The sequence below is a fragment of the Rhizobium grahamii CCGE 502 genome (genome assembly GCF_000298315.2).
Lineage (GTDB): Bacteria > Pseudomonadota > Alphaproteobacteria > Rhizobiales > Rhizobiaceae > Rhizobium > Rhizobium grahamii.
In genome coordinates this window covers 166994-222913 of record NZ_AEYE02000008.1, presented here as the reverse complement: position 1 = coordinate 222913, position 55920 = coordinate 166994, and the positions used below count along the sequence as shown (strand labels likewise).

At 60.3% G+C, this 55920-nt stretch carries 58 protein-coding genes and 1 pseudogene (2 of these 59 only partly in view); 38 read left to right on the top strand and 21 right to left on the bottom strand.

Translation table 11 applies throughout. The features are described 5' to 3' along the window. The 6 genes from RGCCGE502_RS06870 to rsmA form a co-directional block, all read left to right on the top strand. Window positions 1-673, top strand: the 3' portion of a protein-coding gene (locus RGCCGE502_RS06870; RefSeq protein ID WP_016553447.1) for an LptF/LptG family permease. 497 nt of this gene lie to the left of the window's left edge; 673 of the gene's 1170 nt are visible here — the last part of the coding sequence; its start codon lies off the left edge, out of view; its stop codon occupies window positions 671-673. Further along, the gene (gene lptG / locus RGCCGE502_RS06865) at window positions 670-1758 is read left to right on the top strand and encodes an LPS export ABC transporter permease LptG (protein ID WP_016553446.1); all 1089 of its coding nucleotides are present in this window, start codon (window positions 670-672) and stop codon (window positions 1756-1758) included. The genes RGCCGE502_RS06870 and lptG overlap by 4 nt, the downstream gene beginning before the upstream one ends. Next, a complete protein-coding gene (locus RGCCGE502_RS06860; protein WP_016553445.1) occupies window positions 1758-4118 on the top strand; it encodes an LPS-assembly protein LptD in 2361 nt (786 codons plus the stop codon). The genes lptG and RGCCGE502_RS06860 overlap by 1 nt, the downstream gene beginning before the upstream one ends. A 187-nt stretch (window positions 4119-4305) precedes the next feature. Beyond that, entirely contained in the window at window positions 4306-5256 is a 951-nt protein-coding gene (locus RGCCGE502_RS06855; RefSeq protein WP_019279749.1) for a SurA N-terminal domain-containing protein, read from the top strand. 5 nt (window positions 5257-5261) lie between these two features. Further along, window positions 5262-6287 (top strand): 4-hydroxythreonine-4-phosphate dehydrogenase PdxA, encoded by a 1026-nt coding sequence (gene pdxA, locus RGCCGE502_RS06850; RefSeq protein ID WP_016553443.1) that lies wholly within the window; start codon window positions 5262-5264, stop codon window positions 6285-6287. Beyond that, window positions 6287-7114, top strand: coding sequence for a 16S rRNA (adenine(1518)-N(6)/adenine(1519)-N(6))-dimethyltransferase RsmA (gene rsmA / locus RGCCGE502_RS06845; protein WP_016553442.1), 828 nt, complete (start codon window positions 6287-6289; stop codon window positions 7112-7114). The genes pdxA and rsmA overlap by 1 nt, the downstream gene beginning before the upstream one ends. 108 nt (window positions 7115-7222) lie before the next feature. On the opposite strand, the gene gmk is transcribed toward rsmA, so the two are convergent. The 7 genes from gmk to fabD all read right to left on the bottom strand — a co-directional run bounded on the left by gmk (window position 7223) and on the right by fabD (window position 13741). Next, complete coding sequence (gmk, locus tag RGCCGE502_RS06840) at window positions 7223-7888, bottom strand: guanylate kinase (protein WP_016553441.1); 666 nt, start codon at window positions 7886-7888, stop codon at window positions 7223-7225. A 3-nt stretch (window positions 7889-7891) separates the two neighbouring features. Continuing rightward, on the bottom strand, window positions 7892-8779 hold the full coding sequence (locus RGCCGE502_RS06835; protein ID WP_016553440.1) for a YicC/YloC family endoribonuclease: 888 nt from the start codon (window positions 8777-8779) through the stop codon (window positions 7892-7894). A 14-nt stretch (window positions 8780-8793) separates the two neighbouring features. Further along, window positions 8794-10035: an endolytic transglycosylase MltG gene (mltG, locus tag RGCCGE502_RS06830; RefSeq protein ID WP_210296582.1), complete on the bottom strand. Its 1242-nt coding sequence runs from the start codon at window positions 10033-10035 to the stop codon at window positions 8794-8796. A gap of 112 nt (window positions 10036-10147) precedes the next feature. Further along, window positions 10148-11410, bottom strand: coding sequence for a beta-ketoacyl-ACP synthase II (gene fabF / locus RGCCGE502_RS06825; RefSeq protein WP_016553438.1), 1263 nt, complete (start codon window positions 11408-11410; stop codon window positions 10148-10150). A gap of 92 nt (window positions 11411-11502) precedes the next feature. Beyond that, window positions 11503-11739, bottom strand: coding sequence for an acyl carrier protein (locus tag RGCCGE502_RS06820; protein ID WP_003502080.1), 237 nt, complete (start codon window positions 11737-11739; stop codon window positions 11503-11505). Between the two features lie 290 nt (window positions 11740-12029). Then, window positions 12030-12767 carry a 3-oxoacyl-[acyl-carrier-protein] reductase gene (gene fabG, locus RGCCGE502_RS06815; protein ID WP_016553437.1) on the bottom strand — a complete coding sequence of 246 codons (738 nt, stop codon included), beginning with the start codon at window positions 12765-12767 and terminating at the stop codon, window positions 12030-12032. Window positions 12768-12796: 29 nt separating this feature from the next. Continuing rightward, on the bottom strand, window positions 12797-13741 hold the full coding sequence (gene fabD / locus RGCCGE502_RS06810; RefSeq protein WP_016553436.1) for an ACP S-malonyltransferase: 945 nt from the start codon (window positions 13739-13741) through the stop codon (window positions 12797-12799). 206 nt (window positions 13742-13947) lie between these two features. On the opposite strand from fabD, the gene RGCCGE502_RS06805 reads away from it, so the two are divergent. The 6 genes from RGCCGE502_RS06805 (at window position 13948) to rplI (ending at window position 19644) form a co-directional block, all read left to right on the top strand. Then, on the top strand, window positions 13948-14991 hold the full coding sequence (locus RGCCGE502_RS06805) for an aldo/keto reductase (protein ID WP_016553435.1): 1044 nt from the start codon (window positions 13948-13950) through the stop codon (window positions 14989-14991). 167 nt (window positions 14992-15158) lie between these two features. Continuing rightward, window positions 15159-16934: an adenylate/guanylate cyclase domain-containing protein gene (locus tag RGCCGE502_RS06800; RefSeq protein WP_016553434.1), complete on the top strand. Its 1776-nt coding sequence runs from the start codon at window positions 15159-15161 to the stop codon at window positions 16932-16934. 253 nt (window positions 16935-17187) lie between these two features. Next, window positions 17188-17646 (top strand): 30S ribosomal protein S6, encoded by a 459-nt coding sequence (gene rpsF, locus RGCCGE502_RS06795; protein ID WP_016553433.1) that lies wholly within the window; start codon window positions 17188-17190, stop codon window positions 17644-17646. A 12-nt stretch (window positions 17647-17658) separates the two neighbouring features. Then, on the top strand, window positions 17659-17907 hold the full coding sequence (gene rpsR / locus RGCCGE502_RS06790; protein WP_007531286.1) for a 30S ribosomal protein S18: 249 nt from the start codon (window positions 17659-17661) through the stop codon (window positions 17905-17907). Between the two features lie 156 nt (window positions 17908-18063). Next, the gene (locus RGCCGE502_RS06785; protein ID WP_016553432.1) at window positions 18064-19047 is read left to right on the top strand and encodes a YybS family protein; all 984 of its coding nucleotides are present in this window, start codon (window positions 18064-18066) and stop codon (window positions 19045-19047) included. A 21-nt stretch (window positions 19048-19068) separates the two neighbouring features. Beyond that, complete coding sequence (rplI, locus tag RGCCGE502_RS06780) at window positions 19069-19644, top strand: 50S ribosomal protein L9 (RefSeq protein WP_016553431.1); 576 nt, start codon at window positions 19069-19071, stop codon at window positions 19642-19644. 57 nt (window positions 19645-19701) lie between these two features. Here the strand turns inward: rplI and RGCCGE502_RS06775 are convergent, their stop codons facing one another. Genes RGCCGE502_RS06775 through RGCCGE502_RS06765 form a run of 3 tightly spaced genes read right to left on the bottom strand, consistent with a single transcriptional unit; the run spans window position 19702 to window position 22909 of the window. Further along, window positions 19702-20766, bottom strand: a complete 1065-nt coding sequence (locus RGCCGE502_RS06775) for an HlyD family secretion protein (RefSeq protein ID WP_016553430.1) — start codon at window positions 20764-20766, stop codon at window positions 19702-19704. A gap of 15 nt (window positions 20767-20781) precedes the next feature. Continuing rightward, window positions 20782-22455, bottom strand: a complete 1674-nt coding sequence (locus RGCCGE502_RS06770; protein ID WP_016553429.1) for an MFS transporter — start codon at window positions 22453-22455, stop codon at window positions 20782-20784. A 10-nt stretch (window positions 22456-22465) separates the two neighbouring features. Then, window positions 22466-22909 carry a MarR family winged helix-turn-helix transcriptional regulator gene (locus tag RGCCGE502_RS06765; RefSeq protein ID WP_016553428.1) on the bottom strand — a complete coding sequence of 148 codons (444 nt, stop codon included), beginning with the start codon at window positions 22907-22909 and terminating at the stop codon, window positions 22466-22468. Between the two features lie 342 nt (window positions 22910-23251). On the opposite strand from RGCCGE502_RS06765, the gene RGCCGE502_RS06760 reads away from it, so the two are divergent. Beyond that, the gene (locus RGCCGE502_RS06760; RefSeq protein WP_016553427.1) at window positions 23252-24748 is read left to right on the top strand and encodes a replicative DNA helicase; all 1497 of its coding nucleotides are present in this window, start codon (window positions 23252-23254) and stop codon (window positions 24746-24748) included. A gap of 31 nt (window positions 24749-24779) precedes the next feature. Here the strand turns inward: RGCCGE502_RS06760 and RGCCGE502_RS06755 are convergent, their stop codons facing one another. The 3 genes from RGCCGE502_RS06755 to RGCCGE502_RS06745 form a co-directional block, all read right to left on the bottom strand. After that, window positions 24780-25082 (bottom strand): AzlD family protein, encoded by a 303-nt coding sequence (locus RGCCGE502_RS06755; protein WP_016553426.1) that lies wholly within the window; start codon window positions 25080-25082, stop codon window positions 24780-24782. Then, complete coding sequence (locus tag RGCCGE502_RS06750) at window positions 25079-25783, bottom strand: AzlC family ABC transporter permease (RefSeq protein WP_016553425.1); 705 nt, start codon at window positions 25781-25783, stop codon at window positions 25079-25081. The genes RGCCGE502_RS06755 and RGCCGE502_RS06750 overlap by 4 nt, the downstream gene beginning before the upstream one ends. Before the next feature lie 71 nt (window positions 25784-25854). Next, window positions 25855-26676, bottom strand: a complete 822-nt coding sequence (locus RGCCGE502_RS06745) for an AraC family transcriptional regulator (protein WP_016553424.1) — start codon at window positions 26674-26676, stop codon at window positions 25855-25857. Window positions 26677-26855: 179 nt separating this feature from the next. On the opposite strand from RGCCGE502_RS06745, the gene alr reads away from it, so the two are divergent. After that, window positions 26856-28022 carry an alanine racemase gene (gene alr, locus RGCCGE502_RS06740; RefSeq protein ID WP_016553423.1) on the top strand — a complete coding sequence of 389 codons (1167 nt, stop codon included), beginning with the start codon at window positions 26856-26858 and terminating at the stop codon, window positions 28020-28022. A gap of 5 nt (window positions 28023-28027) precedes the next feature. On the opposite strand, the gene RGCCGE502_RS06735 is transcribed toward alr, so the two are convergent. Continuing rightward, window positions 28028-28663 carry a LysE family translocator gene (locus RGCCGE502_RS06735; protein ID WP_016553422.1) on the bottom strand — a complete coding sequence of 212 codons (636 nt, stop codon included), beginning with the start codon at window positions 28661-28663 and terminating at the stop codon, window positions 28028-28030. Between the two features lie 151 nt (window positions 28664-28814). On the opposite strand from RGCCGE502_RS06735, the gene radA reads away from it, so the two are divergent. The 4 genes from radA (at window position 28815) to RGCCGE502_RS06715 (ending at window position 33418) form a co-directional block, all read left to right on the top strand. Next, a complete protein-coding gene (gene radA / locus RGCCGE502_RS06730; protein WP_016553421.1) occupies window positions 28815-30218 on the top strand; it encodes a DNA repair protein RadA in 1404 nt (467 codons plus the stop codon). Between the two features lie 93 nt (window positions 30219-30311). Next, on the top strand, window positions 30312-30935 hold the full coding sequence (locus RGCCGE502_RS06725; protein ID WP_016553420.1) for a CvpA family protein: 624 nt from the start codon (window positions 30312-30314) through the stop codon (window positions 30933-30935). A 172-nt stretch (window positions 30936-31107) separates the two neighbouring features. After that, window positions 31108-32598 (top strand): amidophosphoribosyltransferase, encoded by a 1491-nt coding sequence (purF, locus tag RGCCGE502_RS06720; protein ID WP_016553419.1) that lies wholly within the window; start codon window positions 31108-31110, stop codon window positions 32596-32598. A gap of 79 nt (window positions 32599-32677) precedes the next feature. After that, the gene (locus RGCCGE502_RS06715; protein WP_016553418.1) at window positions 32678-33418 is read left to right on the top strand and encodes an SDR family NAD(P)-dependent oxidoreductase; all 741 of its coding nucleotides are present in this window, start codon (window positions 32678-32680) and stop codon (window positions 33416-33418) included. A 7-nt stretch (window positions 33419-33425) separates the two neighbouring features. Here RGCCGE502_RS06715 and RGCCGE502_RS06710 read toward each other — a convergent pair whose 3' ends face one another. Then, window positions 33426-34154 (bottom strand): glycoside hydrolase family 25 protein, encoded by a 729-nt coding sequence (locus tag RGCCGE502_RS06710; protein WP_016553417.1) that lies wholly within the window; start codon window positions 34152-34154, stop codon window positions 33426-33428. A gap of 371 nt (window positions 34155-34525) precedes the next feature. Between RGCCGE502_RS06710 and cysS the strand changes: the two genes are divergently transcribed. From cysS to cimA, 6 genes and pseudogenes are all read left to right on the top strand, one after another. Continuing rightward, window positions 34526-35917 (top strand): cysteine--tRNA ligase, encoded by a 1392-nt coding sequence (cysS, locus tag RGCCGE502_RS06705; protein WP_016553416.1) that lies wholly within the window; start codon window positions 34526-34528, stop codon window positions 35915-35917. Next, window positions 35914-36390: a GFA family protein gene (locus tag RGCCGE502_RS06700; RefSeq protein WP_016553415.1), complete on the top strand. Its 477-nt coding sequence runs from the start codon at window positions 35914-35916 to the stop codon at window positions 36388-36390. The genes cysS and RGCCGE502_RS06700 overlap by 4 nt, the downstream gene beginning before the upstream one ends. Beyond that, window positions 36387-36875 (top strand): GFA family protein, encoded by a 489-nt coding sequence (locus tag RGCCGE502_RS06695; RefSeq protein ID WP_016553414.1) that lies wholly within the window; start codon window positions 36387-36389, stop codon window positions 36873-36875. The genes RGCCGE502_RS06700 and RGCCGE502_RS06695 overlap by 4 nt, the downstream gene beginning before the upstream one ends. After that, window positions 36872-37347 (top strand): annotated as a pseudogene (locus tag RGCCGE502_RS35200) (GFA family protein). Before RGCCGE502_RS06695 ends, RGCCGE502_RS35200 begins: the two are co-directional and overlap by 4 nt. After that, window positions 37344-38303 carry a prolyl aminopeptidase gene (gene pip / locus RGCCGE502_RS06690; RefSeq protein ID WP_016553412.1) on the top strand — a complete coding sequence of 320 codons (960 nt, stop codon included), beginning with the start codon at window positions 37344-37346 and terminating at the stop codon, window positions 38301-38303. Before RGCCGE502_RS35200 ends, pip begins: the two are co-directional and overlap by 4 nt. Window positions 38304-38332: 29 nt before the next feature. After that, on the top strand, window positions 38333-39949 hold the full coding sequence (cimA, locus tag RGCCGE502_RS06685; RefSeq protein ID WP_016553411.1) for a citramalate synthase: 1617 nt from the start codon (window positions 38333-38335) through the stop codon (window positions 39947-39949). 3 nt (window positions 39950-39952) lie between these two features. Here cimA and RGCCGE502_RS06680 read toward each other — a convergent pair whose 3' ends face one another. Beyond that, window positions 39953-40819, bottom strand: a complete 867-nt coding sequence (locus RGCCGE502_RS06680) for a protein-L-isoaspartate O-methyltransferase family protein (RefSeq protein ID WP_051158667.1) — start codon at window positions 40817-40819, stop codon at window positions 39953-39955. A gap of 105 nt (window positions 40820-40924) precedes the next feature. On the opposite strand from RGCCGE502_RS06680, the gene rarD reads away from it, so the two are divergent. Next, entirely contained in the window at window positions 40925-41839 is a 915-nt protein-coding gene (gene rarD, locus RGCCGE502_RS06675) for an EamA family transporter RarD (protein ID WP_016553409.1), read from the top strand. 78 nt (window positions 41840-41917) lie between these two features. Here rarD and RGCCGE502_RS06670 read toward each other — a convergent pair whose 3' ends face one another. Beyond that, window positions 41918-42544 carry an LOG family protein gene (locus RGCCGE502_RS06670; RefSeq protein WP_016553408.1) on the bottom strand — a complete coding sequence of 209 codons (627 nt, stop codon included), beginning with the start codon at window positions 42542-42544 and terminating at the stop codon, window positions 41918-41920. A gap of 155 nt (window positions 42545-42699) precedes the next feature. On the opposite strand from RGCCGE502_RS06670, the gene RGCCGE502_RS06665 reads away from it, so the two are divergent. The 5 genes from RGCCGE502_RS06665 (at window position 42700) to RGCCGE502_RS37150 (ending at window position 48772) form a co-directional block, all read left to right on the top strand. Beyond that, window positions 42700-44697 (top strand): Ig-like domain-containing protein, encoded by a 1998-nt coding sequence (locus RGCCGE502_RS06665; protein ID WP_019279739.1) that lies wholly within the window; start codon window positions 42700-42702, stop codon window positions 44695-44697. 204 nt (window positions 44698-44901) lie between these two features. After that, window positions 44902-46779, top strand: a complete 1878-nt coding sequence (locus RGCCGE502_RS06660) for an ABCB family ABC transporter ATP-binding protein/permease (protein WP_016553406.1) — start codon at window positions 44902-44904, stop codon at window positions 46777-46779. A 128-nt stretch (window positions 46780-46907) separates the two neighbouring features. Then, entirely contained in the window at window positions 46908-47606 is a 699-nt protein-coding gene (locus RGCCGE502_RS06655; protein WP_016553405.1) for a phosphatidylserine decarboxylase, read from the top strand. A 17-nt stretch (window positions 47607-47623) separates the two neighbouring features. Then, the gene (gene pssA / locus RGCCGE502_RS06650) at window positions 47624-48472 is read left to right on the top strand and encodes a CDP-diacylglycerol--serine O-phosphatidyltransferase (protein ID WP_016553404.1); all 849 of its coding nucleotides are present in this window, start codon (window positions 47624-47626) and stop codon (window positions 48470-48472) included. A 159-nt stretch (window positions 48473-48631) separates the two neighbouring features. Then, a complete protein-coding gene (locus tag RGCCGE502_RS37150) occupies window positions 48632-48772 on the top strand; it encodes a hypothetical protein (protein WP_007531226.1) in 141 nt (46 codons plus the stop codon). Window positions 48773-48907: 135 nt separating this feature from the next. Here RGCCGE502_RS37150 and RGCCGE502_RS06645 read toward each other — a convergent pair whose 3' ends face one another. Genes RGCCGE502_RS06645 through RGCCGE502_RS06635 form a run of 3 tightly spaced genes read right to left on the bottom strand, consistent with a single transcriptional unit; the run spans window position 48908 to window position 50697 of the window. Continuing rightward, entirely contained in the window at window positions 48908-49531 is a 624-nt protein-coding gene (locus RGCCGE502_RS06645; protein WP_016553403.1) for a LysE/ArgO family amino acid transporter, read from the bottom strand. Between the two features lie 38 nt (window positions 49532-49569). Continuing rightward, window positions 49570-50334, bottom strand: a complete 765-nt coding sequence (locus RGCCGE502_RS06640) for an SOS response-associated peptidase (RefSeq protein WP_016553402.1) — start codon at window positions 50332-50334, stop codon at window positions 49570-49572. A gap of 42 nt (window positions 50335-50376) precedes the next feature. Then, window positions 50377-50697, bottom strand: a complete 321-nt coding sequence (locus RGCCGE502_RS06635; protein WP_016553401.1) for a YnfA family protein — start codon at window positions 50695-50697, stop codon at window positions 50377-50379. An 88-nt stretch (window positions 50698-50785) separates the two neighbouring features. Between RGCCGE502_RS06635 and RGCCGE502_RS06630 the strand changes: the two genes are divergently transcribed. The 8 genes from RGCCGE502_RS06630 (at window position 50786) to RGCCGE502_RS06595 (ending at window position 55462) form a co-directional block, all read left to right on the top strand. Next, complete coding sequence (locus tag RGCCGE502_RS06630) at window positions 50786-51205, top strand: NUDIX domain-containing protein (RefSeq protein ID WP_040674065.1); 420 nt, start codon at window positions 50786-50788, stop codon at window positions 51203-51205. 60 nt (window positions 51206-51265) lie between these two features. Beyond that, window positions 51266-51697: a TIGR02301 family protein gene (locus RGCCGE502_RS06625; RefSeq protein ID WP_040674101.1), complete on the top strand. Its 432-nt coding sequence runs from the start codon at window positions 51266-51268 to the stop codon at window positions 51695-51697. Window positions 51698-51797: 100 nt separating this feature from the next. After that, window positions 51798-52055: a hypothetical protein gene (locus RGCCGE502_RS06620; RefSeq protein WP_016553398.1), complete on the top strand. Its 258-nt coding sequence runs from the start codon at window positions 51798-51800 to the stop codon at window positions 52053-52055. A 17-nt stretch (window positions 52056-52072) separates the two neighbouring features. Beyond that, window positions 52073-52819: a hypothetical protein gene (locus tag RGCCGE502_RS06615; RefSeq protein WP_016553397.1), complete on the top strand. Its 747-nt coding sequence runs from the start codon at window positions 52073-52075 to the stop codon at window positions 52817-52819. A gap of 62 nt (window positions 52820-52881) precedes the next feature. Next, entirely contained in the window at window positions 52882-53715 is an 834-nt protein-coding gene (ygfZ, locus tag RGCCGE502_RS06610) for a CAF17-like 4Fe-4S cluster assembly/insertion protein YgfZ (protein ID WP_016553396.1), read from the top strand. Then, on the top strand, window positions 53712-54317 hold the full coding sequence (locus RGCCGE502_RS06605) for a YfbR-like 5'-deoxynucleotidase (RefSeq protein ID WP_016553395.1): 606 nt from the start codon (window positions 53712-53714) through the stop codon (window positions 54315-54317). The genes ygfZ and RGCCGE502_RS06605 overlap by 4 nt, the downstream gene beginning before the upstream one ends. Beyond that, the gene (locus RGCCGE502_RS06600) at window positions 54314-54850 is read left to right on the top strand and encodes a tyrosine phosphatase family protein (protein WP_016553394.1); all 537 of its coding nucleotides are present in this window, start codon (window positions 54314-54316) and stop codon (window positions 54848-54850) included. Before RGCCGE502_RS06605 ends, RGCCGE502_RS06600 begins: the two co-directional genes overlap by 4 nt. 36 nt (window positions 54851-54886) lie before the next feature. Next, window positions 54887-55462, top strand: coding sequence for a hypothetical protein (locus RGCCGE502_RS06595; RefSeq protein ID WP_016553393.1), 576 nt, complete (start codon window positions 54887-54889; stop codon window positions 55460-55462). An 11-nt stretch (window positions 55463-55473) separates the two neighbouring features. Here the strand turns inward: RGCCGE502_RS06595 and RGCCGE502_RS06590 are convergent, their stop codons facing one another. Continuing rightward, window positions 55474-55920: the 3' portion of a superoxide dismutase family protein gene (locus RGCCGE502_RS06590; RefSeq protein WP_016553392.1), read on the bottom strand. Its footprint extends 69 nt past the window's final position; 447 of the gene's 516 nt are visible here — the last part of the coding sequence; its start codon lies off the right edge, out of view; the stop codon is at window positions 55474-55476.

Here is a 55920-nt window from a genome sequence, read left to right as displayed (position 1 = left end):
CGGACGTGTGCTCAAGGGGCTGTTCGTCGTCGATGAGCGCGATCCTGCTTTCGAGCTCATCTACTATGCACGCGAGGGCGCCGTTGACGAGAAGGGTACGTCGCTCATCATGCATGACGGCGAGGTTCACCGCAAAACGCAGACTGGTGAAGTCTCCGTCATTCGTTTCGATTCCTACTCCTTCGACCTTTCCGACCTCACACAGAACCGCGGCCAGGCGACGCTGCGCGCCTCCGATCGCGAGCTGCCGTTCCTGTTCAGTCCAGATCCGAACGATAAGGACTACATCGCCAAACCAGGCGGTTACCGAGCCGAATTGCATCGGCGCCTGACGGATTGGGTTCTGCCGATGGTCTTTGCACTGATTTCGCTCGCGATTGCCGGCGATGCGCGTTCCCACCGTGAAGCCCGGCTGCATCCGATGGTGTCTGCACTCGTGTTCGCATTCGCAATTCGCTGGGCCTCGTTTTATGCCGCCAATCAGATCGACACGGATCCCGAGTATATCGGTGTGCTCTATTCGATTCCCGTGATTGCCAGCGTGCTCGCGATCGCGTCTCTGTCGCTTCACAAACGTCTATCGATTGTATCGATGGTCAGCGACCGGATCGCTGCGCTCTGGCAGAAACTGTTCAAGCGCTCAGCCGATCCGTCAGCGGGAGGCAGCGCATGATCTTCGGGACGCTCGGTCGCTACTTCTTCCGCCGCTACCTGCTGACGACAATGTGGTTCTTCCTTGGCGTGATCGGCATAGTCTATCTCGTCGATTTCAGCGAGACGGCGGGTCGCCTCTCGGGTCTTCCCGGCTATACCGTGACCGGCGGCCTGGTGATGACCGCCGTGCGCCTGCCGCTCATTTTGCAGCAGACTGTTCCCTTCATTGCGCTCTTCGTCGGCATGACGGTTCTGATTGCCCTCAATAGAAAATACGAACTAGTCGTGACGCGCGCCGCTGGCGTCTCGGTTTGGCAGTTCATGTCGCCGTTCCTTGCCGGCGCCTTTTTGCTCGGCGTTCTGGTTATGACCGTTCTCAATCCGCTGGCTGCGTGGGGGCAACGCCAGGCCGCCATCGTCGAAAGCAACTGGCGCGGAGAAGGCTCGGCTTCGAACACCGCCCCGCAGGTTCCGTGGATTCGCCAGATCAGCGGTGGCGACGATGCCGTCATAGGTGCGCACACGATTCTCGAGAACGGCACGCTGCTGATGGATGCAGTATTCGTGCATTTCGATTCGTCCGATCACATCATCCTGAGACAGGACGCCGCTTCGGCAAAATTGGAAGATGGTTACTGGCTTCTAAAGAATGTTGTGGAGCGTCGCCCAGGCGAAGTCGCTGTGCGCAAGGATGAGGTGCGAGTCCGCACCAATCTGAAACAAGATTTTGTCCAGCAGAGGCTCACAGCCCCTGAAACTGTTGGATTTTTTGACCTTTCGAGGCGAATTGACGCCGCGAAATCCTTCGGGATTCCGAGCAAGGCACTCGAGACCCAATTTCATTCGTTGTTGTCCCAACCACTGTTGCTCGTGGCCATGACTCTCATTGCTGCAACAGTGTCCCTAAAATTTAGCCGGTTCAACCAATCGAGGTCAGTGATTCTGGGTGGAATCCTTTCAGGCTTCGTGCTTTATGTGGTCACCGTGCTTGTAAAAGCATTCGGAAGCAGTGGGGTTGTCCCGCCTTTCGTGGCGACGTGGATTCCGGTCACCGTTGCCCTGGCTTTGGGTGCAACAATTCTGCTTCATCAGGAGGATGGCTAGTGGCGGCAGGCGACCGCAAGACTTTTAGTAAACAGTTGGTTGCCCTGCTCGTAGGCGCAGCTCTGTCTACCTATTCCAACGGCTTTCCTGCTGCCTTTGCACAGGATGCCCTGCAAGGTTTGAAGCCGACCGTTTCGGACGACCAGAAGCTGATTCTGTCTGCAAACGAGCTGATCTATAACAAGGACTCACAGATCGTTTCGGCCATTGGCGGCGTGCAGATAAATTACGCCGGCTACAAGATGGTGTCGCAGCGCGTCGAGTACAATCAGCAGACCAGACGCCTGATGGCGCTTGGAAACGTTGAACTGGTTGGCCCTGACGGCAATCGGATGTATGCCGACAAACTTGACGTCACCGACGACTTCGGAAACGGCTTCGTAAACGCGCTCAGAATTGAGACCGCCGACAATACGCGCCTGGTAGCCGAAACCGGTGAGCGCGTTGGCGGCACGCAAATGATCCTGAACAAGGGCGTTTATACCGCCTGTTTGCCGTGCGCGGAGAAGCCGGAGAAGCCACCCTTCTGGCAGGTCAAGGCCGAACGCGTCATTCAGGATGGCGTCAAGCATACGATTCGCCTCGAGAAGGCGCGCTTTGAGCTTCTTGGGCACCCGCTGGCCTACGTGCCGTGGATTGAAGTCCCGGACAACACCGTGAAGCGGAAGTCCGGTTTCCTATTCCCGAGTTTCGTTACCGCTCAGAATCTCGGTTTCGGGCTGTCGGTCCCCTACTACTACGTCATTTCGCCAAGCAGCGATGTCACGGTGACGGGTACTGGTTACACGACGCAAGGCTTCCTACTCGACGCTGAGTATCGTCAGAGGTACGAAAACGGCACGCACATTTTGCGGATGGCCGGCATTGATCAGGCTAGCCCTGGGACCTTCACGCCTGGCACCAGTGATGCTGAGAAGGACTTCCGCGGCGTCATTGCATCGAAAGGCGATTTCCAGATCAACCCACGCTGGGCGTTCGGCTGGGACGTCATGGTGCAGAGCGACAATAACTTTGCTCGTACCTATAGCCTTAAAGGTCTGGATTACTCGACAAAGACAAACCAGGTCTACCTGACGGGCCTCGGCAAACGGAATTACTTCGATCTGCGGTCGTTCTATTTTGACGTGCAGAACGCCGATCCGAACGATGTCGCCGAGAAGCAGCAGGCGATCGTCTATCCGGTGATGGACTATCACTTCGTTGCGCCGCAACCGCTCGCCGGGGGTGAACTTTCTGCCGATGTCAACCTCACGAACCTGTCACGCAACCACGACGATTTTTATAGTGTCGCGGGCTTTGATCGGTTCCGCGGTCTCGAAGGCCAGACGTCTCGCCTGACGGGCGAACTCGAATGGAAGCGGACGTTTGTCACGCCTGAGGGCTTCCTGATTACCCCGTTGCTCGCGGCTCGAGGCGACGCGTTGGCGTTGAACATGACGCCGCCGCCGACCTCTGGCACGGGGTTTGTCTATGACGGCAATTACGACGACGGCAACTCGGCGACGCGTTCGATGTTTACCGCCGGACTGGAAATGCGCTATCCGATCCTTGGGACCACCGCGAACAGCACGCACCTCTTCGAACCCATCGTTCAGATCTATGCTCGCCCTGACGAACGCCTTGCCGGCGCTCTTCCGAACGAAGACGCACAGAGCTTCGTTTTCGACGCGACCAATCTTTTCGAGCGTGACAAGTTCTCCGGTTACGACCGCATTGAAGGCGGCACGCGCGCCAATGTCGGCTTCCAGTACACCGGCACGTTTGATAATGGGTACAAGCTGCACGGGATTTTCGGTCAGTCGTACCAGCTGGGTGGTCAGAACTCATTCGACACAGCCGATCTGGTAAATGTCGGTGCAGATTCCGGTCTGGAAAGCGACGTGTCAGACTTCGTCGGTCTTGGCGGCATAGAAACGCCGCAGGGCATCGCGCTCGCCGCTTCCTATCGGCTTGACGAGAAGAGCTTGGCTTTCCGCCGAGGCGACCTGACTGCCGGTTTCCAGAACGACGATTTCCAAAGCCAGTTGATCTATACACACGTCTCGGCGCAGCCAGAGTATGGTTTTGCCGAAGACAACGATGAAATCCAGGCCAAGGGTTCCGTTAATTTCAAGGATTATTGGTCGGTGTTTGGCGGCATCGCGTGGGATCTTCAGGACAACAGTGTCGTTAGGAAGACGTTCGGCCTAACCTACGAGGACGAATGCACGATCTTTACGATCGCCTATAGCGAGAAGCGGGACACCACCGCAGAAACCGCTAGCGACTGGAGCATTGGTGCCAGGTTGACCTTCAGGACACTCGGCGACATCAACCTCGGTGGACCAGTAGATACCAGCACAACCATCTACCAGAATTGATGGGCAATACTGCAGACGGCGAAAGAAAGAGCCTTTCTTTCGCCGTAAGACTATGCAGGACATTGTCGCCAGTTGAGATCTACGGAATATGCTGAATTTTCAATTTAGAGCGGCAATGCCTGTTTGGTCTCGAGAAGGTATGCGCGCCGCGACGTGAATGCGCGGCGTCAATGGGAAGGGTCGATAGATGATTGGCGCAAGAAGAACCGTAACGACGATGATTGCCGGCGCGGCTTTCGTGATGCTGGCGGCTTTTGCCTCGCCTCAGACCGGCGCAGCTTTCGCCGCGAGCGAAGTCAAGGTGGTCGTCAACGGCACGGCAATTACCAGCGGTGATGTCGCCAAGCGTCAGGCGTTCCTTCGGTTGCAGCATCAGAAGGCCGACGCCAAGGCCGCCGAAGAGCAACTGATCGAGCAGACGCTGAAGCAGCAGGAAATCTCGCGCGTGCGCATGTCGGTTTCCACAGACGACGTCAATGCATCATTCGCGCGGTTTGCCACCGGCAACAAGCTGACGACAGACCAGATGACGCAGATTCTCGAGCGCGCCGGCGTCGGTGTCGCTCACTTCAAGGCCTTCATTGCCGTACAGATGAGCTGGCCGCGTCTCGTCAATGCCCGTTACGGCTCAAGCAATCGTATGTCGAACGCCGACCTTGTTGCGCGCATGATGGAGAACAAGCAGAAGCCAGAAACGACTGAGTATATTCTGCAGCAGATGATCTTCGTCGTTCCCGCCAGCAAGAAAGGCATCGTCGGCAAGCGCAAGAGCGAAGCCGAAGCATCCCGGTCGAAATATCCGGGTTGCGATCAGGCGAAGGTCTTCGCAGCAACGATGCGAGACGTATCGGTCCGCGACCTCGGTCGCGTTCTTGCGCCTGAACTTCCGGCTGAATGGAAGCCTCTTGTGGAACAGGCCAAGGGCAACACCACGGCGACGCGCGTGACTGATAGAGGTGTCGAATACATCGCAATCTGCAGCCAGCGCCAGGTGTCGGACGACCAGGCCGCAGAAATGGTGTTCCGCCAGGAGGACCTCGACAAGGCCAAGGCAGGCAAGAACGCGCCGCCGGAAAACCCGAACGCCCAGAAATACCTCGACGAGCTGCGCAAGAAGGCGCAGATCATGCGCCCCTGAGCATGATGTCGATCTCGTTCTCGCGCCCCCTTGCGCTCAGTCAGGGGGATCCGGCCGGCGTTGGCCCCGACATTACATTGTTGGCCTGGTTGCGGCGCAGGGAGCTTGGGCTCCCTCCGTTCGTGTTTATTGGCGACCCTGAGGTGTTGGCCTTACGTGCCAAGTTGCTCGGCCTGACAGTTGCCATTCGCGAGACCGATTGTGCCAATGCCGATGCCATTTTTGCCGATGCCCTCCCCGTGCTGCCCGTAGCTGCAGGCGTCGAGGTCGCGGCAGGCAAGCCCCACGTCGCAACAGCGAAGGCTACGGTTTCTGCGATCGAGACTGCCGTCGCGCTGACGATATCGGGCGAGGCGCTTGGCGTCGTCACCAATCCGATTGCGAAGTCGGTGCTCTACGAGTCCGGCTTCCCGTTCCCGGGACACACCGAATTTCTGGCAGATCTCTCCGCACGAGCAACGGGACAGACGGTGATGCCGGTGATGATGCTCGCCGGTCCGAAGCTCCGCGCCATTCCTGTGACAATCCACGTCCCCCTCAAGGACGTGCCTCAGTCTCTGACGGCAGAACTCATCATCGAGACCTGCCGGATCGCTGACGCCGATCTCCGACACCGTTTCGGCATTGAGCAGCCCCGGCTCGCGATTGCCGGACTCAATCCGCATGCTGGTGAAGACGGCACGATCGGAAAGGAAGATCAGGCTGTTATCAAGCCCGCCATCCAATTTCTGCGGTCCGAAGGCATCAATGCGATCGGGCCCCTGCCCGCTGATACGATGTTCCATGACGAAGCTCGGGCGCGCTACGACGTCGCAATCTGCATGTATCACGACCAGGCGCTGATACCCGCAAAGGCGCTTGGTTTCGACGATTCCGTTAACGTGACGCTTGGATTGCCCTTTGTGCGCACCTCGCCCGATCACGGGACTGCCTTCGGCATTGCCGGTAAGGGGCTTGCCCGCGAAGGCAGCCTTGTCGCGGCCCTGAAGCTGGCCGGCCACCTTGGACGTACCACCGAAGGGCGCATTTGATGGCTGCCTTGGACGGGCTTCCGCCCCTTCGCGACGTCATTCAACGCCATGGCCTCGATGCACGTAAGGCGCTCGGCCAGAACTTCCTGCTCGACCTAAATCTGACCCAGAAGGTCGCGCGAACGGCTGGCTCGCTCGAAGGCGTTACCGTCTTTGAAGTTGGCCCCGGTCCGGGTGGCCTGACGCGCGCCATACTGGCGCTTGGCGCGAAGAAGGTGATCGCCGTCGAACGCGATTCCCGTTGTCTGCCTGCACTTGCCGAGATTGCGGACCACTATCCGGGACGGCTCGAGGTCATCGAAGGCGACGCGTTGAAGACGGATTTCGAGGCCGTTGCTCCGGGAACCCCGGTGAAAATCATTGCGAACCTGCCCTACAACGTCGGCACACAGTTGCTGGTCAATTGGATCTTGCCGAAGCAGTGGCCACCCTTCTGGGAGTCGCTGACGCTGATGTTCCAGAAGGAGGTCGGCGAGCGCATCGTGGCGACCGAAGACGACGACCACTATGGACGGCTCGGCGTGCTCTGCGGATGGCGTACGAATGCGCGTATGGCGTTTGACGTCCCACCCCAGGCTTTCACGCCTCCCCCGAAGGTCACATCTACAGTCGTCCACCTGACACCGAACGAGAGCCCGATCCCCTGCTCTGTCGCCAACTTGGAGAGGATCACGCACGCCGCCTTCGGGCAGCGCCGCAAAATGCTGCGGCAAAGCCTCAAGCCCCTCGGAGGCGAGGCCTTGTTGAACAAGGCTGACATCGATCCGCAGCGACGCGCTGAAACGCTTTCGGTCGCCGAGTTTGTTCGCCTAGCGAATTGCCTCTAGTCTGCCGCCGCTTGGAGCTATAGGCCGGGTCACGCGAGATGTTGACATGGCCGGCACCGAGCTAGCGTTGGGGCCGCTCGCAAATATCACTGGATCGAACTTGATGGCTTAAAGCTTCGGCTCTTCGGTCAGCAGCCCATTGACGAAATCGAACAAGCCGTGGCGCCGGTCGCGACGGACGCGTTCGGCATTGACGATGCAGCTGACGTTGCGAAACGCCTCGTCAAGATCGTCGTTGACGATGACATAGTCATATTCGCGCCAACGCTCGATCTCGGCGCGAGAATTAAGGAGACGCGTGCGAATGACCTCTTCCGAGTCTTCTGCCCGACGATGCAGGCGCGACTGCAGTTCGGTCATGGTGGGCGGCAGCACGAATATCGAGACAATATCGGCCTTCATCTTGTCCTGAAGCTGCAAAGCGCCCTGCCAGTCGATATCGAACAGCATGTCGCGACCTTCGGCCATTGCAGCTTCCACGGGCTCGCGCGGCGTGCCGTAGAAATTGCCGTGCACCTCCGCCCACTCGAGCAGATCGCCCGCGTCGCGCATCCTCTCGAACTGGGGCACAGTGATGAAGTGGTAGTGCTTGCCGGCGATTTCACTCGGTCGCTTGGCTCTCGTCGTAACGCTGATAGAGATTTCGAGACTATGGTCGTCCCGGAGGAGGTTGCCGGCAATCGTCGACTTGCCTGCCCCGGACGGCGAAGACAGAACAAGCATCAGCCCGCGCCGGGCGATCTTCGTTGGTGTGCTCGACTGGGCCGGGTTCATAATTCACTCCAGATTCTGGACCTGCTCGCGGAACTGGTCGATAACGACTTTCAGCTCGATCCCGGCGGCCGTGACAGCCGCGGCATTCGACTTGGAGCAGATGGTATTCGATTCTCGGTTAAATTCCTGTGCAAGGAAATCGAGCTTGCGCCCGACCGGCCCGCCTTTGCCGAGCAGGTCTCGGGCAGCAACCACATGTGCCTTCAGGCGATCGATCTCCTCACGAAGATCGGCTCTCGTGGCGAGCAGCGCCGCTTCGACGTGCAGCCTCTCGCGATCGAGCTTTGCCGACGCCTCCAGAAGCAAGGACACTTGGGCCGCCAACCGCTCGGCAATCTCCTTGGGGGAACGGGAGGGGTCACGCTCGATCGTCAGCGTCAGTGCTTCCATCGTCGAAACGTGATCCAGAAGCACGCGCGACAACGCGGCGCCTTCCAGTTCGCGCATGTGCCGCAACTCGGCAAGAGCGGCAAGCAGCCCTTCGACGACGTCTTTGTCGCGGGCTGCGATGGCCTCGTCGCCATCTTCGGTCTCGCGAAACTCGACAATACCTCTGATGCCCAGCAGTGTATCCAACTGCAGTGGCGTGGGATCGATTATGCCACCAAGCTGGTCGCGCAAGGATAACACAGCCGAAAGCGCTTCCTGATTCAGCACCGTCTCGACGCGGCTCTCGCCGGCAGACAACGACAGCGACGCCTGCATGTTGCCCCGGCTGAAGTGCTCAGCGGCAAGACGACGGACGTCATTCTCCATGCGCTCCAGCCCGGGTGGAAGGCGCAAACGCAGATCCAAACCCTTGCCGTTAACCGAACGCAGTTCCCAGGCCCAACGCCAGCGGCCGCTGGTGCCCTCACGCCGCGCAAAACCGGTCATGGACTGCAAAGCCATGTGAGCCTCCAAAATCAGTTGGTCTTCTTTTTCTTTTGGGCAGCAGGCGCAGCGGGCGTTTCCGGCTGCGTCTGGCTCTCCGGCTGTCCGTCGACCGCAATATTGGGGTCGGCTCCCTTCGCAGCTTCCAGTTGGCGCCAACGCTTGACGTTGGCGTTATGGTCTTCAAGGGTGGCCGCGAAAACATGACCGCCGGAACCATCAGCAACGAAGTAGAGATCCTGCGTCTTCCACGGATTGGCGACAGCCTCTAGCGCATCTCGGCCTGGATTGGCGATTGGCGTCGGCGGAAGGCCCTTGATCACATAGGTGTTGTAGGGCGTTTCCTTCTTGAGGTCCGATTGATAGATCGGACGATCCGCCGGCTTTCCGTCGCCGCCAAACAGCCCGTAGATGATCGTCGGATCGGACTGCAGCCGCATCCCCTTGCCCAGCCTGTTGAGGAAGACGGAGGCAACATGGGCGCGCTCGTCGGGAACACCGGTTTCCTTTTCGACGATCGAAGCAAGGACGACCAGTTCGTCCTTTGACTTGAGCTGCAGCGACGGATCGCGCTTGTCCCAAACCTGATCGACAAGCTTCTGCTGGGCCGCCGCCATCTGCTCAATGATCTCCGCCCGCTTCGTTCCACGGGAGAACTTGTAGGTATCGGGACGCAGGCTTCCCTCTGCAGGGACCACGGCCGGCAGGTCGCCTTCCAACACGGCGTCCTCGTTCAGACGATTGAACATCTGGCGGACGGTAAGGCCCTCAGGGAACGCGACAGAGTACAGAATCGACTTACCGGATTTCAGCAATTCCATGATGTCGTTCATGGAAGCATGTGCCTTGATCTCGTATTCACCCGCCTTGAGGCTCTCGCCATCATCGAGATGCGTTGCAGTGAGGTAACGGAAGATACGGGCGTCCGACACGATGTTGTTGCGCTCAAGACTTGCGGCAATCTCGGCCACGCCAGCGCCGTTTCGCACGATGAAATTCGTGTTCGTCTCCAGCGGACCAGGGTTCTGGTATGTCGAGATCGCGTAGTAGAAGAGGAAGACGGCGGCTGCGCAACCGAGGACGACAAGCGTCATCAGGAAATTCAGGAAGATAATAACCTGGCTGCGCGCTTTCTTCGAGCGCTTCGGCGGTTCGGGCACGCGCTCGGGCCGAAGCGCCTCGCTTGGCGACTTGGGAATGATCGGCCCACTCTGCGTCTGCTGGCTCTCCTCGCCGATCGTCCCGTTGTTCTGGTTCGTATCGTTCACCGGCAATCCTCTAAACTTGGCCTCAAGTCCCGCTTCTTGCTAAGCAATGCGGCAAAATGCAGGTGGGGCCGCGCCGCGCAAGGTGCAGCCCCACCGCCAGAACGTCAACGCCTGAAACTCAGGCGACGTAGCGGCGCAGCACCAGCGAGGCATTCGTGCCGCCGAATCCGAAGGAATTCGACAGGGCGACGTTGATTTCCCGCTGCCGCGCCTGGTGCGGGACGAGGTCGATCGCGGTCTCGCGCTCCGGATTGTCGAGGTTGAGCGTTGGAGGCGCAACATTGTCCCGGATCGCAAGCGTTGCGAAGATCGCCTCGATTGCGCCGGCGGCACCGAGAAGATGGCCGGTCGCAGACTTCGTCGACGACATCGAGATCTTGGAGGCCGCATTGCCAACCAGACGCTCGACCGCGCCGAGTTCGATCGTGTCGGCCATCGTCGACGTGCCGTGCGCGTTGATGTAGTCGATATCGGCAGGCGTCAAGCCGGCTCGCTTCAATGCCATCGTCATACAGCGCTGCGCGCCTTCGCCGTCCTCGGACGGGGCCGTGATGTGATAGGCATCGCCCGAGAGACCGTAGCCGACCACTTCGGCATAGATCTTGGCGCCGCGTGCCTTGGCGTGTTCCAATTCTTCGAGAACGACAATGCCGGCACCTTCGCCCATGACGAAACCGTCACGATCCTTGTCGTAGGGGCGCGACGCCTTGGTCGGATCGTCGTTATGCTGGGTGGAGAGCGCCTTGCAAGCGGCAAAGCCGGCCAGCGAGATGCGGCTGACCGGGGATTCGGTGCCGCCGGCAACCATGACGTCGGCATCGCCGAATGCGATGAGACGGGCAGCGTCGCCGATCGCGTGAGCGCCGGTCGAGCATGCGGTGACCACCGAGTGGTTCGGACCGCGCAGCTTGTGGCGGATCGATACCTGACCGGATACGAGGTTGATCAGGCGGCCGGGAATGAAGAACGGCGAAATGCGGCGTGGGCCCTTGTCGCGGAGCGTATAGCCCGCTTCGACAATGCCTTCGATGCCGCCGATGCCGGAGCCGATCAGGACGCCGGTCGCAATCTGGTCCTCGTCGCTCTCCGGATGCCAGTTCGCATCATCAAGCGCCATGTGGGCGGCTGCCATGCCGTAGATGATAAACGGATCGACCTTGCGCTGTTCCTTGGGTTCCATCCAGTCGTCGGCGTTGAAAGTGCCGTCGCTACCGTCGCCAACCGGAATGCGGCAAGCAATTTTTGCGGGAAGGTCGTCGACTTCGAACTCAGTGACCAGACGGGCGCCGTTCTGACCCGCAAGCAAGCGGGACCACGTCAATTCCGTTCCGCATCCCAAAGGCGATACCATGCCGGTACCTGTTATTACGACCCGTCTCATCGACTGCATTCCCCCGCCTTTTTTGTTATTGGAGAACCATGCCAAAAATGAAAAGGGCGGACTCCGGGTCCGCCCTTTTCAAATGCTCAGGATTAAGCCTGGGCCTTTTCGATAAACTTCACGGCATCGCCAACCGTCAGGATCGAGTCAGCGGCATCGTCCGGAATTTCAACGCCGAATTCTTCTTCGAACGCCATGACCAATTCGACGGTGTCGAGCGAGTCAGCGCCCAGATCGTCGATAAAGCTTGCGCCTTCGACAACCTTGTCGGCATCGACGCCAAGATGATCAATAACAATTTTCTTTACGCGTTCTGCGATATCGCTCATGTCGGTTTCCTCGACCTTATGTCTGATCAGAATGCCTTGTGACATCCCTACCCTGTTTCAGCCTGCGGCGCCCCTTAAAGCCACCCTCGGCAAACTCTTTGAACCCGGCTACCAGAAATGTCCCAGGCTTGCACAAAAGCCCGCCGGTCCGTCTGCTTTCTCGGGAGACTGTTCACAGTCATGGCCCGCTTAACACGGTTTAAGTCTGCCGCAAAGCCAGAAAATCAACCCCACCGGGTTGGTCAACACGCTATTGCGGCCAAAACCGCCTCGAAAGGCAGTTTACCGTTTCAGATCATGGCCATGCCGCCGTTTACGTGCAGCGTCTGGCCTGTCATATAAGCGGCTTCCGATGAGGCAAGATAGGCGACCGCGGAAGCAACTTCCGCACCGGTGCCCATGCGCTTCATCGGGATCGCTCCCATGATCGCTTCCTTCTGCTTGTCGTTCAGCTTGCCGGTCATGGCGGATTCGATGAAGCCCGGTGCCACGCAGTTGACCGTGACGTTGCGGGTTGCAATCTCCTGAGCCAGCGACTTCGTGAAGCCGATCATGCCCGCCTTGGAGGCGCAGTAGTTCGCCTGGCCGGGATTGCCGGTGACGCCGACGACCGAGGTGATGTTGATGATGCGGCCATAACGGCGGCGCATCATCGGATGCGTCAGCTCGCGCGTGAGACGGAACATTGCGGTGAGGTTCACCTCAATGACGTTATCCCAATCTTCGTCGCTCATGCGGACGAACAGGCCGTCCTTGGTGATGCCGGCATTGTTGACGAGGATGTCGACGCCTTCGAGATCGGCCTCGGCCTTGGCGCCGAGCGCCTTGACTTCGTCGCGGTCAGCAAGGTTCGCCGGGAAAATCTTGACGCGATCGCCGAGATCGTTGGCGAGCGCCTCAAGCTTCTCGACGCGGGTGCCGTGCAGGCCGACAATCGCGCCCTGCCTATGCAGAATGCGGGCGATTTCTTCACCGATACCGCCGGACGCGCCGGTGACCAGAGCCTTGCGGCCGGAAAGATCGAGCATGGAAGTGTTCCTTGTATTCGTTAAATCAATCAGGCCATCAGGGCGGCAACCGCTGCGTCGATATCGACGGGCGTGTTGACCGCGATGCCATTCACCGTCTTGTCGATGCGGCGCGCAAGGCCGGTCAAAACCTTACCGGACCCGAGCTCATAAAGTGTTGTTGCGCCATTGGCCGCAAACCATTCGACCGTCTCGCGCCAGCGGACCTGGCCCGTCACCTGCTCCACCAACAGCTTGGCAATCTCGTCGGCGTCGGTCACCGGCGCAGCGCGCACGTTTGCGATAAGAGGCACGACCGGGCTGGACTTCTTTACGCCGGCCAGAGCTTCGCGCATCGCTTCGGCAGCAGGCGCCATCAGCGAGGAATGGAAGGGAGCGGAGACCGGGAGCAGGATCGCGCGCTTGGCGCCCTTCTCAGTCGCGATCGCGGCACCCTTTTCGACAGCCGCCTTCTCACCTGAAATGACGATCTGGCCGCCGCCGTTGTCGTTGGCGATCTGGCAGGATCCGACGGCAGAGGCTTCCTCGCAGACAGCGACGACGTCAGCATGTTCAAGGCCGATGATTGCAGCCATGGCGCCAACGCCGACCGGCACGGCAGCCTGCATGGCATTGCCACGAATGCGAAGCAGGCGCGCGGTGTCGGCAAGCGAGAAGGTGCCTGCGGCGCAAAGCGCGGAGTATTCGCCGAGCGAATGGCCGGCGACGTAGGAGACTTTCGCCTTCAGGTCGACGCCCTTGGCTTCGAGGACACGGACAACCGCCATCGAGACCGCCATCAGAGCCGGCTGCGCATTGGCCGTCAGCGTAAGGGTGTCTTCCGGTCCGTTAAACATCGTCTCGGACAACTTTTCGCCCAGCGCTTCGTCGACTTCTTGGAAGACGGCGCGTGCCTCGGCGAAGTTTTCGGCGAGATCCTTGCCCATGCCGACAGCCTGGCTGCCCTGACCCGGAAATGTGAATGCGATGGTCATCCTACGTCCTTTGCAAACGGACCTCTGGTTATTTCGCCTCCAATTGACATTCTTTCCTGCAGAGTCAAGTGCCGGAGGCCCGCGTTCCAAGGCTTTTGCGCGTGCGAGAAAGCCTCGTAATCCCTCTTGCGCTTGCGCAATTCCGGTCTAGATTTGCGCCGCCCTCCCAGACCATTTCTTTTCCAGATCACTTTCAAGGCTTTCAGATGAAATACAGGAAACTTGGCCGCACGGATATTTCCGTGTCCGAAATCTGCCTCGGCACCATGACATGGGGCACCCAAAACACGGAGATCGAGGCGCACGAGCAGATGGACTATTCCGTCGAGAAGGGCGTCAACTTCTTCGATACGGCCGAACTCTATCCGACCACGCCGGTTTCAGCGGAGACCCAGGGCCTGACCGAAGACTATATCGGAAGCTGGTTCCAGAAGACGGGCAAGCGCAAGGATATCGTGCTCGCCACCAAGGTCGCCGGACCGGGCCGTTCCTATATCCGCAACGGCGACGGTGCCGACGCGAAAAACATTCGCCTCGCGATCGAGGCAAGCCTGAAGCGCCTGAGGACCGACTATATCGACCTGTACCAGATTCACTGGCCGAGCCGCGGGCATTTCCATTTCCGTCAGGCTTGGCACTACGACCCCTTCAAGCAGGATCGCGCCAAGGCCATCGCCAATATCACCGAGATATTGGAAACAATGGGCACCCTTGTGAAAGAGGGCAAGGTTCGCGCCTTCGGCCTCTCCAACGAAACGACCTGGGGCACCCAGAAGTACCTGACGCTTGCCGAGCAGCTCGGCCTGCCGCGCGTTGCCACGATCCAGAACGAATACAATCTGCTGTATCGTCATTACGATCTGGATCTGGCGGAACTGTCGCATCACGAGGATGTCGGTCTGCTCGCCTACTCCCCGCTCGCCGGCGGCATCCTCAGCGGCAAGTATATCAACGGCGCGAAGCCGGAAGGCTCGCGCGGTTCGATCAACGGCGATCTTGGCGGTCGTCTGCAGCCTCTGCAGGAAGCACCAACGAAGGCCTATCTCGACATTGCCACACGGCACGGGCTCGATCCGACTGCGATGGCGCTCGCCTTCTGCCTACACCGCCGCTTCATGGCATCGGTGATCATCGGCGCGACGACTGTGAAGCAGCTCGAGACTGACCTGAGCTCTGTCAATCTCAAACTGTCGCACGACGTCTTGGCTGAAATCGAGACGGTCCATCGCCAATACCCGATGCCGATCTAGGCTGCGGTACACCAGGCACGATCTGGCCAAGGAAGGCCAGATCGTCTCCCGCAAACATCACAACGACAAGTTTCGATAACTTTACCTATGCGGCAATTTCCGCTTCTCCGGCTTGTGCAATTCGGCTAGTTTTGTAGGGCTCTGTGCCGAGCGAGGGGGCTCATTCCGTGGAACGGAAGCTCGCAGTCATACTTGCCGGCGATGTCGCCGGCTACAGTCGCCTTGTTGCAACCAACGAGGAGGATGCGCTTGCGACACTCGGCATCTACAACGCTACGATTGGCGACCTCGTGCAGGAGCACGGCGGACGAATTTTCGGCAGCGCCGGAGACAGCGTGGTGGCGGAATTCCACAGCGCGGTGCAGGGCGTGCGCGCGGCCGTGGCCATCCAGCGCGCCCTTAATCGCCGCAATGCGGACCTGCCGCCTGACCGGCGCATGGAATTTCGCCTTGGGCTCAATCTCGGCGATGTCGTCGTCTCGGGAGACAACCTGCTCGGCGACGGCGTGAATGTCGCGGCGCGTCTTCAGGAGGTGGCGCTTCCTTCCGGCATCTGTATTTCCGGCGCGCTGCGGCAGCAGATCGAGGGAAAACTCGACTTCCCACTCATTCCGATGGGAGACCGCACGCTCAAGAATATCCCGCGCCCCGTGCCCGTCCACCGAGTGCACTGGAGTCGCGAGGACCCTGTGGAAGCGGGCGCGCTCGCCGGGCCGCTGAGGCTGCCTGACAAGCCCTCGATCGCGGTATTGCCCTTCGTCAACATGTCCGACGATCCCGAGCAGGAGTTTTTCGCGGATGGCCTCACCGAGGATATCATCACGGCGCTCTCGCTTTACCGATGGTTTTTCGTCATCGCCCAGAATTCGTCCTTCGCCTACAAGGGGCGTGCGGTCGACGTGAAGCAGATCGGCCGCGATCTCGGTGTTCGCTATCTCGTCGAGGGTAGCGTGCGACGGTCTGGGACACGCGTTCGCGTCACTGGGCAGCTGATCGAAGCGGAGACCGGCGTTCACCTCTGGGCACAGCGCTACGACCGCGAAATCGCCGACATTTTCGCCATTCAGGACGAACTCACTCAAAATGTCGTCGGCGCCATCGAGCCGGAAATCCTGATCGGCGAGAGCCGCCGGGCATTGCTCAGAACGACGGACAATCTCGACGCCTACGAGAGCCATATGCGCGGCACTTGGCTGCACAATGCCCAGGATACGGCCGAGCATTTCATCGAATCCATAACCTGGCATCGACGCGCCATCGAGCTCGATCCCGAATTCGCACGCGGCCACATGATGCTGGCTCGCTCTCTCTACGCGCGCTGTTTCCACGGCTTCAGCGAGGATGTCGACAAGGACAGTACGGAACTTCGGACGGAAGCGGAGCGCGCGGTCGCGCTCGATCCGCGCGACCCCTATTCACACTACGCAATGTGTCTTGGCCATTTCGTGGCCCACAATGCGCCGGCCGCCGTAGAAGAAGCGCAGCAGGCGATCGATCTCAATCCCAATTTTGCCCTGGCGCATATGGGGCTTGGATGGGCCAGAATTTTCACGGGCAACTTCGCCGAGGCTTCCGATCCTCTCCACATGGCCCTGCGGCTTAGCCCGCATGATCCCCTCGCCTATCTCATCCTCGATCGGCTTGCCCTGTCTCACTATCATCTCGGCAACTACGAGGAGGCCATTCACTATTCGGAACGCGGGTTGTCGCTCCGGCGTGCCTATTTTAATCGCGTCGTGCTTCTCGCAAGCTTGGGGCAGCTCAACCGTAATGAGGAAGCCCGGCGGCTCATCCCCGAGATCTTGGCAAATGTTCCTGCCGATCTCGAGCATTACTGGAAGATCCTGACGCCCTACGTCGACCCCAGTCACTACGACCATTTCGTCGACGGGCTACGCAAAGCCGGACTGCCTTCGCTGAACTCGCAGCGAGAACATTGCTGACGTCTCTTGCGTTTCCGTCAAAAATCCGTATAAGCCGCCTTGTTCGCAAACCCGGTCTTCTGGCTGGTGGCTGAACGGAGGGCCGGTTTCCCACGGGAAATCGTTCGGAACGGAAGCGTTCCAGCCTCCCGTGTCTCCGCTCTCGACCGTCTCGGAAACGCTTTTCTTGCCTGGGTTTTCCCAATCAGGAGCAGTCGTTGAGGCTTAGCCGCCGAATATCGGGTTGAATAAACGCAAGAAAGGCAAAGCTGTCATGGCTCTTTATGAACATGTATTCCTTGCCCGACAGGATATTTCCGCTCAGCAGGTCGATGCCCTCGTAGAACAGTACAAGGGCGTACTCGAAGCTAACGGCGGCAAGGTCGGGCGCGTAGAAAACTGGGGCCTCAAGTCCCTGACCTACCGCATCAAGAAGAACCGCAAGGCTCACTACGTTCTCGTCGACATCGACGCGCCGGCTGCTGCCGTGCAGGAAATGGAACGTCAGATGCGCATCAGCGAAGACGTCCTGCGCTACATGACGATCGCTGTCGAAAAGCACGAAGAAGGCCCGTCTGCCATGATGCAGAAGCGCGACCGCGACGACCGCGGCCCGCGTGAAGGCGGCGACCGTGGCCCGCGCCGCGAATTCGGCGATCGTCCGCCGCGTCGTGACGGCGACTTCCAGCGTGGTCCGCGTCCGGACCGTGCTCCCCGCGAAGACCGTGCATAAGGAGAACTGAGAATGTCTGAATCTTCCTCCGCACCGGTTCGTCGCCCGTTCCATCGTCGTCGCAAGACTTGCCCGTTCTCCGGCGCAAACGCTCCGCGCATCGACTACAAGGACGTTCGTCTCCTGCAGCGCTACATTTCCGAGCGCGGCAAGATCGTTCCTTCCCGTATCACGGCTGTTTCGCAGAAGAAGCAGCGCGAACTCGCTCAGGCGATCAAGCGCGCTCGTTTCCTCGGCCTGCTGCCGTACGTCGTCGCTTAATCAGCTGACGAGACCAAATCGAGGGAAGGCAGCAATGCCTTCCCTTCTCCCTTTCGCGATGGGCGCGGATCGGAACTCTTAAAACCCATGTTGAGGCCTTTCTGAAATCGATTCAGGAAACGCCCTCTAACTGCTTGATGAAGCAGGACAGCGACCGTGAAGCAACTGAACACAAAAACGCTAGGCATCGGCGCACTCGCCGGATTGACCGCCGCACTTCTAGTGCTCGGCGCAAGCCTGCAGCCGTCTTTCAGTGCGGTTCTCTATGCGGCCTCTGCCCTTCCCATTCTTCTCGTCGGCCTCGGCTGGGGCAACATGGCGGCGATCTCCGCCGTCGTCACTGCCGCTGTCGTCGGTGCGATCGCCATCTCGCCGTCCTTCGCGCTGATGATGACACTGGTTACGCTGCTGCCAGCTGGCTGGCTCAGCCACCTTGCAAATCTCGCCCGTCCCGCGTCTGAACTTGGCGGCCCTGAGCATCTGATGGCCTGGTATCCGCTTTCGGATATCCTGCTGCATCTCTGCGGCCTAGTCACGATCGCCGTTATCGTCGTCGGCGTGATGATCGGTTACGGTCCTGAACTCATCGACCGGCTGGTCGACGTGCTGTTCGGCTCGCTTGCACAGCAGCAGCCCGAGTTTTCGCCCGATCCGGCCGTGACCGCGCAAACCAAGGCACTGGTACTGCTCATGCTGCCCGCTATTCAGGGCGGCATGTGGGTGGTCATGCTGTTTGCCGCCTATTACATCGCAACCCGGATCGTCAGCGCATCCGGCCGTGGTCTGCGCCCGCGCGAGGATCTCCCCTCGGCGCTGCGCATGAACCGCAATTCGATCTTCGTCTTTCTCGTCGGTCTTGCCGCCACCTTCTTCGGCGGCATGGCGGCGATGATCGGAGCAACTGTCGTCGGCACTTTCGGCGCCGGCTTCCTGCTTTCCGGATTCGCCGCGCTGCACTTCCGCACGCGCGGCAAGGATTGGCGCCTGCCGGCGCTGATCCTCTGCTACCTGGCATCGCTGATCCTGATGGTGCCAGCCTTTTTCATCCTCGTGTTGGGCTTGAGCGATACCCGCAAGGCGATCGCGCTGACCCCGAACAAGGATGCTGATGCCCCCAAACAGACAGATACGAAAATCTAGAGACACGAAAGGAACACGAACATGGAAGTCATTCTTCTTGAACGCATCTCCAAGCTCGGCCAGATGGGCGAAACCGTAAAGGTTCGCGACGGCTTCGCTCGTAACTACCTGCTGCCGCTCGGCAAGGCTCTTCGCGCCAACGAAGCCAACAAGAAGCGTTTCGAATCCGAGCGCGCAACGCTCGAAGCTCGCAACCTCGAGCGCAAGTCGGAAGCACAGAAGGTCGCTGACGTTCTCGACGGCAAGTCCTTCATCGTCGTTCGCTCGGCTGGCGAAACCGGCCAGATGTACGGCTCTGTCGCTGCTCGCGACGTCGTTGAGATCCTCGCTGCCGAAGGCTTCAACATCGGTCGCAACCAGGTTCACCTGAACACGCCGATCAAGTCGATCGGCCTGCACAAGGTTGAACTGCAGCTCCACGCTGAAGTCGAAATCCACATCGAGCTCAACGTTGCCCGTTCGGCTGACGAAGCTGAGCGTCAGGCCAAGGGCGAAACCCTTAACTCGGTTGACGCGATCTACGGGGTTGACGAAGACGCTCTTCGTCCGGAAGACTTTTTCGATCCGGAAGCCGACCTCGAAGGCGACGAAGCTTAATTTCCGAGATACCATTCCGGAAATGGACGAAAGCCCGGCTCACGCCGGGCTTTCTGCTTATTTGGCTGCGGTGTTCTGTTGCGGAGCAGCACTCTTGTCGACATCGACGACGACCGAAAGCCCGGGCCCCAAGTCCTTGATCGCCGGCTGATCGGGATCGAAGCCAATGCGAACGCCGACGCGCTGCGCAATCTTAACGAAATTGCCTGTCGCATTGTCGGCCTTGATGACCGCAAATTCGGATCCGGCCGCCGGCGAGAAGCGCTCGATGTATCCCTTCAGCCGCTGCTTGCCGAGTGCATCCACCGTGATGGTAACGGGTTGCCCGACCTGCATCCCGTAGACCTGTGTCTCCTTGAAATTCGCGACGACCCAGACATCCTCCGGCACCACGGCCATGAGCTGCGTTCCCGCCGTCACGTACTGCCCGACGCGCACGCCAACTTCGCCGAGATGGCCGTCGCGCGGCGCAACGATCCTGGTGTTCTGCAGATCGATTTCCGCAAGACGCACAACCGCTTCGGCGCTCGCCACATTGGCCTCAAGCAGCGAACGATTGACGATAATCGTCGCAAGGTTCTGCTTGGAAACCTCAAGCGCGGCCTCGGCCTGGTTCACGGCGGCCTTGGCCTGGTCAAGCGTCGCCTGTGCCGCCTCCGTCTCGCTTTGCGATGCGATGCCGCGGTTGCTGAGATTGTTTATGCGATCCCAGGCCTGCTGGGCGCGGGTCAGCGACGCGTTTGCGCCGTCGATCTGGGCCTGACTGGAGGCGATGCTTGCTTTTGCCGCAAGCTCAGACTGGCGAGAATTCTCCAGCGACGCTTTCTGCCCGTCGAGCGCGGCGCGCGCCTGGGCAAGTTTCTGGACGTAGATGCGGTCATCGATCTGCGCCAGCGTGTCTCCTTGTTTGACCTGCTGATAATCCTTCACCGGCACTTCGACGACATAACCGCTCACCTGTGGGCTCATGATCGTGACGTAGCCGCGCACATAGGCGTTATCCGTCGTCTCGATAGAAGTCACGAAAGGTGGCAAACGCCACGCGTAGAGAACGAGGAGAACGCCGGCGATGCCGGCAAGCACTGCGATGATGGTCGAAGGAGACCGGAGGGATTTCAGCATGATGGGATCCTGAGATCACGATTGAGCGGGAATTGCGTCGGCGCGCGCTGCCCAGGGCAGCCGCCGCCACGCCTGATGGAGAAGAATGAGGATCAAACCAGAGAGCGAGGCGTAGCCGATGACGAGGAAAGCGTCATTGTAAGCGAGAACATATGCCTCGCGGCTAACCTGCTGGGCGAGCAGCACCAGGCCTTCGGCTTTGAGCAGCATCTTGTCGCCAAGCACCTTGCCGTAGGCGGCGCTGAGCTGTGAGACGCGCTGGGCCACAATCGGGTCCTGCAGCAGGATGTGCTCGACGAGCACGTTCGAATGGAACTTCTCCCGGATGGTCACAAAGGTTCCGAGCATCGCCGACGCGAACAGGGAGCCAATACTCTGCGTGAAGACGAAGATTACCAGGAAGTTGACGATAAAGGGCATGCCGCGCGACATCGCGGCCTTGAACCCACTCGCCATCACCGGCGGTAGGAACATTGCCGCACCAGCCGCGACCATTGCCTGGCTCAGATACATCTCCGGTGGTCTTGTCAGGCTCGTCGACTGGCTGTCCAGAAAGGCGCCGCTGGCGATGAGAAGGAGAGCCAGTACATGGGCGGTCTCGACGTAACGTGTGGTCATCAGAAAGGCACAGAAAAGCCCGCCAACCAAAGAGGCGAGAAGGATAATCGCGTAAAGCGTCACCGTCTGATCGTTCAGAAGCCCGAGCTGCTGATAGAAACTGGCGGCGGAGGAGGATTGCTCGGAGGAAACGAAACGGAAGAGAAGCAGCACGCCCGCCATCCGCATGTTGGTGCCTGAGAACAGCCAGCGGAAATCGATCAGCGGACTGGCGCGAGGCAACTCCATGGCGAGCACGAGCGCGATGGAGCCCACCGAGATCGCCAGCAGAACGCCGATCCACGGTGCCTCGAACCACCAATAGAAGCGGCCGAGCGTCAGTACGACGGCGAGGCAGCCGAAGCCGACCGCGAGCAGGAGATAGCTCAATATGTCGTGCGGCTGGATGACGTTACCTCGAGGCGGCGCCGTGAGCGGCAGCAGGTAGATGATCGGAAAGACGATAAGCGCCATCCCCATCTCGAACGTATAGAGCGCCTGGTAACCGCCGAACTGAAGCAGCGAAGGCGAGACGATGCGCGCGACGGGGGAGGCAAACAGCGTGCACATCAGCGCCAGGCTTATCCCGAGCGACAGCTTCTTCTCCTGCGGGAAAGGTTCGAGCATGTAGAGAAAGCCGAGCGTCGAAAGCGGTGCGGCGGCCATGCCGCTTAAGGTCCGCACGACGATCGCGGAATGCAGGTCGGTAATGAGAAGATTGAGGACCGCCGCAACGACGAAGCAGATGATACCGAGCTCCGCGAAACGGCGAAGGCCGTATTGCGTGCGGATCTTAAAGAGCGCGATCGACATGCTGGCGTAAGGCGCCATATAGGCTGCAGAAAGCCAGGAGACCTCGGTTGTTGTTGCCGAAAACGATCCCTGCAGTTGGTAGATGTTGACGTTGAGCAAATTCATGCCGAGGCCCTGCGTCAGAAAGAGCAGGACCGACGCCACCATATAAAGCGGAGCCTTCCAGGCGGGCATGGCCATCGCTCCAGCAGCCGGAGGCGACGGTGGCGGCTTTTGCGCTCCCGTCTCTTCGGCGGACCTGGGCGCCATATTGTCATTGGCGCTTTGGGCGAGGCTCATCGGCAGGACCTCAGATTCCGCGGACACCCTGCAGGTTGGCTTGCATGGCCCGTATCACTTCTAAGGTAGTTTTCAGATCGTCTTCGGGAATACCGGCAATGACCTGAGCACGCACTCTCACGGCGATGTCATCGATTTCGCCTGCCACGACCCTGCCAGTCTCGGTGATATAGATTTCCTTGGCGCGACGATCGGAGCCGGCTACGCGCCGTTGGACGAACCCTTGGCCTTCCATGGCGTCGAGTATCCTGACGAGCGTCGGCGTCTCGAGCTCCAGCCGTTCAGCCAGTTCACGCTGGTTGATGCCGTCCTTCTTGTTGAGCGTGAAGAAGACTCGGGCTCGCGGCAACGTCATATTGCGCTCCCGCACTATCTTGTCGAAGACGGCCCTGAGCTTGCGGTTGAATGCTGCAAGATCTTCGATTAGCTCACGCCCGAGAACGGGATTCCCCATATTTTTCAGCCCTATTTTGTTAGTGCACTAATTATATCTTTACTAACTATCGTATTTCCCAATCTTTTTCAAGAGCCGACTGCCTATGCTTTGGTGCAAGTCTCCTCCGACAGGCTTACACTATCATGTAAGGCACCATGGAAGTGAGTCGTTTCTGGCCGTGCTCTGCAGGTGACACTTTCGGTATTTTTGCACCGACCGCAAGTGTGACTGTGGAGAAGTCGAACAACGGGCAAACTGTCCCCGTATCGACGGCCGGCAGGAAAACCTTCTTGCATCCGCGCTTGATTTTCTCGGTTGCGCACGCCAAACCCGAAGCTGAAGAAGACAGAACGGATCAAGATGAACGACGTCGCTCGAAAGATTGCCGCCGTTGCTCCAGCGGAGCAGCACTATCGGGAAGCGCCCAACAATATCGAAGCCGAACAGGCGCTCCTCGGTGCGATCCTGATGAACAACGATGCCTATTACCGGGTGTCGGACTTCCTGAAGCCGATCCACCTCTACGAACCGCTGCACCGCAAGATCTTCGAGGTCGCGGGTGACATCATCCGCATGGGCAAGATTGCCAATCCGGTGACCATCAAAACCTTCCTCAAGGCCGAGGAAAAGGTCGGCGACATGACGGTCTCCGAGTACCTCGCCCGTCTCGCCCGCGAAGCCGTGACGATCATCAACGCCGAAGACTACGGTCGCGCCATCTATGATCTGGCGCTGCGCCGCGCGCTGATCACGATCGGCGAAGACGTCGTCAATATCGCCTACGACGCGCCGCTCGACATGCCTCCGCAGACGCAGATCGAAGACACCGAGCGTCGCCTCTTCGAACTCGCCGAAAATGGCCGCTATGATGGCGGTTTCCAGTCGTTCAACGACGCCGTGGCGCTGGCGATCGACATGGCGGCCGTTGCCAAGGAACGTGACGGGGGTCTCTCGGGCATCTCGACCGGCATCCACTCGCTTGACGGCAAGATGGGCGGCCTGCAGCGCTCCGACTTGATCGTGCTTGCCGGACGTCCGGGCATGGGCAAGACCTCGCTTGCCACGAACATCGCCTACAACATTGCCGCCGCCTACGAGGGCGAAGTTCAGGCCGACGGCAGCATGAAGGCGAAACAGGGCGGCGTCGTCGGCTTTTACTCGCTCGAAATGTCATCCGAACAGCTTGCTACCCGTATCATCTCCGAGCAGACGGAAGTCTCCTCCTCGAAGATCCGCCGCGGCGACATCAACGACGCCGACTTCGAAAAGCTCGTTGCCTGCTCGATGATGATGCAGAAGGTGCCGCTGTACATCGACCAGACCGGTGGTATCTCGATCGCCCAGCTTTCTGCCCGCGCCCGCCGCCTGAAGCGCCAGCGTGGCCTCGATTGCCTTGTGGTGGACTACATCCAGCTGATGACCGGCTCCGGCAAGTCGGGCGAAAACCGCGTGCAGGAAATCACCCAGATCACCACCGGCCTGAAGGCGCTCGGCAAGGAACTCAACGTCCCGATCATTGCCCTCTCCCAGCTCTCGCGTCAGGTGGAAAGCCGCGACGACAAGCGTCCGCAGCTCTCCGACCTTCGCGAATCCGGCTCGATCGAGCAGGATGCCGACGTCGTGCTCTTCGTGTTCCGTGAGGAATATTACGTCAAGAACCTCGAGCCTCGTGATCCCAACGATCCGAAGTATGCGGAATGGGAAGCCCTCTTCGACAAGGTGAAGGGCACGGCCGACGTCATTATCGCCAAGCAGCGCCACGGGCCAACGGGCACGGTGAAGCTCGCCTTCCAGTCGGAATTCACGCGTTTTGCGGATCTCGCCGACCCATCCTTCATCCAGTACGAAGAGCACTGACGAGGTCTTTCCCGTCAGGGCTCCATTCGGACTACAGACCGGTCGCTCGCAAGATCGCAACGGCTGCCACGCCGACGGCAACGCTTGCGAGCATCGGCAGGCGACGCGCTGCGAGCGCCGTTGCCAAGCAGGCTGCCGTTTCGGCCCAACCTGTCGCGAAGGCAGTTGGCGCGATCACCGCCATCAGTACCGCAGGCGGGATCGCTTCGATGGCCGTTCGGGTTTGCTCGGTCATTTCGACATGGCGAATGAGAAGCAGGCCGCTCATACGGGTCAGTATTGTTGCGGCCGCCATGGCGAGGATCGCGGCAAGGGTGTGGATATCCAAACTCATGCCGTCACTGCCTTTGTCTTGCCCGCCCAAAGCGCAGCCGCAAGCCCGGCAAGGGCTCCGGCGGCGATGTACCAGACACCGGGGATGAACTGGTGAACCAGGACGGCTGCCAGAGCGCTCGCCGCCAGCACCGAACCGGTTTCGCGCCCCTTCCAGAAGCCCATTGCCAGCACGACAAAGACCGCGGGAAAGGCGAAGTCGAGCCCGATGGCGGTGGGATCGCCGAGGAACGCGCCAAGGGAGGCGCCAATCAAGGTGGACCCGATCCAAGCCAAATAGAACGGCAAAGCGATACCGGCGAACCACGAAGGCGTCAGCCGCGCTACGCCTGCGCGGAATTCCGCGATCGCCCATATCTCATCGGCCAGGAACAGCATGGCGGTATATTTCCGCAGGCCGGAGAAGCCTTGCATCTTCGTGCCGAGGGATGCGCTCATCAGGACATGACGGATGTTGACGAGGAGTGCGGCAAAGCCGACCCCGGCCCAGCTTGCCGGATGCGTCCAGATATCCATGGCGACGAACTGCGAGCCGCCAGCGAAGACGAACGCGCTCATCAAGGTCGCCTCCAGGGCCGACAAGCCTTTCGTGGCCGAGACTGCACCGAAGACCAGACCGATCGGAATGACGGCGACGACGAGCGGCAGGATTGCCCTCGAGCCGGCAAGGAAATCGCCGATGGGTCGCCTTTGAGTGAGCATTGGAACCTCCATAACTGCTAGAGTTCGGAGGTGTTAAGCCGCCCGGCCGCGGCCGTATTGAACGAAAGTGATCAGCGGGCGCGATATTGTCCCGGCGTGACGCCGGTTCGCGCCTTGAAGTGACGGGTGAAGTGCGCCTGATCAGCAAAACCGCACTGAATTGCCACATCGGCCGGCGCCTTGCCGTCCCGCAACAGTTTGCGCGCTTCACGCACCCGCTTGTCAGTCAGAAAGGCATGCGGGGTGATGTGATATTCGCGGCGGAAGGCCCGGATGAGGTGCGCGCGGCTTAGGCCGGCGACCGCCGCCAGTTCGTCAAGGCCGATATCGCTGTCGAAATTGTCGGTCAGATAGTCGCGGGCGCGACCGACTGCGGAGCGCTCCTTGGTGTCAACCGGTGTCACGATCGTGCTGCCATAGCGCTGGAAGATCGCAGCCAGCACGCGGAACATCCCTTCCTCTGATTCCAGCGCTCCGGCGCCGCTCTCGAGCACACGATGGGCGGCATGGAAGGCGGCGGCCATCTCGGGATCGTTGAGAAGCTCCTTCGGAAAGGAGGGTGTGGCGTTGAAGGCCTTGCCGGTGACGTCTTCGAGGATATCGACGAACAGCTTCGTGTCGGGATAGATCATCCGGTAACGATATCCCTCGCCGCCCGGCACGCCGTCATGCACGACGCCGGGGTCGATGAGATAGAGATCGCCGGCGCCGGTCTCCTCCCGGACGCCCTTCATCGTCGCGATCTGCGTGCCGCTTTCGATCGCGCCGATACTGAAGGTGTCGTGCGCGTGAGGCGCATATTCATGTGTCAGGAAGCTTGCGCTCAGACACTCCATGTTGCGAAATCGCCGATCACGCCAGAAGCGAGTCCGCTCGGCGCCTGCAAGCGGCATCGCGTCGGCCGCCTCTTTCTGCGATACATTTTCCATCGAACCAATCTATCGCCGGCGCTACCCTGCGTCTTGAACAAAAGTGATCGCCGCGCCGATATCTCCTTGGCCTGCTTTCACTTTGCCTTATTGATCCTTAGACTGCCGTGCGACAAGCACTCTCCCCTCTTTTGTGAAGCACGATGACTGATTTTGTTGATAGTTTCGAAGATCAAGACCCATTCGATTCGGCCGGCTTGCGCCTGACCGTCGATCTGACGGCACTCACCGAAAACTGGAAGGACATGGCGCGACGCTCCGGCAAGGCCCGTGCTGCCGCCGTCGTGAAGGCAGATGCCTACGGCACCGGGATCGAAGACGCCGGTGAAGCGCTCTTCATGGCCGGCGCACGCGATTTCTTCGTCGCTACCGTCGACGAAGGCGTGACGCTTCGGCCTTATGCGCCTGACGCCCGCATTTTCGTCCTCTCGGGTGTCTGGCCCGGTACAGAGCGACGCCTGTTCGAAAATGACCTCGTGCCGGTGATCTCATCGGAAGAGCAACTCGCCTTCTGGATGGCGGTTCTTGCCGACTACGGCGATTACCCCTGCGCGCTTAATGTCGATACGGGCTTCAACAGGCTGGGCCTTTCCATGCACGAGGCCATGGCGCTCGCCGATGACGTCTCACGCCCGGCCAGTTTTGCGCCGGTGCTTGTCATGAGCCATCTCGCCTGCAGCGACGACCATTCCTCTGACATGAACAGGCAACAGCTTGAATCATTTCGGCAGGTTAGCGCAGCCTATGAAGGCATCGATTCAAGCCTTGCGGCATCGGGCGGCATCTTTCTTGGCAGCGACTATCACTTCGATCTCACCCGCCCCGGCATCGCGCTCTACGGCGGTGAAGCCATCAACGGCATGGCAAACCCGATGCGACCGGTGGTGACCGCCGAGGCACGTGTCATTCAGGTGCGCTCGGCCAAGGCAGGCGAGTCCGTCGGCTATGGCCGCGCCCTGCAACTGAACCGCGACAGCAAGCTCGCCGTCGTGTCGGCCGGCTATGCCGATGGCTACCTGCGTAGCCAATCGAGCGGTGGCGTGCCACTGCGTCAAACGGTGCCGCAGGGCGGCCTAGGCTTCGTGGCCGGACGGAAGGTGCCCGTTGCCGGCCGCATCACCATGGACCTGACGATTTTCGACGTCAGCGATCTTCCGGAAAATGCAGTGCGGGCAGGCGATTACGTCGAACTGTTCGGAAAGAACGTACTTGTCGACGACGTCGCTCGGTCAGCGGGGACGATCGGCTACGAGATCCTGACCAGCATTGGCCTTCGCCACGAGCGGCGGTATCTCTTCGAAGACGAGTGAGCTTCTTAGCGGGTGGTCAACGCCAGCCGCACGCCGAGCGCCACCAGCAGCGCACCAAGGCCGCGATCGAGCCATAGGCCGATGCTTCTCTTGCGCTTGACGAGATCGGCAAGGCGCCCTCCGGCGAGGATGAGCGGCGGTTCGATGAAGGCCGCGACGACAATGATCAGGACGCCGTGGACCGCCAGCTGCAGCCAGGTCGGCCCGGCGCCTTCGACCACGAATTGCGGTAGGAAGGCTAGGAAGAAGATCGCAACCTTCGGGTTCAGCAGTGAAACGAGGATGCCCTGCCTGTAGACGCGGCGCCAGGGCAGGACATCCTTTGCAGCATTGACCAGGCCGCCATCACCCTTCGAGCGCAGAGCCTGAATGCCGAGCCAGACGAGGTAGATCGCGCCGACCCACTTCACGGCAGAGAAGGCGACCGCCGAAGCGGCGAGGATCGCCGAGAGACCGAATGCCGCCATCGCTACATGCAGGCTGGCGCCGGTCCAGATACCAAACAGGGCGGCAAAGCCGGTCCTCGTCCCGCTTTTGACAGTGTGGCCGAGAATGAAAGCCATGTCCGGACCGGGCGACAGGTTCAGCAGAACCGCCGCGGTCAAGAACGCGATCCAGTGCGCGAGCGAATAGTCCAGCATGGTCGTTGCCTCCAAGACAGTGGAGAACAAGTGCCACCGCAGCCCCTTATAGGGAAATCATTAGTTTTGATCGGTGCGGGGAATGATTATTTGAGCAATCAAACTGATTCGATGCGGCGCGCCGGCGACCATCCAACCGAAAGCATGACTGATGGCGAAGGCCAGGACACAATTCATCTGCCAGAGCTGCGGCGCCGTCCATAACCGTTGGGTGGGCAAGTGTGACAGCTGCGGCGAGTGGAACACCATCGTCGAGGAAGACCCGATGGGCGGCATCGGCGGCGGGCCGACCAAGACGCCGAAGAAGGGCCGCCCAGTGGCATTGACGGCACTCTCGGGCGAAATCGAGGAAGCGCCGCGTATCCACACGGGAATTTCGGAACTCGATCGGGCACTCGGCGGCGGATTCGTGCGCGGCTCGGCCGTGCTGATCGGCGGCGATCCCGGCATAGGTAAATCGACACTGCTGATGCAGGGCGCGGCGGCACTTTCGCGCCGCGGCCATCGGATCATCTACGTCTCGGGTGAAGAGGCGGTTGCTCAGGTGCGGTTGCGGGCGCAGCGCCTGCAGGCTGCCGATACAGACGTGCTGCTCGCCGCGGAAACCAACGTCGAGGACATTCTCGCGACGGTGGCCGAAGGCAAGCGCCCGGATCTCGTCATCATCGATTCCATCCAGACGCTCTGGAGCGAATTGGCCGACTCCGCTCCGGGCACCGTCACGCAGGTCCGCACCGGCGTTCAATCGATGATCCGCTTCGCCAAGCAGACAGGGGCTGCCATGGTTCTCGTCGGCCATGTCACCAAGGACGGGCAGATCGCCGGACCGCGTGTCGTCGAGCATATGGTCGATGCAGTGCTCTACTTCGAAGGCGATCGCGGCCATCACTACCGCATCCTGCGTACGGTCAAGAACCGCTTCGGCCCCACCGACGAGATCGGCGTCTTCGAGATGTCGGACAAGGGGCTGCGCGAGGTCGCAAATCCATCCGAGCTATTCCTTGGCGAGCGCAATGAGAAATCGCCGGGAGCTGCCGTTTTTGCGGGTATGGAAGGCACACGCCCGATCCTGGTGGAAGTGCAGGCGCTTGTTGCCCCGACCTCGCTCGGCACGCCCCGCCGTGCCGTCGTCGGCTGGGATTCGGCGCGCCTGTCGATGATCCTCGCCGTACTTGAGGCCCATTGCGGCGTTCGGCTTGGGCAGCATGACGTTTATCTGAACATCGCAGGCGGTTATCGTATTTCCGAGCCGGCCGCCGATCTCGCCGTCGCCTCGGCCCTGGTTTCGTCGTTGGCCGGTATTGCCCTACCGGCCAATTGTGTCTATTTCGGCGAAGTCAGCCTGTCGGGCGCCGTCCGGCCGGTTTCACAGACGTCCCAGCGCCTCAAAGAAGCCGAGAAGCTGGGCTTTTCTGCCGCGCTGCTTCCCTCGGCGTCAGCCGACCTGCCAAAGGGTTCCGGCGGTCGCTGGAGCGAGATCGAGAGCCTTCCGGACCTGGTTGCACGTATTGCCGGGTCGAAAGGCGCACTGCGACGTGTGGAAGAAGAGGTTTGATCCTTTCATCGCCAGCACCGGTGATGCTATAGGAAGCACGCAATGAGGCGCGACCAAGCCGTAGATAAACGGCGGTCCTGGAGTTGAATTTATATGCCCATTACGATTTTCGACGGTATTGTCATCGGCGTCGTTCTTTTCTCCGCCGTACTTGCGATGGTCCGCGGCTTCTCCCGCGAAGTTCTTTCGATCGCAAGCTGGGGCGGCTCTGCAGCCGCCGCCTACTATTTCTATCCGTATCTGGTTCCCTACGCGAAGAAGTACACCGATGACGACCGCATTGCGATCGTCGGCTCGGCCGCGGTGGTGTTCCTGATCGCGCTGATCGTGATCTCCTTCATTACCATGAAGATCGCGGATTTCATCATCGACAGCCGGATCGGCGCTCTGGACCGCACTTTGGGCTTTCTCTTCGGCGCGGCTAGGGGCATACTTCTTCTCGTCGTCGCCGTCGCCTTCTGGAATTGGCTCGTGCCCGAAAACCGTCCGTCCTGGGTGAACAACGCCAAGTCGAAGCCGTTCTTGGACTCGATGGTCGTCAAGTTGCAGTCCGTGCTGCCGGCCGAGTTCGCGCAGATGGTACGGGCGAGCGTGATGGACAAAATTCAGCCGCAGGGCGGCAATACTGAGAGCGGCGACGCGCCGGCATCGGACCAGGCGCCAGCCGAAGACGCAACGCCCGCCCCTGCGAATGGTGCACAGCAGCCGTCTAATTGACGCAGTGTTCAACAGCTTGACCCGCCACCTGGCAATTGCCATTTGAGCGGAACGTGAATAAAGGTCCGGCCGGGCATCCGCTCCGTCGGGCCTCAGCCGTTTAAAACGCATGATCACGGCGGCATGCTATGGAAAAGCCGATCCATTCTTGTGAGAGCAAAGGCCCGCATCGATGAACCAGTCTCATTCCTTGACGCTCAATGACGAATTCGATGGAGACACCCTCCACGAAGAGTGCGGCGTCTTCGGCATTCTCGGCCATGACGATGCGTCGACGCTGACGGCGCTTGGCCTGCATGCCCTTCAGCATCGCGGGCAGGAAGCGGCCGGTATCGTCTCCTTCGACGGACTGCGCTTCCACTCCGAGCGGCATATGGGCCTGGTCGGCGATCACTATACCAATCCGACCACCCTCGCCCGCCTGCCGGGCAATATCTCGATCGGCCACAATCGCTATTCCACAACAGGCGAAGTCGCGCTCCGCAACGTGCAGCCGCTTTTCGCTGAACTTGAAGTCGGCGGCATCGCCATTGCCCACAACGGTAATTTCACCAACGGCCTGACCCTTCGTCGCCAGCTGATCGCCGGTGGCGCCATCTGTCAGTCGACCTCCGATACGGAAGTCGTTCTCCACCTCATCGCCCGCTCGCGCTACACCTCCACGGCCGACCGCTTCATCGACGCGATCCGTCAGATGGAAGGCGGCTATTCGATGCTCGCCATGACGCGCACGAAGCTGATCGCCGCACGCGATCCCACTGGTATCCGTCCGCTGGTCATGGGTGAGCTCGACGGCAAGCCGATCTTTGCTTCGGAAACCTGCGCACTCGACATCATCGGCGCGAAATTCATCCGCGACGTCGAGAACGGCGAAGTCATCATCTGCGAGATCCAGCCTGACGGTTCGATCTCGATCGACGCGCGCAAGGCCGGCAACGGCCAGCCCGAGCGGCTTTGCCTCTTCGAATATGTCTACTTCGCCCGTCCGGACTCGGTCGTCGGCGGCCGCAGCGTCTATGTTGCTCGCAAGAACATGGGCATCAACCTTGCCAAGGAAGCGCCCGTCGACGCCGACGTCGTCGTCCCTGTTCCCGATGGCGGCACGCCGGCAGCCCTCGGTTACGCCCAGGAAAGCGGCATTCCGTTCGAATACGGCATCATCCGCAACCACTATGTCGGCCGCACCTTCATCGAGCCGACACAGCAGATCCGTGCTTTCGGCGTTAAGCTGAAGCATTCCGCCAACCGGGCGATGATCGAAGGCAAGCGCGTCGTGCTCGTCGACGATTCGGTCGTGCGCGGCACCACCTCGCTGAAGATCGTGCAGATGATCCGCGATGCCGGCGCCAAGGAAGTGCACCTGCGCGTCGCAAGCCCGATGATCTACTATCCTGATTTCTACGGTATCGACACGCCGGATCGCGAGAAGCTGCTGGCCAACCAGTACGACAGCCTCGAAGCCATGTGCAAATATATCGGCGCGGACTCGCTGGAATTCCTGTCGATCAACGGCCTTTATCGCGCCGTCGGTGGCGAGGATCGCAACGACGCCCGTCCGCAGTTCACCGACCACTACTTTACCGGCGACTATCCGACCCGCCTTCTCGACAAGGACGGCGAAACGATGGGCCGCAAGGTTTCCTTGCTGGCGACGAACGGCTGACAGCCATTGGCTTTGACATTTGACCAAGGGGCGCTTATTGCGCCCCTTGCTTTTTCAGCTACGGGGGAACCGCGGGACCATGACACTCAACCTTGAAGGCAAGATCGCGCTCGTCACCGGCGCCTCCCGCGGCATCGGCTATTTCACCGCGTTGGAACTGGCAAAGACCGGGGCACATGTGATCGCCTGCGCCCGCACCGTCGGGGGTCTTGAAGATCTCGATGATGCCATCAAGGCCGTCGGCGGCTCGGCAACCCTCGTTCCCTTCGACCTTGCCGACATGAACGCCATCGATGCGTTGGGCGCCTCGATCTTCGAGCGCTGGGGCAAGCTCGACATTCTCGTTGCCAATGCCGGCGTGCTCGGCGTGATTTCGCCGATCGGCCATGTCGAAGCAAAGACCTTCGAGAAGGTGATGAACATCAACGTGACCGCGACGTGGCGGCTGATCCGCTCGGTCGATCCGCTGCTGTCGCGCTCGGACGCCGGCCGTGCCGTCATTCTCTCGTCCGGTGCCGCGCACAAGTGTCGCCCGTTCTGGGGGCCCTACTCCGCGTCCAAGGCTGCCGTCGAGGCGCTTGCCCGCACCTGGGCCGGCGAAACGCAGCGCACGCCGCTTCGCATCACCAGCGTCGATCCGGGCGCGACCCGCACCGCCATGCGCGCCCAGGCCGTTCCGGGTGAAGATCCCGATACGTTGCCGCATCCCTCCGAGGTCGCCAAGGCGATCCTGCCGCTGGTCGGCCCTGATGTGACCGAGACCGGCAAGCTCTTCATCGTGCGCGAGAACAAGCTCGTCGACTACCGCCTGCCGGAATAAGCCTGCCTCAGTTGGCCGTCAAAACCGGGAACAGGTGCGCGAAGCCTGTTTCCGACGGGCACAGCGCGTTGAGGTCAACGGAGCCTTGAATGCCGTCGAGCCTACCGTTGTCGGCGAACTGCCAGATTGACCAATCACCGCAATCGTTCTGACGAGGCTCCTGCGCGATGCTGCGCAGCCAGAGATAGTGATCCGGAAAGCGCGCCTCGTTTCCTTTGATATACTGCTCAAAGAACTGCTGGTTCAGATAGAAGATCGGCTTGCCTGGATAGGCACCGTTCAGTTCGTCGAAGAACGCTTTGATTTCCGTGCTCAGCTCGTCGAGCGTCGGCACCTTGCCGCAGTTGCCGGTGAATTCGAGATCGATCGCGATCGGCAGCGCATCCGGTTCGACTGGCACCGCTTCGATCAGATTGCGCGCCTGATCACGGCCGGGGCGGCAGAAGGTGAAGAAGTGATAGGCGCCGCGCACGATGCCTGCGTCTTTCGCAGCCTTCCAGTTTTCTGCAAAACGCGTGTCGCGGTGGTCGCCGCCCTCCGTCGCCTTCATGATCGCGAAGCGGACCTTCGCCTGGCGCGACAGCGCTTGCCAATCGATGGCGCCCTGATGATGGCTGATGTCGATACCCTGTATGGGATAGTCCGCGAGTGTCGGGGAAACGAATGGTGCCATGACGCGATCGTATGCCAAATACGATGCGACCGCGACAGCCAGAATCACCGCTGCGAGGACCATTCGATTGAGGGTTTTCACGTCACGGGGCTTCCTCACTTCCTGGCGCGTTGTAGCAGAATTTTGTGGGGCTCGTGCGAATGGGACCGGCCCGGCCCTTTCGCTTGCGCTTCGGGCGTTCGTCGCTGCAATCGATTCACTGGATCGATTGCTCTGGCTTGCGCCGGACCGCTTCTCACCCCTCTTGACCAAACCCCGTTCCCGCGCCATAAAACCCGCCATGAAAACGGTTATCTGCATTATCTGCCGGAAGATTATTCGCTAGCGCGCTCGCTGGCCTGGCCGTTTTCGTCTCCTGAAAAGTCCAAGATGAGAAACGCCCCGGCCCGCCGGTGGCAGAGTTTTTTCGGATCATTGCATTTGGGAGAGTAGACATGGCCGGCGCGCCAGACACTAAGAAGCCGGAACTGAAGCTTTACAACACGCTGACACGCGAAAAGACGGCCTTTGCGCCGATCGATCCGCAAAATGTCCGCATGTATGTCTGCGGTCCGACTGTCTACGACTTCGCCCACATCGGCAACGCGCGCCCGGTCATCGTCTTCGACGTGCTCTTCCGGCTGTTGAACCACGTCTATGGTTCTGAGCACGTCACCTATGCGCGCAATATCACCGACGTTGACGACAAGATCAACGCACGTGCGCTTCGCGACTATCCCGGCCTGCCGCTCAATGACGCCATCCGCGCAGTGACTGAGAAGACCGAGAAGCAGTTCCTCGACGACGCCAAGGCGCTCGGCTGCCTTGAGCCCTCGGTCCAGCCGCGCGCGACCGACAATATTGGCAAGATGATCGAGATCATCGAAAAGCTGATCGCCAACAGCCATGCCTACCAGGCATCGGGCGAAGTGCTGTTCGACACGAAATCGATGGCCGATTACGGCCAGCTCTCCAAGCGCAATCTCGACGAACAGCAGGCCGGTGCCCGTATCGCCGTCGACGCGCACAAGAAGAATCCCGGCGACTTCGTGCTGTGGAAGCTCTCGAGCGACAACGAGCCCGGCTGGGAGAGCCCATGGGGCCGCGGCCGTCCGGGCTGGCACATCGAGTGCTCTGCCATGAGCGAGCGCTATCTCGGCGAAGTCTTCGACATTCATGGCGGTGGCCTGGACCTGATCTTCCCGCACCACGAGAACGAGATCGCCCAATCGCGCTGCGCGCATGGCACCAAGGTCATGGCGAATATCTGGATGCACAACGGCTTCCTGCAGGTCGAAGGCCGCAAGATGTCGAAGTCCGAAGGCAACTTCGTCACCATCTACGAGCTGCTGCACACTGAGAAATTCGGCGGCCGGCAATGGCCGGGCGACGTGCTGCGCCTTGCGATGCTGATGACGCATTATCGCGAGCCGATCGATTTCTCGGTCAAGCGCCTCGAGGAAGCTGAACGCCTGCTTTCGAAGTGGCCGGCAGCAGATGCTGCGGGCGCGCAGCCTGACGCCGCGGTGGTCAATGCGCTGGCCGACGACCTCAACACCGTGGCGGCAATCCAGGCATTGCACGCGCTTGCCCAGTCAGGCGATCACGCCACATTCGCAGCCAGTGCAGCCCTGCTCGGCGTCCTGCCCGAAATGGCGGAGATCGACGAAGCGGTTGCCATCGAGATCGACCGCCGCGTCAAGGCGCGACTGGAACTACTGAAGGCAAAGAACTTCGCGGAGGCAGACAAGATCCGCGACACGCTGTTGGCCGAGGGCATCCAGCTCAAGGACGGCAAGGATGCGACGACCGGCGAGCGCGTGACCAAGTGGGAGGTGAAGAGATGACCACCTATACCGGTGGGTGCCAGTGCGGCGCGATCCGCTTCCGGGTTCGCGGGACGCTCAAGGATTCATCCATCTGTCATTGCCGCATGTGCCAGAAGGCTTTCGGCGCCTACTACGCACCGCTGGTTTCTGTGCGGGGTGCCGAGTTCGAATGGACGCGTGGCGAGCGCAAGCTTTTTCGCTCCTCCAACCTCGTCCAGCGCGGCTTCTGCGCCGATTGCGGGACGCCTTTGACCTACGAGGCGCCGGATGGAGTGGCGGTGGCGGCAGGCGCCTTCGACGATCCTTCCGCGCTTCCGCCCGTCATCCAATTCGGCACCGAGCGCAAGATCGATTTCGTCGATCACCTGCACGACTTGCCTGCCCGTGAGACCGATGAGGACGCCGAGGCTGCGCCCTTCCTGCACGACATCGTCTCCTACCAGCATCCGGACCACGACACGACCAAGTGGCCCGAGGAGAGGAACTCGTGACAAAGGCTGCGGTTCTGAGCGGAGGTTGCCAATGCGGCGCGGTACGCTACCGGGTCGTTGGCGAACTCGGCTATCCGCACCTTTGCCACTGCCGCATGTGCCAGAAGGCGGCCGGAAACTACTTCATGCCGCTGGCATCGGCCCAGCGCAGGGATTTCGCCGTGACCCGCGGCGAGCCGAAGTGGTTTCACTCCTCCGATATCGTCCGCCGCGGCTTTTGCGCCGACTGCGGCACGCCGCTTTTCTTCGATACCCCGGACGCCGACGGCATCAACATCGTGCTTGGCTCCCTTGATAATCCTGACACTGTCAAGCCGGTGATGCAGTCGAACACAGGACGCAGGATGAGTTGGTTCCACGAGCTCGCTGCCCTGCCTATCGAGCCGGAACCGGAAACGCCCGATCGCGAGAACGCGATTGCCGCCAGCAATCACCAGCACCCCGACCACGACACAGCCCATTGGCCAACCGGAGCCTCAGCATGAGCGAACCCATTCGAACCGGCGGCTGCCAGTGTGGCGCAGTCAGATTCCGTGTCAGCGGCAAGCTTGGCCGCCCTTCGATCTGCCATTGCCGCATGTGCCAGAAGCAATTCGGCGGCTTCTTTTCCGCGCTCGTCACCGCGCCTGACGAAAGCATGGAGTGGACACGCGGTGAGCCCAGCTATTTCCAGTCTTCCATCAACATCGAGCGCGGCTTCTGCAAGGACTGCGGCACGCCGATGACCTACCGCCACCCGGGGGGCTGGAGCTGGCAATCGGTACGTTCGACGATCGAACCGACCTGGCGCCGCAGATCCAGGTCAACTACGACGCACGCATTCCCTGGGTCGAGACGATCTTCGACCAACCTATCCACCAAGACCCGGATTATTACTCGCAGCAGGAGAAGATCATCTCCTTCCAGCACCCCGATCACGATACCGCAATCTGGCCAGCCAAAGGCGTCAAAATATGACAGAAGTGCTCCGTACCCTCTATCCTGAAATCGAACCCTACGCCTCGGGTCACCTTGACGTCGGCGACGGCCACAAGATCTATTGGGAGCGTTCGGGCACACCGGGTGCAAAGCCGGCGGTGTTCCTGCACGGCGGACCGGGCGGCGGTTTCTCGCCGAGCCACCGCCGTCTGTTCGATCCCGCCCTCTACGATGTGCTGCTGTTCGACCAGCGCGGCTGCGGCAAGTCCACGCCATACGCCGATCTCAACGCCAACACCACCTGGCACCTCGTCGCCGACATCGAGCGGCTGCGCGAGATGGCAGGTGTTGAAAAGTGGCAGGTGTTCGGCGGCTCCTGGGGTTCGACGCTGGCGCTTGCATATGCCGAGACGCACCCGGAGCGCGTGTCAGAGCTGGTTGTGCGCGGCATCTACACGCTCACCAAGGCCGAGCTCGACTGGTACTATCAGTTCGGCGTGTCGGAGATGTTCCCCGACAAGTGGGAGCGCTTCATCGCCCCGATCCCGCCGGAAGAACGCCATGAGATGATGCTGGCTTACAATCGCCGCCTGACCGGTGCCGACCGGGCCGCCGCCCTTGAGGCTGCGCAAGCCTGGAGCATCTGGGAAGGCGAGACGATCACTCTGCTGCCGGAAAAGTCCACCAGTGGCAAGTTCGAGGACGCCGACTTCGCCTATGCCTTTTCCCGGATCGAGAACCATTTCTTCGTCAATGCCGGCTGGATGGACGAAGGCCAACTGCTGCGCGATGCCTACAAGCTGAAGGACATTCCCGGCGTCATCGTGCATGGCCGTTACGACATGCCATGCCCGGCCAAATATGCCTGGCTGCTGCACAAGGCTTGGCCAACGGCCGAGTTTCATCTGATCGAAGGCGCCGGCCATGCCTATTCTGAGCCCGGTATCCTCGACAGGCTCATCCGCGCCACCGACAAGTTCGCCGGAAAGCAATAACAGGCCGCAAGGCTGACAGGACCACCATCATGACTCGCGAAAAGATCTACCTCTTCGACACGACGCTCCGCGACGGGCAGCAGACTCCCGGCATCGACTTCTCCGTCGAGGACAAGATTGCGATTGCGAGCATGCTGGATGAGTTCGGCCTTGATTATGTCGAAGGCGGCTATCCCGGTGCCAATCCGACGGATACTGCCTTTTTCAATGAGAAACGCACGACACAGGCAGGCTTCGTTGCCTTCGGGATGACGAAGCGAGCCGGTATCTCAGCCTCGAACGATCCCGGGCTGGCGAGCCTGCTGCAGGCCAAGAGCGATGCAATCTGCTTTGTCGCCAAGAGCTGGGACTACCACGTAAAGGTGGCGCTTGGCTGCACCAACGAGGAAAACCTCGAAAGCATTGCGGAGAGCGTCAAGGCCTGCGTCGCCGCGGGCAAGGAAGCGATGGTCGATTGCGAGCATTTCTTCGACGGCTACAAGGCAAATCCCGCGTATGCTATCGACTGTGCAAAGACGGCTTATGAAGCAGGTGCGCGCTGGGTCGTGCTCTGCGATACCAATGGCGGCACTCAGCCACCGGAGATCCGTGCGATCATCGAGGCGCTAATCGCCGCGGGCGTTCCGGGACACTGTCTCGGGATCCATGCCCATAACGATACCGGCCAGGCGGTGGCCAATTCGCTCGCGGCTGTGGAGGCCGGTGTGCGCCAGATCCAAGGCACGTTGAACGGGATCGGCGAGCGCTGCGGCAATGCCAATCTCGTGACGCTGATCCCGACGCTGGCGCTCAAGGAAACTTACACCCAACGCTTCGAGACCATGATCGACAGCGACCGGCTGACCAACCTGACGCGGTTGTCGCATGCGTTCGACGAGCTTCTGAACCGCTCGCCCGATCACCAGATGCCGTATGTGGGCGCCTCCGCTTTCGCGACCAAAGCCGGCATTCATGCTTCGGCTCTGCTGAAAGATCCTCGCACTTACGAACATGTGACGCCTGACAGTGTCGGCAATTTCCGAAAGGTCATGGTCTCAGATCAGGGCGGCAAGGCGAACTTCATCAATGCCTTGAAGCGGCGTGGCATCGAAGTTGGCAAGGACGACCCGAAGCTCGACCACCTGATCACGCTGGTCAAGGAACGCGAAGCATCCGGCTATGCCTACGAGGGCGCCGATGCGAGCTTCGAGCTTCTCGCGCGCCGCACACTCGGAACCATCCCGGAATTCTTCTCGGTCGATGGCTTCCGCGTCATGGTCGAGCGCCGCTTCGATTCCCACGGCCGCGTGAAGATCGTCTCGGAAGCGGTCGTGAAGATTGTCATCGACGGTCAGACGATCATGTCGGTTGCCGAAGGCGACGGTCCGGTCAACGCGCTCGACCTCGCGCTACGCAAGGATTTCGGCAAGTACCAACACGAGATCGACGATCTTGTGCTGGCGGACTTCAAGGTGCGTATCCTCAACGGGGGTACCGAAGCCATAACCCGCGTTCTGATCGAGTCCACGGACAGTGACGGCGTTCGTTGGTGGACGGTCGGCGTATCCGAAAACATCATCGACGCGTCGTTCCAGGCGCTGATGGATTCGGTGATCTACAAGCTGATGAAGAACCGCCAGCTGGCGGGCAAGATTGCCGCCGAGTAGGTTTCACGCACCGAAGACAAGGCCCCAATCGACTTCTGAATACCATTCCTTGCCCTGTCGCGGGCCCTTCCAGCGCAGAGCCCGAACCTGCTCCATGCCACCTTTGTAGAAGGCGGCTTCCAGCCGCCTGTAGCTAACGAACCCGCTCTTCACGGCTTCTCCCCAGACAAACGCAACCGGGCAGAGATACTCGGCTGCGTAACCATGTTCCTCACGCCGGAACAGGAAGAATCCGGCATAGGAAGCAAGCCCCGTCGGCCCTCTCGCGTCGACATCGGGAACACCGAGCGGCAGGATGAGCCGGCCACCGACACGCAACCGCTCCACCCAGGCGTCAACGAGAAAGTGGATGGCGAAATTCACGTAGACGGCGTCTGCGGGCTCGCGCGGCCATTCGAGCCCGTTGCCGTGGACGACGCGAACGTTCGGATAGGCGCGGAGGTTTTCTTCTGCCCGAACCGCCAGCTCGGCATCAAACTCCACGGCGGTCACATTGCCGCTACTGCCAACGAGCAGAGACAGGATCGCGGTATAGTAACCACTGCCAGCGCCCACGTGGCAAATCGTATCCCCCTCGCGGAGCGCCAGCTTGTGTATCCCCCGGGCGTGAAGGCTCGGGCTACCGTTGTTGATGTGCCGCTGATGCTGAAGCGCAAACAGTGCATCCTGATACACAGCTGCGGGATCGTCCGAGGCAATGTCGACATAACCGCCCCACCCCGCCATTTTCCACGGCGGCGGCCCAAGAAACCGCTCGCGCGGCACTGTCGCAAAGGCTCGCAGCAACGCCTCGTCACTGAGCACGCCTTCCTTCGAAAGCACCTGGGTGGCAAATGCCCTGCGGCTGTTCGCAAGAGCCTCGTCGTCCATGGTCCTCACCAGCGTGAAGGCCGGCATCCATTCACCGAAATGAATTGGCCTATTCACGTCCGTTAGGTTAAGCGGATCCGTAAAGAACAAATATGGAAACACTCGATGTCCGCCAATGCAAGCGCTCCAGTCGCCAAGAATGAAGACAGTCCACGCGGCTTCGCCTTTGCACTAACGGCCTATCTCCTCTGGGGTTTCCTGCCGATCTACATGAAGGCCGTGGCCCATATTTCTCCGGCCGAGGTCATCGCGCATCGCATTCTCTGGTCGCTTCCGCTCGCAGGCCTCGTGCTCATCGTGCTCGGCCGTACGCAGGACATCCGCACGGCCTTGCGGTCGCCGCGGATGCTGGCGATGGCGGCTCTGACCGCATCGCTGATCACCGTGAACTGGGGAACCTATGTCTGGGCGATCGGCACCGGCCATTCGCTCGACGCCGCACTCGGCTACTTCATCAATCCGCTGTTCAGCATCTTCCTCGGCGCCGTCGTGCTGAAGGAGCGGCTGCAACCACTACAGATCGCGGCCATTGTGCTCGCCGGTCTTGCGGTCGTTGTACTGGCGCTCGATAGCGGCGGTCTACCGTGGGTGTCGCTGACGCTGACGATCTCCTGGGGTCTATACGCACTGTTCCGCAAGACCTTGCCGCTCGGCCCGAACCAAGGCTTTTTTCTTGAAGTGCTGATCCTCAGCATTCCGGCATTCTTCTACATACTCTATCTCGAGCTTGGTACCGGCGAAGGGCACCTCTACCGCACGGGTCTGGCGGATACGGCGCTGTTGCTCGGCTGCGGTGTCGTCACTGCCGTGCCGCTCATGATCTACGCCAACGGCGCCAAGCTGTTGCGTCTATCGACGATTGGGATCATGCAGTACATCGCGCCGACGATGATCTTCCTCATCGCGATCTTCATTTTCCACGAGCCGCTCGGCACCGCGCGCATGATCGCCTTCCCGCTGATCTGGGCCGGCCTCGTCCTCTATAGCTGGGCGATGCTGCGCGGCAGCAGGGAGCGCTAAGGGCGGCGGAACGGGCGAGCGAACCAAAGCTCTAACGTCAGAATCGACGAGAATCTGGTCTCTCGCCCCGGTAGCGCCCTACATTTTTGAGATCACCGCATCTTCGCCGTCGCGATCGACAGAGGCGATCTCAGCAGCCTGCGCCATGATGCCGGGGATGATTTCCGAAATGTCGTCAATGACAAGCGGCTGAACGCGATGGGCGGTGTGAACGAAGCCTTCGTCCGTCATATGCCGCAACAGCTCCATCATCGGATCCCAGAAGCCGCCGACGTTGGCGAATACCATCGGCTTCTCATGACGGCCGAGCTGTGCCCATGTCATGATCTCGACGATCTCCTCCAGGGTGCCTATGCCGCCGGGCAGCGCCACGAATGCGTCCGAACGCTCGAACATCGCATGTTTGCGCGTATGCATGTCAGGGGTTACAATCAACTCATTGAGCTGGCCGAGGGAATGGCGCGTAGCCTCCATGTCGATCAGGAACTCGGGAATGATCCCGGTGACCTGACCCCCGTTCGAAAGCACGCCGCTCGCCACAGCCCCCATGATGCCTTTGGTGCCTCCGCCATAGATGAGGCGTAGGCCATACTCGGCGATTTCCTTACCCAGCGTACGGCCGGCGGCCATGTGGCGAGGATCGCTGCCCGGTCGCGAGCCGCAATAGACACAAATGGAGCGAATGTAATGAGATTGATCTGTCATACGGGCAAACAACTATTCTCTCTGGCTCCAGTCAAGAAAAATGACGGAAAACCTGTCTGTTACATTTGCCCGGCTACTTTGACTGCTTGTGCAAAGCAGCGGGAATCGCTAGCAATTTTAGGAAGTCCGGCAAGATTGCCGCCTGGGGAGACGTGATGATGAGAAACCGTGCCGGCTTGCTGGCTCTCGCAGTGCTTGTAGTCGCAATTCTTTTGATGGTATTTTTCGTCATGCCCCGCATCGGCGGAGACGCCGCGAAAGTTGGTGACGCAATCAATCAAGCCGGCTCCGAGGTGAAGAAGACGGTCAACGAATCGGCGAAGACATCCCGCCCTGCAGCTCCAGACGACGCCGCTACGACCCAAACGGTCGGGCGCCTTGCTTCGGAGGCGGGCCAAGCCATCTCGGAACTTAAGGCGCTCTTTGCCGACGGCAAGGGTCCGACTCAGGAAGTTTTCGAAGCGGCAAAATCGAAGGCGACCACCTCTCTCCAGACACTTGCAGACCTTGCGATCCCGGATGGCACGAATCCGGTCACGGCGGCTGCCGCCACCAAGGCCAAGAATGGCGCCGCCAAGGCTCTGACCATCATCAAGGCCTTGCCGGAAAACACTGCCGATGCGGTAATGGCGGTTGCAAAAGCTGAGGCGACGCTGACCGGCTCCGCGGAAACTGGCACGGCGGCGAGCCAGCCGTCGCCTGCGGCTACCCCAACCGAAAATGCGAGCAACCTTCCGACGTTCGACGTGCTACGCGTCGAGCCGGACGGTTCCACCGTCATTGCCGGCTCGGCCGAGCCAAACAGCAAGCTTGAAATCGTCGACGGCGACAAGGTCGTCACCACCACAAACGTCGGCCCGACCGGCGATTTTGCTGCGGTGCTGGACAATCCGCTTGCCGCCGGCGATCATCAACTCGTCCTCCGAGCCACCGGCAAAGACGGCAAAGCGTCGACATCTGAAGAGGTTGCCACCGTTTCCGTTCCGAAGGACGGCAAGAGCTCCGAACTGCTGGCGATGGTCTCCAAACCAGGAACTGCGAGCCGCATCATCACCGCACCCAAGCCAGACGCCCAGGTTGCCTCCAATGGCAATGTTGCGCCGTCGGATCAGCCTGCAGCTCCGGCCCAGACACCTGGTTCGCCAGATGTTGCGAATGCGCCAGCAGCTGCCGGTGCACAGCCCGGCCCTGCTGCGGCCGCTGATGTCATGGTCAACGCCGTCGAGATCGAAGGCGACAAGATCTTTGTCGCTGGCATGGCAAAGCCGTTGGCAAATGTGATTGCCTACGCGGACGACAAGATGATCGGCAAGGCAAAGGCCGGTCCAGATGGTCATTTCGTCGTCGATGGCGTCATGCCGCTTTCCGTCGGCGATCACAAGATTCGCGTCGACGTTCTCGATGACGCTGGCAAGGTCGCTGTTCGTGCCTCCGTCAATTTCAACCGTCCGGAAGGAAATCAGGTGACGGTTGCCGCGCAGGGCGCCGGCTCAACACCCGGAACCTCACCCGCGACGGTGCCACTCGATGAAAGCGCACTCGGAAAGCTGAAGAGCGACGCCTCCAAGGCCTTCTCTCTGTTGAACGGCTTGTTCGCCGACGGCAAGATACCGGGAGCGGAGCAGCTCGCCGCCGCCCGCTCCGCCAACGAGTTCGCCCTGCGCGCCATCACAGAATTCCGCCCCGCAGCCGATGCGACTGCCGACTTCAAACAACAAGCGTCCACCGCAGCACAAACTGCTGCAGGGGCACTGAAGACAGTGCAGGCCCTGCCGAAGGATGCGAAGTCGGTTGGCGCTGCGCTGGGCAAGCTTGGCGCCGATATCGCACAACTGACTGGCCCTGAGGAGGCACCTAGTACACCCGTTACGAACGAAGTCGCGAGCGGTCAGGGCGAGCCGACGACGATCGAGCAGGCGCCGCTTGCTCCGAGCAATGAGACGGTCATTATCCGCCGCGGCGATACCCTCTGGCAGATCTCTCGCCGTATCTACGGCGCCGGCGTCCGCTACACGACCATCTACGTCGCCAACGAGGACAAGATCCCCAACCCGGACCGTATTCTGCCGGGCCAGATCTTCGGCCTTCCCAAAGATGCCCTGCCGAACGCAGAAGAGCTTCACCGCAAGCGGATGCACGGCGAACATCTTTAAGGCGATCATACGATAAAAAGAGCGGCCGGACGGAGAACACGTCCGGCCGCTCTTTTCCTCTGGCGTCGATCTGTTGTATTGCTCCCGCCAACCCCTATATGGCGGTGACGACGATCATGTCCGGCGACGCCTTTTCGGCATTTCCGCCGCTCCCAAATTTGTCGGCAACGCAGCGCCATCAGCGCCTTTCGGCGGGAGATTCGCATGGCAAACGGCAAAACAGTCTCTGATTCCAACCTGCTGCGGACGCTGTTCAATCTCTGGCCCTACATGTGGCCGACCGGTCGTACCGATCTCAAGATGCGCGTCGTCTGGGCGTCGGTCTATTTGCTTGTCTCCAAATTCGTCCTGCTGCTCGTTCCCTATTTCTTCAAGTGGTCTACGGATGCGCTGAACGGCAGGATGGACCTGGCCGGAAAGGTGCCGGACCTTTTCGTCGGGGCGACGGCGTTGGTGATCGCCTACAACGTCACGCGCCTCCTTCAACTCGGCCTGAACCAGTTGCGCGATGCGCTATTTGCCAGCGTCGGACAACACGCCGTCCGGCAGTTGGCCTACAAGACTTTCGTGCACATGCACGAACTGTCACTGCGCTTTCACCTGGAACGAAAGACCGGTGGATTGTCGCGGGTCATCGAGCGGGGCACGAAAGGGATCGAGACCATCGTCCGCTTCACGATCCTCAACTCCGTTCCGACGCTGATCGAATTCCTGCTGACCGCCATCATCTTCTGGTGGGGCTATGGGTTTTCCTACCTCGCCGTCACCGCGTTCACAGTCTGGGCCTACATCTGGTTCACGATCCGCGCCAGCGACTGGCGCATCGCCATCCGCCGCACGATGAACGACAGTGACACCGACGCCAACACCAAGGCGATCGACTCGCTCCTCAACTTCGAGACGGTCAAGTACTTCGGCAACGAGGAGATGGAGGCCCGGCGCTTCGACAGGTCGATGGAGCGGTATGAGAAAGCGGCGACTGACGTCTGGACCTCGCTCGGCTGGCTGAACTTCGGCCAGGGCGTAATCTTCGGTCTGGGAACGACCGTCATGTTGATCCTGTCAGCCCTCGCGGTCCAACGCGGCGAACAGACAGTCGGCGATTTCGTCTTCGTTAACGCAATGTTGCTTCAGCTCTCCGTCCCGCTGAACTTCATTGGCTTCGTCTATCGCGAAATCCGCCAGGGGCTGACCGACATCGAGCAGATGTTCGATCTCCTTGAAGTCAAGGCCGAGGTGAAAGACGCACCCGACGCCGCCCCCCTGGATATCAAGCAAGGCGCCATCTCCTTCAAGGACGTGCATTTTTCCTACGACCCCGCCCGACCGATCCTCAAAGGCATTTCCTTCGAGGTGCCGGCCGGCAAGACTGTCGCAGTTGTCGGCCCGTCTGGGGCAGGCAAATCGACATTGTCGCGTCTGCTCTATCGTTTCTACGATATCCAGAGCGGTTCGGTCTCCGTTGACGGCCAGGATGTCAGGGCGGTGACGCAGAAGAGCTTGCGATCGGCGATCGGTATGGTTCCGCAGGATACCGTCCTTTTCAACGATACGGTTGCCTACAACATCCGCTACGGTCGCCCATCTGCCAGCGACGCAGACGTAAAAACTGCCGCCGAAATCGCGCAGATCGCGCACTTCATCGATCTGCTGCCGGAAGGCTTTGACACCAAGGTCGGCGAGCGCGGTCTGAAGCTGTCCGGCGGCGAAAAGCAGCGCGTCGCAATCGCGCGAACAGTCCTGAAGGCGCCACCGATTCTCATCCTCGACGAGGCCACGTCCGCCCTGGATACCACGACCGAGCGAGACATCCAGACCGCGCTCGATGTGGTATCGAAGAACCGCACGACGCTGGTCATCGCCCACCGCCTATCGACGGTCATCGGCGCCGACGAGATCATCGTTCTGAAGAGCGGCGAGATTGCTGAACGCGGCACCCACGCAGAACTCCTTCAAAAGAAGGGCCTATATGCCTCGATGTGGAATCGCCAACGTGAGGCCACGCAGGCCGAAGAGCACCTGAAGCAGGTCCGCGAGAATGACGATTTGGGTATCGTGAACAGGCTTGCGCCCGCGAACTAGCCTGGCAATTCGACTGCTTTACTGTTCAGAAGCACGTCATAGATGTGGGTCGAGGAGGTGCGGCATTGCCGAGGCCGCGGTTTCCTTGTAACCAGCGGTGAGAAAAGAACGCTAGGAGCGCGGTATAGATGAGCTTGTTCAATACGGTACGCAACACCATCGTCCCGGTGCACAAGGAAGGTTATCCCTTCATCGCCGCGTTCTTCGTCGCATCGCTGGTTTTGGGATGGATCTTCAAGCCGCTGTTCTGGATCGGTCTGATCCTGACACTCTGGTGTGCCTATTTCTTCCGCGACCCCGAGAGAATGACGCCTCAGGACGACGATCTCGTCATCTCCCCGGCTGATGGCAAGGTTTCATCCGTCCAGATGGTCGTACCGCCGGTCGAGCTGAACCTCGGCAGCGAGCCGATGCTGCGCATCTCGGTGTTCATGAACGTGTTCAACTGCCACGTGAACCGCTCACCGGTGCGTGGTCGGATCGTCAGCGTGAATTACCGGTCGGGCAGCTTCGTGAACGCTGAGCTCGACAAGGCGAGCGAAGACAACGAACGCAACGGTCTTGTCATCGAAACCAAGCATGGCCAGATCGGTGTCGTGCAGATTGCCGGCCTTGTTGCCCGACGCATCCTTTGCTGGGCAAACCCGAACGACCCGCTGGATGCCGGCGAACGGTTTGGCCTTATTCGCTTCGGTTCGCGTCTTGACGTATTCCTGCCGGCAGGCGCGGCGCCCCGGGTGACGCTCGGCCAGACAGCAATCGCCGGAGAAACCGTGCTGGCCGAATTCGGCTCGGCCAAGGGTCCGGTCGTCAGCCGTCGAAGCTAACAGCACTGGAGAGCGACATGGAAACGCCCTTCCCGCCTTTCGAACCGAACGGCCCTGCTGACGATTCGGGTCGCGGACCACGGCTTCGCGAAATTCCATTTCGGTTGATCATCCCGAATCTCATCACGATTCTCGCAATCTGTGCCGGCCTCACCGGCATCCGGCTCGCCTTCGAGAACAGGTACGAGCTGGCGGTCGGCATGGTGCTTCTCGCCGCGTTCCTCGACGGGATCGATGGGCGAGTAGCGCGCCTTATGAAGGCGACGTCGAAGTTCGGCGCGCAAATGGATTCGCTGGCTGATATCGTGAACTTCGGCGTCGCGCCGGCACTCGTTGTCTATGTCTTTGCGCTCGATCAGGCCCGTTCGATCGGCTGGATCGCCGCCCTGATCTATTCCATCGCCGCGGGCCTTCGTCTGGCTCGCTTCAACGTCATGGCCGAGCGTGAGAACAAGGCGTCGTGGCAGTCGGAGTATTTCGTGGGTGTGCCCGCGCCGGCCGGCGCGATGCTCGTGCTGTTGCCGGTTTATCTCGGATTCCTCGGCCTGACGACCGATCGTACCTTCGCCTATCTCTCTTCTGCCTATACCGTGCTGATCGCGTTCCTGCTCATCAGCCGCCTGCCTGTCTGGTCCGGCAAATCAGAAGGCAGCAGGCTGCGGCGCGATCTCGTGCTGCCGGTCATGCTTGGCGTCGTTCTATACGTCGCCCTGCTGTCGAGCTTCACCTGGGAAGTCATGGTCGTGACCGCGGTGCTTTACCTTTGCACGCTGCCGTTCGGCGCCCGCAAATGGAAGCGCAAATACGGCACGCTGACGATCGAGGAACCCGGCGTCGGCGAAGACGATATCGGACGCCACATCTGACATTTTCCCGCGCTCCTTGCGGAAGTAGGCCTGACTCAAGCCTCGCGAATTATGCATCGGATTCATAATTCCTGATGTGCGACGCCTCGATTTTGTCGCTATTGCAGGCAAAAGAGCAATAAATATAAGAGTCTAGGGACAGCACGTGAGGAGAGTATTGTGACCCCGAAGAAGACAAGCGTCGAACAGCCCGCAAAGTCGGACCTCAGCGCTAACTACCGTCCGCTAGGCCTGAAGGCCGTTCTGGCGGCTGCCCTGATGCTCAAGAGCAAGCCGCCGCTCGTCAAGAAGATCGCCTAGCGATCGAAGCCGCCATCGCGGCGGACGCTAACGACAGCCCAGAGCGGGCTTTTATTTCCGTCATCGAATTGAAAATCCAGCGCGCGTTTGATGACGCGCGACTGAGTTGTTGTTGCCTGCCCGCATCCCGAAAGCCTAGGCCGGGTGGAAGAAGCGGACGAGCAGACTGATTGCCAGCAATCCCATGACAACGCCGATGATGACGTCGAGAACCCGCCAAGCGGCTGGCCTTGCAAAGATCGGCTGCAACAGCCGAGCGCCGTAGCCCAAACCGAAAAACCAGATGAACGACGCGGTCGCGGCGCCGAGGCCAAAGGCGATGCGATCCACGCCGCTATAGGCGGCGGACAGGCTGCCGATCAGGACGACCATATCGAGGTAGACATGCGGGTTTAGAAAAGTGAAGGTCAGGCAAGTCGCGACGGCGGCCTTCAGACCCAGTGGTTTCGGAGAATCAGCCCGCATTGCGCTCGGGTGAAAGGCCCTGCGAAAAGCCACTACTGCATACGAACCCAGGAATATCGCACCCCCTATCGTCACCACTGAGAGCAGAGTTGGCGATTGAGCAACGAGGGTGCCTAGCCCGCCAACGCCGGCCGCAATCAGCGCCGCATCCGACAGGGCGCAGATGAGGCACAGGATGAAAACATGCGACCGCAGCAGACCCTGACGCAGAATGAATGCGTTCTGCGCACCGATTGCGATGATGAGCGAAGCACCAAGGAAGAAGCCGGCAAGCGCGGCCGAGAGGGAGATCATGGGATGTTCCGGAAAAATGATGCGGTGGGATTATCGGATTAGAAGAAGCTGAGCTGGCCGTCGTCCGGCTTTTTCTTTTCAGACGGCGACGGCGGCTTCTCGACGATCACCCTTTCCTGCAGATCAGCGCCCATATTGGTGACTTTGTTGACCTTGTCGGAAACGGGGATTGCCTCGAAAAAATCCTCCTCAACCGGCCTCATCAGGTCGGCAACGTCGCGCGGTTCTTGCGTCTTGCAATCCAACCAGCGGGAAAAGTCTTCGGGTTTGATGACGACAGGCATGCGATCATGGATCGGAGCGATCGCGGCATTCGCCGCAGTCGTCAGGATCGCCCCGGTATCGACCTCCGAACCGTCGGCGGAAGACCATGTCTCCATCAGGCCCGCGAAGGCAACAACACCACCGCGGCGCGGCTTGATCCAGTAGGCCTGGGACCTCTCGCCGCTCTCCTTGCTCGGGCGATGCCATTCATAAAAGCCGGAGGCAGGTACAAGGACGCGCCGATGGCGCATGGCGGCGCGAAACGACGCCTTGCCGATGGCTGTTTCGGCGCGGGCATTGATCAGCAGGGGAAACTGCTTCGGATCCTTCACCCAGCCGGGCGTAAAGCCCCAGCGCACGAGCACTGCGCGCCGCTCCGGAAGATTGCTGCCCTTTTCGCGAGTTTCATCCGAAACGACAACGAGGATGGGCTGGGTCGGGGCAATGTTGTAGCGCGCGGGAAAGTCATCGAGATCCATGATCCCGAGGATTTCCTTCAATTCTTCAGGGGATACCGTCAGCGCGTAGCGTCCACACATTGGACTGTCTTTGCACTCCGATCCGCTGCGGTCAAGGCTCGCTCAGCTGCGCGGCGCAAACAGGATCATGGCCGTGCCGCAGAGGCAGACAAGTGCACCACCGATGTCCCAGCGGTCGGGCACACGGTTCTCCACAATCCACAGCCAGATCAGCGAAGCCACTATATAGATCCCACCATAGGCGGCGAAGGTGCGGCCGGCGGCCTCGCTTGGCACGAAAGTAAGGAGCCACGCAAAGAGCGCCAGAGACATCATGCCCGGCGCCAGCCACCAGGCGGGTTTTGCCATCCGCAGCCATGCCCAAAAGGCAAAACAACCGGCAATCTCGAACACAGCGGCAGCGGCATAGATGATATAAGTCACGACAGCTCCTTCGAATCGCCGCGTTCAATATCCAGTGGAACGGCGGCGGCGCCAAGCACAGCCAAAATAGGATCGACGTATCATCCCCATGAGTTCCATTCCGAAGGCAGCATCCTCAGCTATCCTCCAGCGTGGAGATCGGTTCTTGCTCGTGCTCCGGCGCAATCCGCCGTCGGCCGACATGTATGCGTTCCCCGGCGGACGGGCTGAGCCGGGCGAAGCGCCCGAGGAAGCCGCCTTGCGCGAGCTCGAGGAGGAAACCGGCATAACAGCTCACAGCCCTCAGCTTTTCGCGACATACGATCTGAAGACACATGCCGCCGACGGCGCTGTCGTCAGCCACTTCTTTCTGTCGGTATTTCGCGTCGAGGCCGACGGGGCCACCATCGCAACCGCAGCCGACGATGCGGCTGCTATCGGCTGGTTCACCGTTGAGGAAATCCGCCGGCTGCCAGTGCCGCAAAGCGTGCTGGAATGTGCCGAACGGCTGGCATCCAGTGGTGAATAAGACAGTGGAAATTCTTGGCCGCGCCTTGTTCCCGTCACGGTCAGAGTATCAACTATGAGCATGATTCCCGTTCGACGCGTGTTCTTGTCTCTTGCACTATGCGCAAGCGCCGCCCTACCCGCTCCTGTATGGGCACAGGGTCAAACGCCGACAGTGTTGCCGGAGGAAAATGCGCCAAAAACGGTCACCGTTCCATACGACGACAAGCTTTCGCGGCTTGCCGAAGTATTGGGGTCGGTTCACTACCTGAGAACTCTCTGCAAGGCGGAAAACAGCGGCGAGTGGCGGGCGCGAATGCAGCAATTGCTTGATTCAGAGGCCAAGGACGAGCCGCAGCGCAAGGAACAACTCACTGCCGCGTTCAATCGCGGCTACCGTGCTTTTGCGTCCGTTTATACGGATTGCACGCAGGCAGCCATCGTGGCAGAAGAGCGATACCGTAACGAAGGTGCAACACTTGCCACAGAAATTACGTCACGGTTCGGAAATTAACGGTTAATTAACCTCTTTTCACTGGCGGCCGTGTCGTTTTGGGAAAAGGCTGATAAGGTTGTTAACTACGCAGTAAGGCATGCAGTTTGAGGAAATGACAATGGAACCAAGCCTCAATGACATCGACGACATGATCGTTCATGAGAAGACTCAGGCGGCCTTGGAGTACCATAACGAAGCCTGGGCCGACGGCATGGCAGACGGAATCGAACCCGAGATCATCGCCGATACAGCAATCATCCATGCGCTACGTGAAACGATTCGACTTCATGGCGAAAGCAGCGCGGAAGCGCTATTAGAATCCTTACGCGAGCGCATGCTCGCCGGCGAGTTTTCTCCGACCCGCACCCTGCAATAACGATCACAGAGAGTTTCATGCATTCCGCTAGGGACAATGCTTCGCGGCCCGCGATCGTGCCGCTTTTGCTTGCAATCGGCCTTAGCGCCAGCAGCTTTCTGACCGGGACGTCAGCCCTGGCACTTTCCGAGCTGCAAAAGACTCAAGGACAAACTGAACAGAGCGCTCCCGGGCAAGGCGGCGACAAGCCGGCGCCCTCTCCGACCGCGCCCGGCGTGCCGATGCCCGACCCGTTGGTCAACTCGCAGGCCGGCCAAGGCAACGACAAGACGCCCGGCGCCCAGGAAAACTCGAAGCCTGTCGAGGTCATCTACGATATCAGCAAGGTTCCCGAGCCTGTTCGCAAGATGCGGGAACAGATCGTCGAGGCTGCCGCTTCCGGCGATCTCGAGCGGCTGCGTCCCCTGCTCGGCACTGGTGCCACGCAGACTCAGGTAACGGTCGGCGAGCCGACGGACGACCCGATCAGCGCGCTCAAAGACCTGTCGGGTGATCCTGAAGGCGATGAGATCCTTGCGATCATGCTTGACGTCATCTCCACGGGGTTCGTCCACGTTGGTCAGGGTACGTCTGACGAGATGTACGTCTGGCCCTACTTCGCAGAAAAAGATCTGAAAGCTCTCACGCCTCCCGAGCGCGTCGAATTGCTGCGCATCGTCACGGCCGGTGACCTGTCCGATATGCAGGAGTTCGGGGGTTACAATTTCTATCGGCTGGGCATCACTCCCGACGGCAAGTGGAAGTATTTCACCGCCGGCGACTGAGACTTGCGATCCCCTCAGCGAAGACATACTTCTGAGCGATAACGAACGCGACAGGTGCCGCCATGCCAGCCGTATTTCTGAAGAACCGCTCGCTCATTCGAGTCAGCGGCTTGGAGGCTCAACCCTTCCTACAGAACCTGATTACCACGGATATCGCCACACTTCCGGCTGAAGAGGCGCGGCCGGGTGCGCTGTTGACCCCACAGGGCAAGATCCTGTTCGACTTCATGATCTGGCGGGACGGCGATGGGTTCATGCTGGAGACCGACGACCATCAGCGGGACGCGCTGCTCAAACGACTGACGATGTACAAGCTCAGGGCAGCCGTCGATCTGGCACCCGCCGGCGAAGGTGTGACCGTTTCTTGGGAGGGCGAAAGCAAGGGCCCGACCGACAGCCGGTTTTCCAAGTCCGGTATCGCGCTCGCGCGGCAACCCGGGCAGCACGGAGCCGATGACGCCGACGCCTACAATGCGTTGCGTGTTGCAAACGGCATCGCCGAGTCCGGACAGGACTATGCCCTGCAGGACGCATTCCCACACGATGTCCTGATGGACCTCAACGGCGGCCTTTCCTTCAAGAAGGGCTGCTATGTCGGGCAGGAAGTCGTGTCGCGCATGCAGCATCGTGGAACGGCACGCCGCCGCGCCGTCACGGTGACGGCGGAGACGGAGTTGCCACCCTCCGGCACGGAGATTACAGCGGCTGGTAAGCCGGTCGGCACGCTTGGCTCGGTCGTCGGGAACGGCGGACTTGCGATCGTTCGCATTGACCGTGCAGGCGAAGCTATGGCAGCGCGCACTCCGTTGTTGGTGGGCGACGTCCCCGTAACGCTGGAACTACCCGGCTGGACCGGGCTTACATTTCCGTCGACGGCGGACGAGGCCAGCGCGTGACCGCAAAGGCGCCCCGCGCGTGGCAGCGCATGCTTTCCGGCCGCCGCCTCGATCTTCTCGACCCCTCTCCACTCGACGTTGAGGTCAGCGACATCGCGCATGGGCTTGCGCGCGTCGCCCGCTGGAACGGACAGACGTCCGGAGACCATGCCTTCTCCGTCGCCCAGCATTGCCTTGTCGTGGAGGATATCTTCCGTCGACTGAACGACGCGACAGCCGATCAATGCCTGATGGCGCTGCTCCACGATGCACCGGAATATGTCATCGGCGACATGATTTCACCGTTCAAATCGGTGGTCGGCGGTGGATACAAGGCCGTCGAGAAGCGGCTGGAGGCCGCGGTACACCTGCGCTTTGGCCTGCCTCCCCACCCGACCCGCGAACTCAAGGAGAGGATCAAGAAGGCCGACACCATCGCCGCCTACTTCGAAGCAACACAGCTTGCCGGGTTTACGGCGGCTGAGGCGCAGAAATTCTTCGGCCAGCCGCGCGGGATCACAAAAGACATGCTTTTGATGACGCCGCTCCCGGCCGTCGAGGCGCAGCGCCTCTTTTGCGAGCGATTCGAGACGATCGAGGCCATGCGGGGCAGCAAAGCATGACCATGATCGTTGTCGCCCCTCTGGCCCGGATCGCCGAGATGGCGGTCAGGCACGGCGCGCGTGAGATGATCAGCCTGATGGCGAAGGAGCAGGCCTTTCACCGCCCTGCGGTGATCGAGGCGCACCGGCACTTGCTCCTCAACATGAACGACATCGCCTTCAAGGGAACCGGAAACCTTGTCGCGCCGGATGAAACCCATGTACGGCAGATCATCGATTTCACCCGTGATTGGGATCGGGTTGCGCCGCTGCTGATCCATTGCTGGATGGGCGTCTCCCGATCACCCGCGGCAGCCTTGATTGCCGCGCTTTCCGTATTTCCGGAGCAAGACGACATGGCGCTCGTTCGCCGGCTTCGCGCTGCCTCGCCCTTTGCCACACCGAATACACGGCTGGTTCAGATGGGTGACGACGTGCTCGGACGACGGGGACGGCTCGCGGACGCGGTTCGTTCCATCGGCAGGGGCGCGGACGCGGATGGAAACGCGCCTTTCGCACTCACTTTGAACGACCAAACCGCCGGAACGTTTTGAGTCGATACCGGTTAACCCTCTAGAAGAGGTTGATCGATGCCGCTGCAGAACTATCGCGATACGTTTATAAGCTGCTTGGCCACTCTCAAGAGCCTGACAAGCGCGTCGGATGAATATGCCCGTTTTCGCTGGCAGGCGATCTATCTCACGCGGGACCGATTTTCCTATTTTTTCCGGGGGGATCTCGATGGTGTCAAGACGAGCTTCTTCGGTCAGCAGATGGACGTGACAAACGGCGCTATCAGCTCGGTTCCGACACGTTCGATCGCCCTCTATGGAGCGACATTCGGTTTGAACGAGACTATCACGGTCTACGATGGGCCTCAGAGATCAGTCATCGACGTTGCGCATGCATTCAGCGAAGAAGGCGTTGAAGATTACCAGGCCGAGTTCTTCTACGTCAGGATGAGCTTGCTGCACGCCACCGATCACAGTCGAACGGGATTGGGCGATGATCCCCTTCTGCGTGAAAACACCAATATCATATTTGTCGGGCTCGAAGATCACGCCACTGCCGATCTACTCGAAGGGAGCGGCGTCGGGCGATGGATGGCGACCGGCAAGCCTATGGCATCAAGCGAGTGGTATGCCGAGCGATATTACTATCGATGAATCGGCACGAATTACTTGATGACGCCACAGGCTAGGCGCTCTCCTGCGTCTCCTGCAGGCTGGCTGCGATTATCATCGGAATTGGAGTGAACGATGAGCGCTCGACCGCGAATGCCGTCGGTCTTGCCGTCGAGGGTGACCATGCTGTCAAAAATCTGCGCCCGTAGAACACCGTCCTGGTCCACATACTGGTTCGGCATGTCTCCGGCATGAGGTCCTTTTGCGGACAGCAAGCCGTGTTCGGCATTGGTGGGATTGAAGTGTTTTCCGGCTGACTCGTGATGGCCGGCAGCATCACAATTGCCGGTCTCGTGGACGTGGAAGGCAACCCATTTGTTGGCGGGCAGTTCAGTCACCTCGACTTCGATCAGCACACCTCCGTTTGCCGCGGTCGTCAGCGTCGCTCGGCCGCTTGCTTTCCCGTCCTTGTCAACAAAGTCGGCGGTGGCAGTTTGCTT

Coding starts and splice junctions, on each gene's coding strand:
- RGCCGE502_RS06660 (WP_016553406.1), top strand. CDS start 44,902: ATGGCAAACGGCAAAACAGTCTCTGATTCCAACCTGCTGCGGACGCTG.
- rsmA (WP_016553442.1), top strand. CDS start 6,287: ATGGCTGCCTTGGACGGGCTTCCGCCCCTTCGCGACGTCATTCAACGC.
- fabF (WP_016553438.1), bottom strand. CDS start 11,410: ATGAGACGGGTCGTAATAACAGGTACCGGCATGGTATCGCCTTTGGGA.
- RGCCGE502_RS06755 (WP_016553426.1), bottom strand. CDS start 25,082: ATGAGTTTGGATATCCACACCCTTGCCGCGATCCTCGCCATGGCGGCC.
- RGCCGE502_RS06750 (WP_016553425.1), bottom strand. CDS start 25,783: ATGCTCACTCAAAGGCGACCCATCGGCGATTTCCTTGCCGGCTCGAGG.
- pip (WP_016553412.1), top strand. CDS start 37,344: ATGACAGAAGTGCTCCGTACCCTCTATCCTGAAATCGAACCCTACGCC.
- RGCCGE502_RS06820 (WP_003502080.1), bottom strand. CDS start 11,739: ATGAGCGATATCGCAGAACGCGTAAAGAAAATTGTTATTGATCATCTT.
- radA (WP_016553421.1), top strand. CDS start 28,815: ATGGCGAAGGCCAGGACACAATTCATCTGCCAGAGCTGCGGCGCCGTC.
- cimA (WP_016553411.1), top strand. CDS start 38,333: ATGACTCGCGAAAAGATCTACCTCTTCGACACGACGCTCCGCGACGGG.
- RGCCGE502_RS06665 (WP_019279739.1), top strand. CDS start 42,700: ATGATGAGAAACCGTGCCGGCTTGCTGGCTCTCGCAGTGCTTGTAGTC.
- purF (WP_016553419.1), top strand. CDS start 31,108: ATGAACCAGTCTCATTCCTTGACGCTCAATGACGAATTCGATGGAGAC.
- RGCCGE502_RS06725 (WP_016553420.1), top strand. CDS start 30,312: ATGCCCATTACGATTTTCGACGGTATTGTCATCGGCGTCGTTCTTTTC.
- rarD (WP_016553409.1), top strand. CDS start 40,925: ATGTCCGCCAATGCAAGCGCTCCAGTCGCCAAGAATGAAGACAGTCCA.
- gmk (WP_016553441.1), bottom strand. CDS start 7,888: ATGAACCCGGCCCAGTCGAGCACACCAACGAAGATCGCCCGGCGCGGG.
- RGCCGE502_RS06700 (WP_016553415.1), top strand. CDS start 35,914: ATGACCACCTATACCGGTGGGTGCCAGTGCGGCGCGATCCGCTTCCGG.
- RGCCGE502_RS06760 (WP_016553427.1), top strand. CDS start 23,252: ATGAACGACGTCGCTCGAAAGATTGCCGCCGTTGCTCCAGCGGAGCAG.
- RGCCGE502_RS06670 (WP_016553408.1), bottom strand. CDS start 42,544: ATGACAGATCAATCTCATTACATTCGCTCCATTTGTGTCTATTGCGGC.
- lptG (WP_016553446.1), top strand. CDS start 670: ATGATCTTCGGGACGCTCGGTCGCTACTTCTTCCGCCGCTACCTGCTG.
- RGCCGE502_RS06645 (WP_016553403.1), bottom strand. CDS start 49,531: ATGATCTCCCTCTCGGCCGCGCTTGCCGGCTTCTTCCTTGGTGCTTCG.
- RGCCGE502_RS06680 (WP_051158667.1), bottom strand. CDS start 40,819: ATGGACGACGAGGCTCTTGCGAACAGCCGCAGGGCATTTGCCACCCAG.
- RGCCGE502_RS06655 (WP_016553405.1), top strand. CDS start 46,908: ATGAGCTTGTTCAATACGGTACGCAACACCATCGTCCCGGTGCACAAG.
- ygfZ (WP_016553396.1), top strand. CDS start 52,882: ATGCCAGCCGTATTTCTGAAGAACCGCTCGCTCATTCGAGTCAGCGGC.
- RGCCGE502_RS06625 (WP_040674101.1), top strand. CDS start 51,266: ATGATTCCCGTTCGACGCGTGTTCTTGTCTCTTGCACTATGCGCAAGC.
- fabD (WP_016553436.1), bottom strand. CDS start 13,741: ATGACCATCGCATTCACATTTCCGGGTCAGGGCAGCCAGGCTGTCGGC.
- pdxA (WP_016553443.1), top strand. CDS start 5,262: ATGTCGATCTCGTTCTCGCGCCCCCTTGCGCTCAGTCAGGGGGATCCG.
- rpsF (WP_016553433.1), top strand. CDS start 17,188: ATGGCTCTTTATGAACATGTATTCCTTGCCCGACAGGATATTTCCGCT.
- pssA (WP_016553404.1), top strand. CDS start 47,624: ATGGAAACGCCCTTCCCGCCTTTCGAACCGAACGGCCCTGCTGACGAT.
- RGCCGE502_RS06630 (WP_040674065.1), top strand. CDS start 50,786: ATGAGTTCCATTCCGAAGGCAGCATCCTCAGCTATCCTCCAGCGTGGA.
- RGCCGE502_RS06735 (WP_016553422.1), bottom strand. CDS start 28,663: ATGCTGGACTATTCGCTCGCGCACTGGATCGCGTTCTTGACCGCGGCG.
- RGCCGE502_RS06715 (WP_016553418.1), top strand. CDS start 32,678: ATGACACTCAACCTTGAAGGCAAGATCGCGCTCGTCACCGGCGCCTCC.
- RGCCGE502_RS06615 (WP_016553397.1), top strand. CDS start 52,073: ATGCATTCCGCTAGGGACAATGCTTCGCGGCCCGCGATCGTGCCGCTT.
- RGCCGE502_RS06835 (WP_016553440.1), bottom strand. CDS start 8,779: ATGGCTTTGCAGTCCATGACCGGTTTTGCGCGGCGTGAGGGCACCAGC.
- RGCCGE502_RS06855 (WP_019279749.1), top strand. CDS start 4,306: ATGATTGGCGCAAGAAGAACCGTAACGACGATGATTGCCGGCGCGGCT.
- RGCCGE502_RS06805 (WP_016553435.1), top strand. CDS start 13,948: ATGAAATACAGGAAACTTGGCCGCACGGATATTTCCGTGTCCGAAATC.
- rpsR (WP_007531286.1), top strand. CDS start 17,659: ATGTCTGAATCTTCCTCCGCACCGGTTCGTCGCCCGTTCCATCGTCGT.
- RGCCGE502_RS06770 (WP_016553429.1), bottom strand. CDS start 22,455: ATGAGCCTCGCCCAAAGCGCCAATGACAATATGGCGCCCAGGTCCGCC.
- fabG (WP_016553437.1), bottom strand. CDS start 12,767: ATGCTCGATCTTTCCGGCCGCAAGGCTCTGGTCACCGGCGCGTCCGGC.
- RGCCGE502_RS06710 (WP_016553417.1), bottom strand. CDS start 34,154: ATGGTCCTCGCAGCGGTGATTCTGGCTGTCGCGGTCGCATCGTATTTG.
- cysS (WP_016553416.1), top strand. CDS start 34,526: ATGGCCGGCGCGCCAGACACTAAGAAGCCGGAACTGAAGCTTTACAAC.
- RGCCGE502_RS06745 (WP_016553424.1), bottom strand. CDS start 26,676: ATGCCGCTTGCAGGCGCCGAGCGGACTCGCTTCTGGCGTGATCGGCGA.
- RGCCGE502_RS06775 (WP_016553430.1), bottom strand. CDS start 20,766: ATGCTGAAATCCCTCCGGTCTCCTTCGACCATCATCGCAGTGCTTGCC.
- RGCCGE502_RS06765 (WP_016553428.1), bottom strand. CDS start 22,909: ATGGGGAATCCCGTTCTCGGGCGTGAGCTAATCGAAGATCTTGCAGCA.
- RGCCGE502_RS06640 (WP_016553402.1), bottom strand. CDS start 50,334: ATGTGTGGACGCTACGCGCTGACGGTATCCCCTGAAGAATTGAAGGAA.
- rplI (WP_016553431.1), top strand. CDS start 19,069: ATGGAAGTCATTCTTCTTGAACGCATCTCCAAGCTCGGCCAGATGGGC.
- RGCCGE502_RS06600 (WP_016553394.1), top strand. CDS start 54,314: ATGACCATGATCGTTGTCGCCCCTCTGGCCCGGATCGCCGAGATGGCG.
- RGCCGE502_RS06595 (WP_016553393.1), top strand. CDS start 54,887: ATGCCGCTGCAGAACTATCGCGATACGTTTATAAGCTGCTTGGCCACT.
- alr (WP_016553423.1), top strand. CDS start 26,856: ATGACTGATTTTGTTGATAGTTTCGAAGATCAAGACCCATTCGATTCG.
- RGCCGE502_RS06620 (WP_016553398.1), top strand. CDS start 51,798: ATGGAACCAAGCCTCAATGACATCGACGACATGATCGTTCATGAGAAG.